Source organism: Yersinia sp. FDAARGOS_228 (assembly GCF_002073315.2).
Classification (GTDB): Bacteria; Pseudomonadota; Gammaproteobacteria; order Enterobacterales; family Enterobacteriaceae; genus Yersinia; species Yersinia intermedia.
The window spans coordinates 2,422,204-2,479,874 of the sequence record NZ_CP020409.2 but is presented as its reverse complement, the minus strand read 5'-3'; the positions used below and the strand labels follow the sequence as shown (position 1 = coordinate 2,479,874).

The following is a 57,671-nucleotide window of genomic DNA, read 5'->3' as shown; positions in this document are numbered from 1 at the left end:
ACCTAAAAAATTCTAATTTGTACGATATTCAGTCACAAGATAATGCTGTTACCAGACTAATCACTAACCATGCAATCCCTGTGAGTATATTCATCTGTTTACAGTTCCCTCACCAACCTGTACCATCAAGCTAGTACAAAAGAACTATTAACCTATAATTGATACCCAAAATCATTGGCGTTACCGCAGCGTCAAGGATAAAGGATACTTGGAGTTACAGATGTCGATGGATGTATCCCAACCGTTATCGCGCCCTTCCGTCCTTGGCGGTGCGATGATAGTCGCCGGAACCGCTGTGGGTGCGGGGATGTTCTCAATCCCAATCGTAACAGCCGGGGTATGGTTTAGCGGCTCAGTTATGCTGCTGATTTATACTTGGGCTTGTATGCTGATTTCTGGCCTGATGATTCTGGAAGCTAACCTGAATTATCCTAGTGGGGCCAGCTTTCACACCATGGTGCAAGACCTGCTTGGCAAGGTCTGGAGTTCCATCAATGGGTTGTCGATAACCTTTGTGCTCTATATTCTGACTTACGCTTATATCTCTGCCGGTGGCTCAATCATTTCCCACACCCTGCAAAATGTCGCGGGAATTGGTCAGACCGGAGCCGGATTTATCTTTGCGCTATTGGTCGCATTTATCGTTTGGTTATCCACCCGCGCAGTAGATCGCTTAAGTACGATATTGATCGGCGGTATGGTTATTACATTTATCATGTCGGTTGGTGACATGTTCAGCCATGTGCAAAGTACCGTGTTGTTCAATCAAACCGATAGCAGTGCCCACTATTTGCCCTATGCGCTGGCGGCACTGCCCTACTTGTTAACCTCGTTTGGTTACCACGGCAATGTACCGGGGTTGGTGAAGTACTATCACAAAGACAGCAAAGCGGTGGTACGTAGCCTGTTGTACGGCACACTGATCGCGTTAATCATTTATGTCCTATGGCAGTATGCCATTCAAGGCAATATCAGCCGTGACGCGTTCAAACTGGTTATTGCCGACGGTGGCAATATTGGTAGTCTGCTAAAACAGATGGACACCATTTCAGCCAGTCAGGCCACCAGCCAGTTACTTAATGCCTTCTCTTATATGGCACTGGCCAGTTCATTCCTTGGGGTGTCGCTGGGTCTGTTTGATTATATCGCTGACTTCTTTAAGTTTAGTGATACCCGTAACGGGCGAACCAAGTCAGCGCTTATCACTTTTGTGCCACCTACCCTCGGCGCGCTGTTGTTCCCAAATGGCTTCTTATATGCCATTGGCTTTGCCGGTTTAGCGGCCACCATTTGGGCGGTGATTGTGCCAGCACTGATGGCGCGGGCCAGCCGTAAACGCTTCCCACAGGCGGCTTATCGCGCTCCCGGTGGGCGTTTGATGATTGGCTTTATTATCCTGTTTGGTTTGATCAATGCCGTTACCCATATTGCCGCACTATTGGGCTGGTTACCGGTCTATCGCTAGGCCCGGTTTTACACCGGGAATATCACTCTTTTTAGCACCATAGCCACAGAGTTTAGCGTTGCCGTCAGGTCGCCAGCAAACACCCCCTGAGACTTCAACAATGAAGGTGATATTTGCTTGCCTGAAACTCGCGGCGCGAGTAACTTGTCGCAACTTATCTTCAATCCTGATTGGCGGTTAATAAATGGCAAGAGCTAATGAAATAAAACGTGGTATGGCGGTCAACCTCAACGGCAAATTGTTGCTGGTGAAAGATATTGATGTGCAAAGCCCAAGCGCCCGTGGCGCAAGTACGCTGTATAAAATGCGTTTTTCTGACGTGCGTACCGGCTTAAAAGTAGAAGAGCGTTTTAAAGGTGATGAGATCCTCGATACCATCACCCTGACCCGCCGGTCAGTGAACTTCTCTTACATCGATGGCGACGAATATGTCTTTATGGATGATGAAGATTTCACCCCTTATAACTTCAAGAAAGAGCAGATCGAAGAAGAGCTGTTATTTATTCCTGAAGGGGGGATGCCAGGCATGCAGGTTCTGACGATGGATGGCCAATTATTGGCGCTGGAATTGCCACAGACTGTTGATATGGAAATTGTTGACACTGCACCCAGCATCAAAGGCGCATCTGCTAGCGCCCGTAACAAGCCTGCGGTGATGAGCACAGGCTTATCTATTCAGGTGCCGGAATATATCAGCCCTGGTGAGAAAATCCGTATTCATATTGCGGAGCGTCGTTATATGGGCCGCGCTGAATAACACCCAATACTCTTCATCTTTCAAGTTGCAGGTGTGTTGGTTGCTCTCAATAACCCGAATCACTTATTTATGTAAGCTCATCGGGATTAATGAGCCTCATCCTTGAGGCTCACCCTGCGGGCTAGCATAAATGCTGTACAAATCGGGTACCGACCGATTTGTATCTCGCTTGCCGCCTTCCTGCATCTTGAAATCTATTGGGTATGGTTGGGTATAAAACAGTTAAGGGCCATTTCTGGCCCTTAATGTATTGAAAGATGGCGGGCTATTTTAGCTCAGGGAAGAACGCCCGCTTCAGCGCCAACTCCACACCACGCACCTCAGCTAACCCTTTCAAACGGCCAATCGCCGAATAACCCGGATTAGTTTTCTTATGTAAATCATCCAACATCTGATGACCGTGGTCTGGTCGCATTGGGATCGGGCGCATATCACCAGCAGCCTGGCGGCGTTGCTCTTCGGTCAAGATGGCTTTGACGACTGAATACATGTCTACATCGCCTTGCAGATGGCCGCCTTCATGGAAGGTCTTTGGGTTCCCTTCGCGGCAGGTCGAACGTAAATGCGTAAAATGAATACGGTCGCCAAAGGTTTCGATCATCTTCACCAGATCATTGTCTGCCCGCACCCCATAAGAGCCGGTGCACATAGTAAAACCGTTATGAATACTATCAACCGTCTCTTTTAGCCACTGCATATCTTCAATGGTGGAAACAATACGCGGCAGGCCAAGAATTGGGCGCGGCGGATCATCTGGGTGAACCGCCATTCGCAGACCGACCTGTTCGGCAACCGGTATAATCGCCTGTAGGAAGTAAGCCATATTGTCACGCAGTTGCGCTTTATCGATACCGTCATACTCGGCCAAACGTGCGCGGAATTGATCCAGTGTATACCCTTCCTCCGCCCCCGGCAGACCAGCAATAATATTGCCCGTCAGCTTGGCGATATCCGCCTCAGACATCGCATCAAAGTAATCTGCTGCCTGCGCCTGTTCTTCCGCCGTGTAATCATTCACCGCGCCCGGACGTTTAAGGATATGCAGTTCGAAGGTTGCAAATGCTATCTGATCGAAACGCAATGCTTTGGAACCATCTGGCAGCTGATACTCCAGATCCGTGCGTGTCCAGTCCAGCACCGGCATAAAGTTATAGCACACGGTATCAATACCGCAGCCCGCCAGATTACGCAGCGTTTGCTTATAATTTTCAATATGTTGCTGATAGTTGCCGCTGTGAGTTTTTATTTCTTCATGAATCGGGACACTTTCGACCACCGACCATACCAAACCTTTTGCGGCAAGCTCTGCCTGGCGTTGTTTGATCTCACTCACCGGCCATACTTCGCCATTCGGAATATGATGTAATGCAGTCACTACTCCAGTTGCCCCTGCCTGACGGATATCATCCAGCGACACCGGATCATGCGGGCCATACCAACGCCATGTTTGTTCCATTTATTTTTACCTTCTCTGCGTAAACTGTTCAGGTGCTAAAAATGTTGTTATACCGATTTCCAATAGGTATCACTCAGCTTTATCCTTACTTTTTAACCGCCGGGTGTCAAAAAGCAAAACCTCATTGGTTGATCCACCTCACGAATATAACCAATATTGGACTTACCAATTTTATTTTCTGTCATATGGCTTTACACTGCAAGCCGATATTCATGGCAACGAGCAAAAGAAAAAGGTCAGTATGGTGTGGCTTCTTTCCTACAAACAGCCGACTAAAACTGGTCTAACAACTTTTTATTTGCCACCTTTTATGTCAGCCCCTTTGTAATAATCGTGGGGTGAATGATTTTGGAGCCACGTATGAACACCATTGCCAACAGCCCCCTTCCCTCAACCGTACAGCAGCCTACTTATGATAGAACAGCACTGAAAAGCCGCATTATTCACATTGGCTTTGGTGCATTTCATCGCGCCCATCAGGCACTGCTCACTGACCGAGTATTAAATAAGCAAGGAGGCGATTGGGGCATCTGCGAAGTCAGCTTGTTTGGTGGCGACGTTTTGATTCAAAATTTACGCCAACAGAATCATCTCTTTTCCGTACTGGAAAAAGGGGCACAAGGTAATCAGGCCATTGTTGTCGGCTCAGTATGTGAGTCAGTCCATGCCCGCTTAGATGGCATAATCCAAGTGTTGGAGAAACTGGCCGAACCACAAGTAGCCATTGTTTCCCTGACGATTACTGAGAAAGGCTACTGCATCGAACCAGGTAGCGGCCAATTGGATCTGCAAAATGAGTTTATCCGCGCAGATCTGGCGATACCCGATGCGCCGACCTCTGCTCCCGGTATTCTGGTAGAGGCCCTGCGCTTACGCCGCTTACGTGGCCTGCCGCCTTTTACGGTGCTTTCTTGCGATAATATTCCAGAAAATGGTCACGTAGTGAAAAATGCCGTCCTCGGTCTGGCTATGGCCCGAAACCCGGAACTGGCCAGTTGGATCAGTCAACATGTCACCTTCCCTAACACCATGGTCGACCGTATTGTTCCGGCTGCCACCACCGAAACCTTGCAGGAAATTGCCGATACCCTGAGCGTAGCAGACCCTTGTGGCATTGCCTGTGAACCGTTTATTCAGTGGGTGGTTGAAGACAAATTTGTCGCGGGACGCCCGGACTGGGAACTGGCTGGAGTGCAATTAGTCGATGATGTCTTGCCGTTCGAAGAAATGAAGTTGCGCATGTTAAACGGCAGCCACTCGTATCTCTCCTATTTGGGTTATCTGGCTGGTTATCAACATATTAATGATTGCATGGACGACAGTAACTATCGCCTAACCGCTCGCCGCCTGATGATGGATGAACAAGCGCCAACCTTGCGCGTCACCGGGGTGGATCTTAACGCCTATGCTGATCAATTGATTGAGCGTTACAGTAACCCGGCGTTAAAGCACCGCACCTGGCAGATTGCGATGGACGGCAGCCAAAAACTACCTCAACGGATGCTCGATTCTGTGCGTTGGCATTTACAACATGGCGGAGCCTACCGCTGTCTGGCATTGGGTATCGCCGGTTGGATGCGCTATGTAGGGGGTATCGACGATAACGGCCAGGCCATCGATATCCGTGATCCCATGGCTGACAGTTTTAAAAAGTGTGTCGCCAGTAGTGAAGATGGCGTGGCCCGGGTACAGAGTTTGCTATCGCTGAAATCACTGTTTGGCGAGTCCTTACCACAGCAGCAGGTATTTGTTGATGCGGTTACCGAGGCTTATCTCAGCTTGCAACAATTTGGCGCAAAAGAGAGTGTAAAACGTTTGGCGCAGCAGGATTAATTTAGCCCGCTTACCGGATGAGCCTCAAGAATGAGGCTCATTAATTCCAATCGAGTTCGTGAGCGCAGCCAACACCCCTGTAGCTTCAAAGCCGAAGGGTTTACCCAAAGTCATTGGCGTTACAGGTAGGCGGCAAGAGAGTAAATCCCGATGAGCTTACTCAAGTAAGTGATTCGAGTTCGTGAGCACAGCCAACACCCCTGTAGCTTCAAAGCCAAAGGGTTTACCCAAAGTCATTGGAGTTACAGGTAGGCGGCAAGAGAGTAAATCCCGATGAGCTTACTCAAGTAAGTGATTCGGGTGAGTGAGCGCAGCCAACCCCCCTGTAGCTTCAAGGCCGAAGGGTTTACCCAAAGTCATTGGAGTTACAGGTAGGCGGCAAGAGAGTAAATCCCGATGAGCTTACTCAAGTAAGTGATTCGGGTGAGTGAGCGCAGCCAACACCCCTGTAGCTTCAAGGCCGAAGGGTTTACCCAAAGTCATTGGAGTTACAGGTAGGCGGCAAGAGAGTAAATCCCGATGAGCTTACTCAAGTAAGTGATTCGGGTGAGTGAGCGCAGCCAACACCCCTGTAGCTTCAAGGCCGAAGGGTTTACCCAAAGTCATTGGAGTTACAGGTAGGCGGCAAGAGAGTAAATCCCGATGAGCTTACTCAAGTAAGTGATTCGGGTGAGTGAGCGCAGCCAACACCCCTGTAGCTTCAAGGCCGAAGGGTTTACCCAAAGTCATTGGAGTTACAGGTAGGCGGCAAGAGAGTAAATCCCGATGAGCTTACTCAAGTAAGTGATTCGGGTGAGTGAGCGCAGCCAACACCCCTGTAGCTTCAAGGCCGAAGGGTAAATTACTCTTCAAGCTGGTACGGTGCAGACTCAAACAAATAACCATCGAAATCTGGATGATCCGCATCTGAAAGCTCAAGCAACTTCAGTTTTACATTTTCCAAATGCTGCCACATGGCTTGCTTGGCTGCTTTGCTGTCACGGCGTAACACCGCTTGTAAGATTTTCTGGTGATCTTCCAGCCACTGCCACCGGTAGCTAAAATCAAGGGTGTGACTGTGAGCGACTTGCCACATAGCGCTGGTCTTGCGCGCTTGCCAGGCCTCAGTAACCATATTGGCCAGCACGCTATTTTGTGTTGATTGCGCCAGCAGATAATGAAACAGCTCATCGGCACTTTCATCCACAGCTCCGGCGGCCAGTGCGGTCTTTTCCTGCTCGATAGCGTGGCGCATTTTGATGATATCGGCTTTAGTCGCCTGCATGGCAGCAAAAGCAGCGACTTCGCTTTCCAGTAATTGGCGGGCTTGTAACAGTTCAAATGGGCCGTAACCACAATCCGCAGTAACAGCAGACTCACCGTTTGCTGGCATCGCAGGCACATTAACCACATAGACACCTGAACCTTTGCGTACCTCAACCAATTTTTCCAACTCCAGCATAATCAGTGCTTCACGAACCACACTGCGACTGACACTGAAATTTTCGGCGATGTCACGTTCAGGCGGTAAACGATCGCCCAAGCTATATTGCCCGCTGACAATTGCCTCGCGCAATTGACTGCCTACTTCCTGATATAACCGCATAGCCTTATTTCCTGCATCAGGCATTGGCTAAACAATACCAAATTGGCCTGACCAAAGGGTGTCTGAATAAGGAGGAGTATATCATGTGGTCGAACAATATCATTGCCGCCAGGCAAGATGATTTTATTCAAATAGCATCATGCATCTAGCACGACTTATCACTGTGATAAGCCGTGCTTGTATGTATACATCATAATGTTTGAATAGATTAGAGATAAGTGACAGTGAGGATTCCCAGATTACGCTGCGGGTTCAGCCACTCCATACGGGAGGACGCTAAATTACCGGGTAAACGGGCAGTAAGAGGCATTCTGGCAGAGACAGTTTGCCTTTGAGTCAGCGTTTGACCATTACGATAACAACGCGTTGTAATGGTACTATCGATGAAAGCGGTATCACATGGACTATCTACAATGGCTCCATAAAATGTGATTGTTCCTGAGGCAGATCGGCCAGATTGCGCACTACTTGCAGCAAAAGAAACTATCCATGAAGACATTATTGCTACCATAATAAGCACTCGGAGATTCATCATAACCACCTCGACTTTCATATCTGTCATTTTAAATGATAGAGGATTCCAGCCAATTCGATGGGAACGACAGAGCATTTTTTATTGCCCGACTTCGCCTATAACCCACTAAAATCCCTCGTAGAAGTGAATTATATTGCTTAACCTGGCAAGGCTATTAGGCGAGGTTCCTAAGACGCCTAGGAAATTGTCTGTCTTTCAGCCTTTTTCGTTTAATAATAAGCTTGGCTGGTGTTATACCCTCTTCTAATAACATCGACACACTTGAGCCTTTTCTTGAGGGGTTATTGAAAATAAATTTATGATCGGAGATCTCTGATGACAAAAACGAACTTGATTACCGGCTTTTTGGGGTGTGGCAAAACCACCACAATCCGCCATTTATTGTCACAAAAACCGGAGAATGAGAAATGGGCGGTATTGGTCAATGAATTTGGTGAAATCGGTATTGATGGTGCGCTACTAGCCGACAGCGGTGCGGTATTAAAAGAAATACCGGGTGGATGCATGTGTTGTGTTAATGGGTTACCAATGCAAGTGGGTTTGAATATGCTGCTACAGCAGGCAAAACCGGATCGGTTATTAATCGAGCCGACTGGATTGGGGCATCCAAAACAGATCTTGTCTTTACTAACCTCTGATGTTTACCAACCCTGGATTGACCTGCGTGCCACCCTCTGTCTGGTGGATGCCCGCCAGTTAAGTGAACCGCGTTATGCAGAAAATGAGAACTTCCGCGACCAACTGGCGGCCGCAGATATCATTGTGGCAAATAAGCAGGATACCTATACCCCACAGGACAACAACGTATTGCAACAATGGCATGAACTTCAAGCGTTATCACGCCCGCTCTATTATGCCGAACAGGGGAAGATAGATGCGGCACTATTGGATATCGCCCACAGTAATAATAATGAATTACCCGACGGTACACATCACCACGGCTCAGTACGGCAAAAAGGTCTCGCAGCACTCAGTTTGAAAGGTATCGAACCTTGGCGGCGGGCCCTGAATCAGGGGCAAGGTTATCATAGCTGTGGTTGGGTATTTAATGCAGAAACGGTGTTTGATACCGTCCCATTGTTGGAATGGATACGGTTAAATCCGGTGGAGCGAGTTAAAGGGGTTATGCGTATTGCTGAAGGCACCTTGGTGGTTAATCGACAAGGCGTGGACTTGCAAATAGAAACACGCCAAATAGCACCGCTGGACAGCCGGATTGAACTGATTAGTGCCACTGAAGCGGATTGGAATACGCTTCAGCATGAATTACTGAATATCAGACTACATAAGGGGCTATAATGTGCCTCGATTTTTATTTGTTACACAATTTATACATTGACAATTTATAGGTTCCGCATGACCCGTCGTAATTTACCGACAATATTACTGCTCAATTTTATTGGGATTGCCCTGTTTCTATCTTGGTATATCCCGGCGAACCATGGCATTTGGTTTAAAATAGATTCAGCAATATTTTACTATTTTAACCAACATCTGCTGTCCAGCCCTCTATTTCTGCATTTGGTGGCAATCACTAACAACCGGATTTTCGATGTTATTTCCCTTATATGTATGGGGCTACTTTATTTGTACTTCTATATGAAGGAAACGCCAGCAGGCCGCCGCCGCCTGATAGTCACCGGGGTTGTAATGCTATTAACTGCGGTGGTCCTCAATCAATTAGGCCATCTACTGCCCGTCTCGCATCCTAGTCCAACCCTGACGTTTGACAATATCAATCGCGTCAGTGAATTAACCGGTATTCCAACCAAAGATGCATCCAGTGATAGTTTCCCCGGTGACCATGGCATGATGCTGATGATTTTTGCCTGCTTTATGCTGCGCTATTTTTCCCAAGGTGCTTTTGCCATCGCCCTGCTGATCGTCGTTATCTTCTCAATGCCACGGGTGATGATTGGCGCACATTGGTTTACTGACATTGCTGTCGGCTCACTGTCGATAGTGCTGGTTGGGATGGGCTGGGTATTGCTGACACCATTAAGTGACAAGATAATTAATGTCATTAACCATAATCTCCCAGGGGCGAACAGCCAATAACGCTATCAGCCTTATATTAAGGCAAAAAAGTCTATTTTTTGCCTTTCTCTCACCTTAACGTTTTCGGTTCTTTATTGTTACCAAACGGCTACAAATCCAGCTATCCACTTTTAATCTGAAATCTTACATTATGTTACATAACCTTTAGCTATAATAATGGTTGTAAAAGGTCTCGCCTTTTATTAATCATTACGGTAATCTCGAAAACGTTTGTGTTCGGATTTGGGTCATTCGCCTCTTGCATGATTAATATTGTGCGTTCTAGCACAGTTATTCAGTTAAGTGATTGTCTAATCGGATCTCAATCAATAATCTCGATTCGTTTGGTTTTTTTGGTAGCGACATCCGTCGTAAGGACAGCAAGGGAAAACAACAACAATGGTCAAGTCTCAACCTATTATGAGATATATTCTGCGGGTAATTCCTGCGGTTGCAGTAGCGGTAATGTTATCCGCGTGTAGTTCATCACAGACTTCGAACTTACATAATGCGCAAACTGAGATGCGTGCAGTTAATGACAAAGATGGGCTTTTACTGCAAGCCTCTCAGGATGAATTCGAAGCGATGGTACGCAACGTTGACGTCAAGTCGAAGATTTTAGAACAGTATGCAGGGTGGAAAGGTGTTCGTTATCGTTTAGGCGGTAGCAGCAAACGCGGTATTGATTGCTCCGCATTTGTACAAACCACTTTCCGTGAACAATTTGGTATGGATTTGCCACGCTCAACCTCTGAGCAGCAAGATCTTGGCAAAAAAATCCAACGAACTAAATTGCGCCCCGGTGATTTGGTGCTGTTCCGTGCAGGTTCGACTGGCCGCCATGTCGGTATCTACTTAGGTAATGATAAATTTGTTCATGCATCGACCAGTGTCGGCGTGACGATATCGAGCCTAAACGAAGATTATTGGAATAAGCGTTATCGCGATGGGCGTCGTGTGTTAAGCAGCGGTTCGCGCAGTTAGCTGATTTTATTCCTGTTGTCCGAGATACCAAACGAAACTGTAAAACGCTGCCATTGGTAGCGTTTTTTATTGTCTAAGCATACCTCCTCATCGATTCGTATCCGGCCAAATTTCCAGCCAATTTGTAGGAAACATCCTTTTTTGTCTGAGAGGCGCGAAATCCAAGAATTTTCTGTGTAAGATTATTCCCGCTTAACCATGAGCTTCCTGGTGTTCAGGTATCTCTACCAGCGATTCATTTTATAAAATCATGTAGAACGAGTTAATAAGCTGGAGATTTGTTTTACCGAAGCATATTGCTAAATATCTCGGTATAAATGAACTTTGCTTGTTTCATTTATTTGATGCATTTAAACCGCATCTTTGATTTATATGAATGGAGATTCAATTGGCTAGGCTAATTACTGTTAACAATGCACATTGGCAAACTGATGGCGTTGCGCTGTTAACTTAACTTATACTCATCACACTTTATCGATCATGCTGAGGAGCGGCGTAACATGGGTTCAAACAGTGCGTTCTCCCGCAATATTTTATCCAAACGCCATCTTGTAAAAAAAAGTGTCATCCTCTCACTCTGTTTCTTTATTTGCTTTGTCGTTATTACGTTGTCATTACTTTATCGCAGTAGCGAGCATAAATTAACAACACAAAGTGATCATATTATCTCCTATGCATCTCAGTTTCTAAATGAACTGACTACCACCATGTCTCAACTTATCCCGCTAAGTGCCAAGAGTTGTGAGCAAGCCAGTCCGGCACTCCACTATCGGGCTGCATTTACTAATGGTGTCAGAGCATTTTTATTGGTTAGGGACGGTATCGCTTATTGTTCTTCAGCAACAGGCGATATGCACGTCGCGGGCAGTGCGCTATATCCTAAAATAAACTTATCCCAGCCACTGGATTTTAAAATTCAGCAAGGAACACCGATGATGCCAAGTAAACCGGCGGTCGGGGTGTGGTTGCGCGAGGCTGGGCGTGGTAATACCGGTGTATTGGCAACATTGGAATTAACCTTACACCCCTATTTATTACTTAACTCTTCTAGTAATCAAGTAAATGGTTTAGCCATTATTATTGATGGGTTCGCGGTAACGACTTTTGACACTAAGGTTTTACCCATCAGCCAGTTACCGTCTCGAGCCGCGCGTGAAGTTCAGCTACCGGGCTACCCGATTAAAATATTGATTTATCATACCAGCCTGACGGCTGATGATATTCGCATAACCCTGTTAGGGGGGCTATTACTTTCCGGTCTGGTCGGCATCCTTGCTTATTATATTTTAATCGCCAGCCAAAGTGCTGAAGCTGAAATTTTGCGCGGTATTAGGCGCGGCGAATTCTTCGTTGAATATCAGCCGGTATTTCGCTCACACGACCGTTCAATATCTGGCTTGGAAGCGCTTATTCGCTGGCAACATCCGATTGAAGGGCGTATATCCCCGGATCTTTTTATTCCCTATGCGGAAACTCAGCATCTGATCCAACCATTAACCCGCCACCTATTTGAGTTAATTGTCAGAGACAGTAAATTAATGGCAGACCACCTTCAAGTTGGGACTAAACTGGCCTTTAATATTTCCCCGGTCCATCTTGCTGATGATAGTTTCCGCAAAGATGTTTCTCAGATGTTAAAACAATTAAATACGGATATCGTGGCACCGGTATTCGAAATTACCGAGCGAGGCATGGTTGAAGAAGAACTGGCGATTAAACAGTTTGCCTGGCTGCGTTCTCAGGGGATACAAATCGCTGTCGATGACTTTGGTACCGGCCACAGCGCCCTGATCTATTTAGAACGTTTTACTTTAGACTATATTAAAATTGATCGTGGATTTGTCAGTACCATTGGTATTAATACCGTGGCAGCACCGGTATTAGACTCAGTATTAATGTTGGCAAATAAGCTCAATATTGAAACTGTCGCTGAAGGTGTTGAAACAGAGCAACAGCTCCAATATTTGGCGCAACACGGCGTTAAGTACTTACAAGGTTACTTACTCAGCAAACCACTATCTATTGAGGCTCTCGTTGCATTTTGTAATAAAAAAGATAGTAAGCCCAAAACCCTATCCAAAGTCATTGACGCCACGGTCTAACTGAGCTTGTATGGCCTCAATGAGCTGATTCAAGTGCGTTATTTGGCAGAGTCGCCGCCACTACCACTGCTACGGCTTAAAGTAACAAGGATATTTGGCTTAATGTTTGCTTTAATCCCCTGCAAACTGGTAATTTCGTTTAAGATTATTATTATCGGAATGAAACGCAGGAGCTTACCGCCAATATGTTGTCACGCCTATTTGCTGCCTTGGTACTTTCAGCCCTGAGTTTTGGCCTACAGGCTGAAACCATCAAAGAAGGCGTCTCTTTTGCTATACTGGGTGAACCTAAGTATTCAGCCGATTTCAGCCATTTTGATTACGTCAATCCAGCCGCCCCCAAAGGCGGAGATATCACGCTATCCGCCATTGGTACCTTCGATAACTTTAACCGTTATGCGTTACGCGGCAATCCAGCGATGCGCACTGAGCGGCTGTATGACTCACTATTTGGTACCTCAGACGATGAGATTGGCAGTTACTATCCATTAATTGCCGAATCCGCCCGCTTTGCGCCTGACTTCCGTTGGATTGAAGTTGATATAAATCCGCGCGCCCGTTTTCATGATGGCACCCCGATTACCGCACAAGATGTCGCATTTACCTTCAATAAGTTTATGACCGAAGGGGTGCCACAATTTCGTATTATTTATAAAGGCGTGCAGGTGAAAGCCATTTCGCGGCTGACGGTGCGCTTTGAATTCCCGGAACCGAATAAAGATAAAATGTTAGGTTTGTTTGGTTTACCGGTGATGCCTGCTCATTTCTGGCAAAACCATAAACTGAGTGACCCACTCAGCAAACCCCCCGTTGGCAGCGGCCCTTATCGCATCGGCAAATATAAGATGGGCCAGTTTGTTACCTATGAACGGGTGAGAGACTACTGGGCAGCCAATCTGCCAGTTAATCGCGGCCAATATAACTTTGATACTATCCGCTACGACTACTACCTGGATGATAAAGTTGCATTGGAAGCCTTTAAAGCCGGCGCATTTGATTTCCGTGAAGAAACCTCACCGAAGAGTTGGGCGACACAATATGTGGGTGGCAACTTTGCGAAAAGCTATATCGCCAAGCAGGATATTGTCGATAACTCGGCACAAAATACGAGATGGTTGGCATTTAACGTTCAACGCCCGATTTTTAGCGATCGACGAGTTCGTCAAGCCCTTACGTTAGCTTTTGACTTTGACTGGATGAATAAAGCCTTCTATTTCAATAGCTATCAGCGTACCAATAGCTTCTTCCAAAATACTGAATATGCGGCAAAAGGTTATCCAGATAGCGCTGAACTGGCTTGGCTGGCTCCGTTGAAGGGCAAAGTACCAGCAGAGGTATTCACGCAGATTTATCTGCCACCTCAAACCGATGGCAGCGGCGATTCGCGGGATAATCTGTTAAAAGCGCGTGAACTACTCAGCGAAGCAGGCTGGGAAGTGAAAAACCAGCAATTGGTTAACAGTAAAACCGGTAAGCCTTTTGTGTTTGAATTGCTGTTACTCAGTGGCAGTAACTTCCAATATGTTCAACCGTTTAAGCATAATTTGCAGCGCTTGGGCATTACCATGAATATTCGCGAAGTTGACAGTTCTCAGTTTGTTAACCGCCTGCGCAGTCGGGATTACGATATGATCCCGACAGTTTACAGTGCCTTCCCCTACCCTAGCCCAAATCTGCAAATCTGGTGGAGCTCGGCTTATATCGACTCTAGTTATAATTCTTCAGGTATTAAAGATCCGGCTATTGACCAATTGATTGCTGAGATTATCAAACATCAGGACCAGCCTGAGGCGTTACAGTCCCTTGGCCGGGCACTTGATCGGGTGTTGACTTGGAACTACCTGATGATTCCGATGTGGTACTCCAATCATGCCCGCTTTGCCTATTGGGATAAATTCTCGATGCCGGCAGACCGCCCCACCTATTCGCTCGGGTTCGATAGCTGGTGGTTTGATGTCAACAAGGCAGCTCGCCTGCCAACAGAACGTCACTAGGGGGCTGCTGTGGGTGGATATCTGTTACGGCGACTATTGCTGGTTATTCCCACGCTGTGGGCAATTATTACTATCAACTTTTTTATCGTCCAAATTGCGCCCGGCGGGCCAGTTGATCAGGCGATTGCCAATATCGAATTGGGTCACTCCAGTGGATTTACGGCTGGGGGCGGTGATGGCGGGCTGGGTGGTGCCAAAGTCGGTCTCAATGCAGCACAAGTGGGTGATAGCAACTATCGTGGTTCACGTGGGTTAGACCCAGAAGTCATTGCCGAAATCAAACAACGCTTTGGTTTTGACAAGCCGCTGCACCAGCGCTATTTCGATATGCTATGGAGCTATGTTCGCTTTGATTTTGGCGACAGTTTGTTCCGGGGCGAATCAGTCATGTCGTTAGTGAAACATAGCCTGCCGGTTTCTATTTCACTCGGGCTATGGAGCACGCTGATTATTTATCTGGTTTCGATCCCTTTAGGCATTAAAAAGGCGGTGCGCAATGGCACAGCCTTTGATACCTGGAGCAGTACGCTGATTATTATCGGGTACGCCATTCCTTCGTTTCTGTTTGCGATTTTACTGGTGGTACTGTTTTCCGGTGGCAGTTATTTCGATCTATTCCCACTGCGAGGGCTGGTTTCCAGTAACTTTGACACCCTGCCGTGGTACGGCAAAGTAACGGATTACTTGTGGCATATCACCTTACCGGTACTGGCTACCGTGATAGGCGGTTTCGCCACATTGACGATGCTAACTAAAAACTCGTTTCTTGATGAAATCCGTAAACAATATGTCGTTACTGCGCGCGCCAAGGGGTTACCCGAAGAAAAAATTCTGTATCGCCATGTATTCCGCAATGCCATGTTGCTGGTCATCGCAGGCTTCCCCGCCACCTTTATCAGTATGTTTTTCACCGGCTCACTGTTGATCGAAGTGATGTTCTCACTCAATGGGCTAGGACTACTGGGCTATGACGCCACTTTGCAGCGCGATTATCCGGTGATGTTTGGCACCCTTTATATTTTCACCCTGATTGGTTTACTGCTGAATATCCTCAGTGATATCACCTACACCTTGGTTGATCCACGGATTGATTTTGAGGGCCGCCAATAATGATACGGCTAAGTGCTATTAATCAGGCCCGCTGGGCGCGTTTTCGCAATAATCGCCGTGGCTACTGGTCACTGTGGATCTTCCTGACACTGTTTATTATCAGCCTGTTTGCCGAACTGATTGCCAATGACAAACCACTGCTGGTGAACTATCAGGGTAGAATTTATATGCCCTTTATGACTAATTATAGCGAATCGACCTTTGGCGGTATTTTAACCACTGCGGCAGATTATCAAGACCCCTATGTAATTGGTCGAATTAATCACAATGGCTGGGCTATCTGGGCACCGATTCGCTTTAGTAATAACACCATCAACTTTGCAACCGATGTCCCTTTCCCTTCACCACCTAGCCGCACCAACTTGCTGGGTACCGACAGTACCGGCGGCGATGTATTGGCCAAAGTCATTTATGGTTTTCGTATCTCGCTGCTATTCGGCCTGACATTAACCCTGTTCTCCAGCGTCATTGGTATTTGTGCTGGCGCTGTACAAGGTTATTACGGCGGCAAAATTGACTTGTGGGGTCAGCGGTTTATCGAGGTGTGGTCGGGGATGCCGACCCTGTTTTTAGTGATTCTGCTGTCCAGTATCGTCCAACCCAACTTTTGGTGGCTGTTAGCCATCACCGTGCTGTTTGGTTGGATGGGATTAGTGGGTGTCGTGCGGGCTGAATTTCTGCGCACCCGAAATTATGACTACATCCGTGCAGCGCGGGCCATGGGGGTGGGTGACCGGGTTATTATGTCGCGCCATATGCTGCCTAATGCCATGGTGGCAACACTGACCTTCCTGCCCTTTATCCTGTGCGGTTCGATAACTACGCTAACGTCACTGGATTTCCTCGGTTTTGGCCTGCCGATGGGGTCACCGTCATTAGGCGGTTTGCTATTAGAAGGCAAAAATAACCTTCAGGCTCCCTGGCTTGGCATCACGGCATTCCTGGTATTGGCAGTGCTGTTGTCGCTGTTAATCTTTATCGGCGAAGCAGTACGTGACGCCTTTGACCCAAGCAAGGTGTACTGATATGGCGACCTTACCACTTCTGGATATTCAAAATCTCAGTGTTGCATTTCGTCAGGCGAATATTGATCGCGAGGTGGTCAGCGAGCTGTCATTGCAAATCAATGCCGGTGAGACACTGGCACTGGTTGGCGAATCGGGTTCAGGCAAAAGTGTCACGGCCCTGTCGATATTGCGTTTACTGCCCTCACCTCCGGTGGTCTATCCCGGCGGGGATATTTTGTTTGCCGGGAAATCACTGCTGCATGCTGATGAACCAACGCTGCGGCAAGTGCGCGGCAATCAGATTTCAATGATTTTTCAAGAGCCAATGGTGTCACTTAACCCCCTGCACACCATTGAAAAACAGTTGGCCGAAGTGTTGTCACTGCATCGCGGTATGCGCCGGGAGGCGGCCAGAGTTGAGATTATTCAATGTCTCGATCGCGTGGGCATTCGTAATGCCAAAGGGCGTTTGGGCGATTTCCCCCATCAACTTTCTGGTGGAGAACGCCAGCGGGTGATGATCGCGATGGCGGTATTGACCCAACCTAAATTACTGATTGCCGATGAACCGACTACTGCGCTGGATGTTTCGGTTCAAGCCCAGATTTTGAGTTTGCTGAAAGAGTTAAAGCAAGAGATGGGCATGAGTTTGCTATTTATCACTCATAATCTGAATATCGTGCGCAGGTTGGCAGATAACGTGGCAGTGATGCGTGAAGGCCGCAAGGTGGAGCAGAATAGCCGTCAGGCGCTGTTTAGCACCCCACAACACCCCTACACACGCCAATTATTAGACGCCGAGCCACAAGGTGATCCACTGCCCCTCACGCCAGGTCTACAACCTTTGCTTGAAGTAAAAGGGCTACAGGTAGCCTTTCCTATCAAGCGTGGTTTATTACGGCGCACAGTCGATTACCACTATGCGTTGAAAGATCTCAGTTTTACCCTTAATCCCGGTGAGAGCCTTGGCTTAGTGGGTGAATCAGGTTCAGGGAAAAGTACATCAGGGTTGGCATTACTGCGTTTGTTACCCTCAAAGGGTGAGATTTGGTTTAGCGGGCAGCCATTACACAAGTTTACCCCTAAACAGATGCTGCCCTATCGCAGCCGAATTCAGGTGGTATTTCAAGACCCCTACTCTGCGCTAAATCCACGCCTGAATGTCCAGCAGATCATCGCTGAAGGGCTGGAAGTCCATCAAAGACTCAGTGCTGTGCACCGTGAACAACGGGTGATCAAGGCGATGGAAGAAGTGGGATTAGATCCGGTCACCCGTTATCGCTATCCAACCGAGTTTTCTGGTGGCCAGCGCCAACGTATTGCGATTGCCCGTGCGCTGATCCTGCAACCTCAGTTGCTTATTCTCGACGAGCCAACCTCTTCATTGGATAAATCGGTACAGGCACAAATATTGGCGTTGCTGAAATCCCTTCAGCAGCGTTATCAGCTCAGCTATTTATTTATCAGCCATGATTTGCAGGTAGTGCGCTCACTCTGCCATCAGGTAATTGTGTTAAGGCAAGGCGAGGTGGTGGAGCAAGGTGACTGTCAGGCCATATTTGCCGCGCCCCAACAGCAGTATACTCAGCTATTGTTACAATTTGCGGACTCGTCAGATTGAGGTCAGGTTGCGGCCATAACAAAGCACCGTGACACACAATACCGACCAACGCGCAATAGCGAATCAGAAGGGATACAAGGCGGTCAGGGTTTCGGCAATGGCAACACCGACATCTTTCAAACGACACATGGTGGCACTCTCATCTTGAGTGTGAACAAATAGACAAGGTTCACCTTCCCACTCAACTATCGCAGAATCCACTTGTATCTCTTGTAGAGAGAGGTGGAGCCGCTGCATGATAAGCTGCGCATCGCTACCATCGTGGCTGAGTAACTTCAGCCCCATAAGGTTATTATTGTTGTCGTCTATCGTTGTCAGTGGTATCGGTTCAACTTTGACCCCGATAAAGCCAGATAACCAACGGTAACTTTGCGGCAGACGATGTACTACCGAAAGTTGAATATTATTCACGTGTTTTTCCTAGTAAAAATAAAAAATCAAAAAATTACAAAAGCACCACAATGACTCACACTCATTAAAGTTATAGCCGTTAAGTTGGCATTGTGCCTGATTCAACCCCCATCAAAACACAACATTGATAACAATTTAGAAACTTAAAACCAACAAAGCCATTTTTGTGTTGTTTTTTTAATCACGCGTCAGCCCTTCATATCAGACTGAAACTATCGGTTTGAGATTTAGATCCCATTTTTCGTTATATTTATACCTTTATGGCGACCATCTCAACCATTTTTCTTGCAAACCCATTACTTAATGCCTGTCAAAATTTTACATTTAACGAACAATTAGCTGTTATTTCCATGACTCAGAATGACATTAATTAATTGATAAATATATAGATTAACGGATCCGCGTAACGGTTTAGATGACAGAAATATCTGATAAAAATGCGTTAATCACAATTGACGATTTTTTATATGAACGCTCAAAAAGTTAACAATATGGTGCCAATCATAACTATGCAATAAATAATGATATGCATGCTTACTATATTGATTGAGCGCAAGAACTGCGCGTTTTTAAGTGGCAATTCGGGCGATTTTGACGGGAATAAATGAGGGAAATAATCGAATAAGGGAGCAATAAATAAACTGACGATAAATAATGGGGTAAAGGGAACACCCTCAGGCGGCCCTTCACCTTCTGCTGCAACCATTAACGGATAAGCACCCATAGCTTAGCCTTGATAATGGGTGTGGTTACCGTTATTTCACCGCGTTTTTATGTGGGCGACTGGCATAAAGATACAACAGCATGGCAACAATAATACAAAATGCCATTGAGCTGACCATCGGCCAGGCACTGCGGGAGGGCGCCATCGACAACAGCGTTCCCACTACCGCACCAATACCAAAGCGTAAGGTCCCTGCCAGAGAAGAGGCGGTACCGGCCATATGTGGGAAGTCATCCAAAATGACCGCCATAGCATTCGAAGTGATCATGGCAATGCAACCGACATACGCCGCGACACCCAATACTAGCGCCCAGAACCCCATACCCGTGGCGCAAACCACCAGCAGCCAGATACCCATCACAAATTGCACTAGCATGCCAAATCGGAACATTTTAAGCGCCCCGAAGCGGCGTACATTGCGGCTATTAATCAATGTCATCAAGAACAAGAAAACGATATTCAACGCAAAGTAATAGCCAAAGTTTTGCGGGGAAACACCATTTAAATCAATATAGACAAAGGGACCAGCACTGAGGAATGAGAACATACCGGCAAAAGAAAAACCGCTGGCGAGCATATAGCTCAGTACCCGTTTATGGCGGAATAACGTAGCAAAATTACCGATGGTGGTGCGCAAATGGAACCTTTGCCGCTTCTCTCGTGGCAAGGTTTCTTTGATAAACAGTGCAACCAGAATCGCACCAACCAATGCAGCACCCGCCATCGTCCAAAAAATAGCGTGCCAGCTAAACCACACCAACAATGCACCACCGATAATCGGTGCCAGCAAGGGTGCAATGGTCATGACTAACACCACAAAAGACATCATGCGTGAGAAGTCATCTTTGGTGAACATATCGCGCATCAGTGCATTAATCACCACACTCGCGGCGGCAGCGGACAAACCATGCAGGAAACGCAAGTTAATCAGTTGTTCAATTGATTGCGCCATGGCACAGGCCATACCTGCAAGCGCAAATATTAGCGTACCCCAAAAGATAACCGGCTTGCGCCCAATGCTATCCGCCATTGGCCCATAGAACATTTGCCCGATGGCGAACCCCAGTACATAGGCGCTAAGGGTCATCTGCACCGCACCGCTCTCGACACCAAACTCTTGTGCAATAATCGGCATACTCGGCAAATACATATCAATGGCCAGAGGCATTAGCATCGATAGCAAACCAAGGATAAAGATCAAGCCAACGTGGGATGTCCGGTTCTTCTCTTCATGTTGAGTACTGGCATGCACGTTCAACAACTCCTTCAATAACCTACTGCGGGTTATACCCGTCATACTTCAAGCCGCATGTGCGTTGGCTACGCTCTTTCACCCGAATCATTGACTCCCGTCAACTCATCGGGACTCTATCGCTTGCCGCCTTCCTGCAACTCGAAATATTTAGTGTAATATCAACGGCAAGACAGCCCGCGCTGTAATAGAAAATCAATTACAGATGAGGTGCGCCGACACTGGCAATCTCTTCTGCGGTCAACGGGCGGTACTCGCCTGGCGCTAAATCGTCATCAAGTTTGATGTCGCCAATTCGCTCACGGTGCAGTTCTACAACCCGATTCCCCACCGCCGCGAACATCCGTTTCACCTGATGATAACGCCCTTCACTGAGGGTTAAACGCACCAATTGAGGCTCGATGACCTCAAGTTGAGCCGGTTTGGTCAGCGATTTTTCATTATGCAACTGCACGCCCTCCGTAAACTGTTGTGCAGTATCATCAGCCAGCGGATGTTCCAGTGTTACCAGATAGGTTTTTTCGCAATGATGGCGTGGTGAGGTGATCCGATGCGACCACTGGCCATCGTCAGTCATTAGCACCAATCCGGTGGTATCGATATCCAACCGCCCGGCAGCATGGAGTTTGTATGCCACGGGTTCATCAAGGAAATACAGCACGGTCGGGTGGTCTGGGTCTTCTGTTGAACACACATAACCCTGCGGTTTGTTCAGCATAAAATAACGTGGGCCAACGGTTTGTTGTAATGGGTTACCATCAAATCTCACGTCTTGTTCCGGTGTTAGCTTAATCGCACCACTTTTGACCACCTCGCCATCAATAGTGACCCGTTTTGCTCGCAGCTCGCGCGCTACCAACGCCCGGCTGACACCTAATTGCTGAGATAAAAACTTGTCCAATCGCATTGAATCTACTTTGCCTGTTGTATTGTCGTGCCGTTGATGGGCACGATACCCGCAATCACACCTGCCAACGACAGCAGGATGCGCATAATACGGTGTGAAATGAATGAAGCAGTTGGGAGAAAATCATTTGCTGCCTACCAGACCCATTAGTATAGCGGCGGTTGCCATATCATCCTAGAAACAGTTACGTAAAAAGCCGTTATTGAGAAACGGCTTATCTCCTTAGACGGCGGAATCTATCACGATACCCCATCAGGGATAACTTGGGGCCTCGCGCCAACCGCCTCAGACAGGCATAATATTAGAAAGCGTTTAATTATAATAAGAGAGAGAAATGTCACGCATACGCGCAGGAAAGTGTTGCAGGAGCATGGGTTGAAAACCATCGGGCAGGCGCGCTAATGGCATTTACACTACGCCCCTATCAGCAAGAGGCGGTGGATGCCACCCTTGCCCATTTTCGCCGCCACAGTGAACCCGCCCTGATTGTTCTACCGACGGGGGCGGGCAAAAGCCTGGTGATCGCCGAATTGGCAAAACTGGCCCGTGGGCGCGTTTTGGTACTGGCACATGTCAAAGAGCTGGTGGCACAGAATCATGCCAAATATTGCGCCTACGGCTTAGAGGCAGATATTTTCGCCGCTGGCTTGCAACAGCGCCAAAGCGCAGGGAAAGTGGTGTTTGGCAGTGTGCAGTCGGTAGCACGAAACCTGCCCCTGTTTGATAGTGCCTTTTCGCTGCTAATTATTGATGAATGCCATCGTATCAGTGATGACGATGACAGCCAGTATCAGCAAATTATCCAGCATTTGCGCGCAACCAACCCCCGGCTGCGCTTACTGGGGCTGACCGCCACACCTTACCGGTTGGGAAAAGGCTGGATTTATCAATTCCATTATCACGGTATTATCCGTGGTGATGAAAAGTCCCTGTTCCGCGATTGTATTTATGAATTACCCTTGCGCTACATGATCAAGCACGGTTTTCTGGTCCCCCCAGAGCGATTGGATATGCCCGTGGTGCAGTATGATTTCAGTCGCCTGACCAGCAACAGTGACGGCATGTTCCGAGAGGCAGATTTAGACCGTGAACTTAAACAGCAGCAACGAATTACTCCGCATATTGTTAATCAGATAATTGAATATGCCGCTCAACGTCGCGGGGTAATGATTTTTGCCGCGACAGTTGAACACGCCAAAGAGGTGTATGGTTTACTGCCTAAAGGCGAGGCTGCACTGGTGAGTGCCAATACGCCACCAAATGAGCGCGATGCGTTAATCACCGCCTTTAAGCAGCAACAACTGCGTTATCTGGTTAATGTGGCGGTGTTAACAACCGGCTTTGATGCCCCCCATGTTGATCTGATCGCCATTCTTCGCCCGACTGAATCAGTCAGCCTGTATCAACAGATAGTTGGCCGTGGCTTGCGCTTATCACCGGGTAAAGAAGATTGCCTGATTCTGGACTACGCTGGCAATCCCCATGACCTTTTTACCCCTGAAGTGGGTACCAGCAAGCCACATAGTGGCAGTCAGCCGGTTCAGGTATTTTGCCCGGATTGCGGCTTCGCCAATATCTTCTGGGGAAAATGCACCGAGTCAGGTGACATCATTGAACACTATGGTCGCCGCTGTCAGGGTTGGTTTGAAGACGAACAAGGTACGCGGGCGCAATGTGATTATCGTTTTCGCTTTAAGTCCTGCCCGCATTGTGGGGCGGAAAATGACATTGCTGCCCGCCGCTGTCACCAGTGCCAGGAAGTTCTGGTCGATCCCGATGATATGCTAAAAGCCGCCTTAAAATTAAAAGACGCTCTGGTGCTGCGTTGTGGCGGGATGAGTCTGGATATGGGTCATGACGCCAAAGGCGAGTGGCTGAAAATCACCTACTACGACGAAGACGGCACTGATACCAGCGAACGTTTTCGCTTAACCACCGCCGCGCAGCGTATGGCATTTGAACAAATTTTCCTGCGCCCACACCAACGGGCACCCGGTGTGGCACTGAAATGGCAAACCGCGGCCGATATCATCGCGCAACAAGCCCTGTTACGTTATCCCGATTTTGTCGTTGCCCGCCGCCGTGGGCAATGGTGGCAAATTAGAGAGAAGATATTTGATTATCAGGGGCGTTTCCGGCGGGCTGACTCCCTTGCCTAAGCCGCATTTAGCCTGAGATTTTCGCAGTTTTATTTGCTGTCTGGCTGATATTTCGCTAGAATGCCGCCCGCTTTGCTCTGGGTTTACCCAATCAAAGCCGAGTATCGAACCTGTTGCTGGGTCGCCTGTAGCAGGGTAAATTTTCTTTAAGAGAAAACAAAATGACCACTATCAATGTAGAAGTACGTAACGACCAGGGTAAGGGTGCGAGCCGCCGCCTGCGTGCAGCAAATAAATTTCCGGCAATCATTTACGGTGGTTCTGAAGCAGCTATCTCTATTGCTCTTGACCATGACACCACCAAGAACCTTGAATTGAAACCGGGCTTTTATGATTCCGTACTGACTCTGGTTGTTGACGGTAAAGAAACCAAAGTTAAAGTACAGGCTGTTCAGCGTCACGCTTTCAAGCCAAAACTGACTCATATCGACTTCGTTCGCGTTTAATCGCGTCGCTTTCGATATTCGGGACGCCGAAATAAAAAACGCCGCTTATGCGGCGTTTTTTATTGGCTAGCGTCACAGGGTAACCGCTACTTTTTGCCTGAATTCCGCTGTAACTGATCTCGCAGATTAGGTGGTGTGCCTTTGATGGTCAGCGTGTCTGTCGCCGCGTCCCAGAAAATACGCTCACCCAGCAGCAATGCATCAAAATTGATACTCAGCCCACCACCACTGCCAGCAAATTTGGTCAACTGGCGCAAAGTACCGCGATCTGCCGGGAAACTCTCTTCCAGTGCATAGCCCTGTTCAGCCGAGAATTGCTGGAAATCTTTTTCACCCAGCTTTGGCAGCTCTTGAGAAAGCGCCTGCAGCGCAATCTCTTCACCTGCTTGCAACTGCTCATTACAATAGCTATAAACCTGCTGACGGTATGCCTGACGCTCATTTTTGCCAAGTTCAGCATCCGCACAGTAATCATCAACCGCCTGTAATAAGCCCCGGTTTTGTGCTTTGGTATCCAGTCCCTCAGCCGCAGACAAGAAATCCATAAAGAAATCGGACACTTTGCGCCCTACCCGCCCTTTCAAGAACGTGAGGTAACGAGTGGATTCTGGGTTATTTTCCCATTCGGTTAAATCGATACGGGCAACAATATCAGCACGGTTAATATCGAGATAATGGGTGGTACTGAGATCAAGCTGCTCATTCACTCGCATACTATGACAACTGCTCAGCACCGAGATAAGCAAATACTCCACGGCCAGATAACGGTATTGGCAAAACAGCACCACACCGCCTTCGGCAAACGGATATTTGGCTAACTCATCACGTAACCGCCCGGTGGCAGCACGGCTAAAGCTGAGGAAGTCTTCATCACCCTTACGGCTTCGTTTCAGCGCTTCGGCCAGCTCGCTCTGCTCATTAAATAGCCCGTAAGCTTTACTTTTGGCGCTGTAGACACGATGCAGCTCGGCCATCATTTCTTCAACTACAGCATTGGCAGGTAACAGAGAATCGCGCAACACCACATCAAGCGTTTGTTCATCACGCTTGATAAGCTGATGTAAGGCTATCTGGTCAATATCCAGACTCATGATAAATACTCCTTTTGGCTAGGGGCGTATTCAATCACTGATGCCAAAGAGCTGCAACTCAAAAGCATTCGTGCCCCTCAATTAATGGCTAATGATTCTTAATGCTATAAAATAGCGGAAAAGCGCGTCTCTATACGGTAAGATGTGGGACTTTGTCAGGTATTGAGCACACTTTTTATGGCACAATCATCCCGTTATAGCGACGAACAAGTCGAAAAACTGCTGTCTGAATTAGTCAGCGTAATGGAAAAAAACCGCACTCCAACCGATCTTTCTTTGATGGTGTTGGGGAATATGGTAACAAATTTGATCAATACCAGCGTGGCCCCAGCGCAACGTAAAGTATTGGCACGTTCTTTCGCTGAAGCTCTTCAGGCTTCAATAAGTGAAGATAAATCTCATTAATTTATCGGCCAAGACTGTAATCTCAATATGGTGACAAATCGTCAGCGCTATCGTGAAAAAGTCTCCCAGATGATTAGCTGGGGGCACTGGTTCGCCCTGTTTAATATTATTTTCAGCCTGGTGCTGGGTAGCCGCTATCTGTTTGTCTCCGATTGGCCCTCATCGCTGGTTGGCCGTGTCTATGCCCTCGTCAGTTGGCTCGGGCACTTTAGTTTTATCGTTTTTGCTGCTTATTTGTTGGTGATATTCCCACTCACCTTTGTGGTGATGTCGCAGCGACTACTCCGTTTTCTTTCTGCCGCCTTTGCCACTGCGGGCCTGACCCTGCTGTTGGTTGATACTGAAGTTTTCACCCGTTTCCATTTACACCTTAATGCGGTGGTATGGGAATTAGTGGTTAACCCAGACCAAACCGAGTTGGCGCGTGATTGGCAATTAATGTTTATTGCCGTGCCAGTCATTTTCCTGGTCGAGATGCTTTTCGGCACTTGGGCCTGGCAAAAGCTACGTAGCCTTAACCGGCAACGCTTTGTTAAACCATTGGTGGCAGTGTTTATTTCTGCGTTCTTTGCCTCTCATCTGATTTATATTTGGGCTGATGCCAATTTCTATCGCCCAATCAGTATGCAACGCGCAAACCTGCCGCTATCTTACCCGATGACTGCACGTAAGTTCCTTGAGAAACACGGTTTGCTCGATCAGCAGGAATATCAACGCCGTCTGGTGGAGCAAGGCAACCCAGATGCACTGGCGGTTGAATATCCACTCAACCCGATTACTTTCAGCGATAAAGGCAGTGGTTATAATCTGTTACTCATTGTGGTTGATGGCATCCGTGCCAGCAGCTTGCAAAAAGATATGCCTGCCTTGGCAGAATTTGGTCGTTCAAATATTCAGTTTGACAACCACTACAGCTCAGGCAACCGTCAGGATACGGGCTTATTTGGCCTGTTTTATGGCATTTCGCCTACTTATTTAGACGGCATTCTCTCCGCACGCGAACCTTCGGCCTTTATTACGGCATTAAGCGCGCAGGGTTATCAGTTTGGTCTGTTCTCATCCGATGGTTTTGAGTCGCCACTCTATCGTCAGGCGCTATTAGCTGATTTCACATTACCGGCCCCCGCAGTACAACCGGATAGCGAAACTACGGCGCAGTGGCAACAATGGCTGTCCACACTCAACAATAGTGCTCCGTGGTTCTCATACATTAACCTCAATGGAGCCGTTGAAGCACAAGACCAGGTTGCCGGGCAGAAGGTTGCGTTACCGACTGATTTTATCCGCCATTATCAGGCAGGTGCAAAAGATGTGGATCAGCAGATTGCAGCCATCCTGGAGACGCTTAAACAGCGCGACCAACTCGATAAAACCGTAGTTATTATTACTGCGGCCCATGGTGTTGAGTTTAATGACAGAGGTAATGATACCTGGGGTGCAGGCACCAGCTTTAACCGCCAGCAACTACAAGTGCCATTAGTGGTTCACTGGCCGGGTACGCCAGCGCAGGCCGTGAATAAACTGACCAATCATGAAGATATCATGACAACACTGATGCAACGGTTATTACACGTCAAAACTGCATCTGAGGATTATTCGCAAGGGGAAGATTTGTTCGCCGCACAGCGCAATAATAACTGGGTGGCGACCGGTGACAATGGCATGTTAGTCATTACTACGCCAACGCAGACTATTGTATTAGATAATAACGGTGAATACCGCACCTATGATGAGCAAGGCAATGAAATCAAACATGAAAAGCCTCAACTCCCATTACTGCTGCAGGTGTTGACGGATATAAAACGGTTTATTGCGAACTAGCTCAAAAAACAGATGTTAGCACGCTCAAAAAACAAGCGAACGTTTTGCCAAGTCTTGCATTAATAACGGTAAAATGTAGTATAAGTGCCATAGCATCGGCATGTAGCGCAGCTTGGTAGCGCACCGTCATGGGGTGTCGGGGGTCGGAGGTTCAAATCCTCTCATGCCGACCAAAATACCTTAAGAAAACCAATCCGTTAGGGTTGGTTTTTTTGTTTGTGGGGAGCAGATCATGCATTATCGATGGCCCCCATGAAGTATCATCGATAATGCTCAGTTAGCCGCTAAGTCCGCTTTTTGAACTATTAGAAAAAAGTTACAATAATATCCCACCAGAATATGTTAGTGAGTAAACCTCACAACCATCAATCTTAATCAATTCATCACCATGAAATCGTTTTATATCACCATAATAGTTATTTACGTATGTCATACCACCTTCAACTAAAAGCGGGGAACCACGAAAAGGGGCATCGGTAGGGATCGTTCTAAGTGCTTTTCTAAGAAAACTATAAATACGTTTTACATCCTCATTAGAGGTGTCTGCTTTTACTCCACCGGAATAGCTCATTGACCATAAAGGAGCGTGATTTTCATAAATAGCCTCCAGCCCAACGAAATAGTTCATACCAAAATAGATATCACGATAACTTATCTCGTTTTCTGAAAACTCGAGTTGTTTAGAACCCATTAAGGCCGGTGTTACCGAAGCTAAATCCGCTTGTCCAGCATAAGTCGCTAACTTTGCTTTAACTAAAAAATCTGCAAGCCTACCGCTATCCCTTTTCATCTAAGTGCTCCACGATAACCAAGTGAAATAACCAGACAACAAAAGACTACACGCACTACCTGCCAGAAGACAGGATAGTGCGACTCATACATAGTTTTAATCGATAATGACTCGGCCATTAAGTGGCTGTACAGGGCGATTATTCGTATGATGAACTACAGAGCGGAATTGATTAATTTGTTCAGCAGAAGCGCTCACAGGCTGCTCAAGCACCATCCAACTGACACCTTCAGAACAAGGTGGTGTGGTCAGTGAACCACTAAACCGATAAAAATTAAATTGTTTAGGTAACAATGCTTTAATATCAATAGGCTTATTTAATATTGCCATTTGATCAATGGCCGTTGGCATTTGCTGCCATGCCTGTGACAGTTGCGGATTGGCTTGCCCCTCTTGGAACATGAGTGCGAGCACCGCCAGTGCCCCATCTTTATCTTTATAAACAAAATGGGCTTCTAACGGGAACTGTTTGCCATCAATCTCGTTTTCACTTGGCGCATGGAAATGGAATTGTTGCAATGTGAAAGTATCACCGTCCAATTTCAAGGTATTGCCCGCACTGACATTAACTTGAATCGTATGGCCGTTATTCACGATTTGCTGTTTACCTGGTTGGAACGTCAACTCCAGTTGGTCGTGATGGGTTTTCAATGCACCATGAATATTAATTGGCGACTGATTTTTACCTGTTTCGCACAGAGAGAAATCCGGTGAGAGCTTTCCCCAATGTGCAGGATCTTCCTGACCTTCATATCCCCAATGTGCATGTTCCGACGCACAGACTGAAAAACTAGCGGCCAACAGCGCTGCAACTAATAACTGCCCTTTCATTTCTAATCCTTTTTACACAAAAAAACTGAATTAACCCTGGCGAATATCCCCATGCAAAGCATGATGTTATCGCTTAGGGTAAGAGAGTAACCCAGCTTTTTTTAAGGATATGTCAGCTATATCCTACAGACACGATAAATAAAAAGTAACAAATTGATTTTAAACATATTTTTCATTAATACGAAATGTAACAAACTGCGTTTATTACGCCTGAGGTGAGGGATAAAATTGGGCAAGGGGAAATTAATGGAAAGGCCAAAATTATAATCAGCCTTTCCAACATTACGGGATTATCGCGGGTTTAGAGCACTTCACCATTGCTGGCAATCACTTGCTTATACCAGTCAAAACTTAATTTGCGTGAACGCGCCATAGTGCCAGTGCCATCATCATTTTTATCCACGTAGATAAAGCCATAACGTTTGCTATATTCACCCGTAGTGAATGATACACAATCAATACAGCCCCATGGGGTATAGCCCATTAAATCAACACCATCTTCAAATACCGCTTTTTTCATTTGCTCAATGTGGGCTTTGAGATAAGCAATGCGGTAATCATCGTGGACCATACCGTCGGCAGCCACTTTGTCGATCGCGCCAAAACCATTTTCAACAATAAACAACGGCTTTTGGTAACGCTCGTACAATACACTCAGCGAATAACGTAAGCCGACAGGGTCAATCTGCCATCCCCAGTCTGACGCTTCAACGTGTGGATTTGGCACGCTGCCTTCAAAGCCGGAAAGTGAATGACCGCTGCCAGGGTTAGTGGCAGAAACGGCATTACTCATGTAATAACTCAGCCCCATATAATCAGCACAGCCATCACGCAGAGTATCAAGATCACCCTCTTCCATTTTGATGGTGAATCCGCGACGTTCCCACTCATTTAGAATATAGGAAGGGTAGTAACCGCGCATATGAACGTCACCAAACAGATAACGCTCACGCATAGCTTCTACTGAATACATCATGTCATCAGGATGGCAGGAGAACGGATACAACGGCACCATCGCCACCATACAACCAATTTTGAACTCAGGATTAATGGCATGACCAAGCTTGACGACCTTGGCACTGGCAACAAACTGATGATGCAGCACTTGGTACAGCGTTTCCTCTGGATTTTCTTGCTCGGTAAACACCACGCCCGAACAGCAATAACCAAATAGCGGATACTTCCAGTTGCGCTGATTATTGATCTCGTTAAAGGTCATCCAGTATTTAACTTTGCTTTTATAACGCGCCATCACCACTTCACTGAACTTCACGAAGAAATCGACCACCTGACGGTTTTTCCAACCACCGTATTCTTTCACCAGATGCCAGGGCATTTCGAAGTGAGATAAAGTAATAACCGGCTCGATACCGTATTTCAGTAACTCATCAAACATATCATCGTAAAATTGTAACCCGGCTTCATTGGGTTGCTGCTCATCGCCGTTCGGGAAGATACGCGTCCAAGCAATAGAAGTACGGAAGCATTTGAAGCCCATCTCAGCAAACAGCGCAATGTCTTGTTTGTAATGGCCATAAAAATCAACGGCTTCATGGTTAGGATAACGGTAGCCGTCCTGTACACCATCAGTCATCACCCGGTCAACACCATGCGCGCCACCCGACAATACATCGGCGATGCTCACACCTTTGCCGCCTTTATCCCAGCCGCCTTCAACCTGATGGGCTGCAACTGCACCACCCCATAAGAAATCTTTCGGTAATTGTTTGTAGCTCATTATTTTCTCCCTTAATACTGTGGGCAACTGTGCGCCCTTAAAATGAAAATCAATAACGGACTAACCGCCTCAACGGTTAAGCGGTTAGCCCCGATTCATTTGCGCCTGAGCAAGCGGCGCGCCAGATGCTTTAGCACTGTTTTGCTGTTGCACACTTTCAGGTTCATCAGTAAACCCAACCAACCAAGTGAAAAGTGTACCCAACACGAACGCTACTGTGATCGACAGCAAGAAACCAAGGAACTGCGCCATATGACCCTCTTTGAAAAAGACCGGTAATACCGCAATACCCGGTAAGCAGTAACTCCATGACACCGCATTAGACGCCCCTGCGATAGCACCACCGATTCCGCCCGCAGCACAACTGCATAAGAACGGTTTTTTTAGACGTAATGCCACACCATAAATTGCCGGTTCGGTAATACCGAACAACGCGGTGATACCTGCCGACAGTGAAATACCCTTCATCTCACTATTGCGGGTTTTTAAGTAAACGCCAAACATGGTGCCCGCCATGGCAAAGACGGCGGAAGCTTGCAGACCAGTAAAGGTGTCATAACCCAGCGTCGCGTAGTTACCAACGGTAACTGGCGTGATCCCCCAATGCACACCCAGTGTAACCAGCGGTTGCCAGAAAGCGCCGACCATAAACCCAGCCACTGCCGGGCTAAGGTTATAAAGCGTGTTATAAACACCACCAATCGCACCGCCGATCAGATTACCCACCGGGCCGAACACCAATAACGTGAGTGGCACCATGATGGCAATACAGAACATTGGGGTGAATAGATTACGCACCACCATTGGCAGGATCCGCTCAAAGAAGCGCTGCACGTAAGACATGGCCCATACCATCAAAATGATCGGAATAACCGAGGCGGTATAACTCAGGTATTGCACTGGAATACCGAAGAAATCCAAGGTTGGCGATGATAAGGGAATACCCGCAATAGTGTTTAAAATATGGGCAACTTGCGGATTATTCAGTGCTTCTTGCATTAGCTGCTGAACGGCTGGATCGGCCGAATTCAGCGTAGTAATTTTATTGGCCGTCAGCATATTCATATAATCAGGGCTGATCAGTGCACAAGCGGTAATGACCGCGGTGAAAGGATTAACATTGAATTTCTTGGCCGCGGTAAAGGCCACCAGCACGGGCAGGAAGGTAAAACCAGTCCAGGAAACAAAATTCAGAATTCGGTAGGTGCCACTCGCCGCATCCATCCAGCCAATCGCGGCAAGAAATGAAATAATCCCTTGTAAAATACCGCAGGCGGCTAACGGATAAAGGAATGGGGCGAAAATGCTGGAGATAATATCCATCAAACGGCTGACAATACCGACCTTGGGTGCGACAACCGGGGTACTTTCATCGATATTAATCAAGCTGATGACATGTTTATAAGCATCACCGACATGATTACCGATCACCACTTGCATTTGCCCACCCGCTTCAATAACGGTGATGACACCTTTAACACGATTTAAGCGTTCTTTATCGACAATTTTATTGTCTTTCAATATAAACCGTAAGCGGGTCGCACAATGTGTGACATTAATCACATTACCATCACCACCAATATATTGGATAATTTCCTGAGCGGTCAGTACGTAATCTATTGCCATTATTAATCTCCTGTCGCGGGTACTGAACCTAAGATAACCAGAACGTCATTGGCTTATTATTAATATTCATAGCCGATTGAGATTAGATTCTAGCAAAAAGAAAAGCGAAGTCACGATATAACAAAAACCGTGAATTGGAATATGTCACACTCAAAAAACACGGTGTTTTATGGTGCTTTCTTATTAATTAGTTGCGGGAGTTTTTTGCCAATGGTTTCTATTATATATAACACAGGAATTTGAGTGGTAATATTATAATTCCCTTCCAATACAATAGGGGGCATATGATAGGAGATATTAAGGTCAGCCATTTTGGCAAGTGTTGAATTATCACTATTTGTTAGACTAATTATTTTGCAGTTATGTAAGCTGAACTGATTGGCAATTCGAATAATCTCTTCCGTCTCGCCCGATACGGAGAACATTATGGCAATGGCATCCTGATACATATCGCTGTTAATAGGATAGTAAGGATCGTCAATATAAGTACTGAACTTACCGATATTCGAGAAGAAACGCGCGCTGTATTTCCCTAATGCCCCAGATGTTCCTATACCCACAAAGATAATTCGGGGCGTGGCGGCTATTTGCGCTGCAACCGTATCCAATAAATCATCAAACTCGCTATTATTAATACTTTTAAAATAGCTAATTATCTCACTAATACCAAAACTAACCGGTGGTTTTTCGTCATGCTCTATATATAATTTAAACCGCACCCGGAATTCAGAATAGCCATCACAATTCATTTTTTTGCAGAATCGTAAAACCGTGGTGGTAGAAACACCCGCTGCATCAGCCAGTTCTCTGATGGTCATATACATCACTTTGTCAGTATTTTTTATGATGTAATTATAAACGATCAATTCCAGTTCGTTCAGCGCTGATATTTCTTTATATGTAAACATACTGATACCTAGATTCCCGTAAGCCACCTGTAACCAAGGCACTTATGCAACGCAATGGCCCAAGATAGCGAATTTAACATGAAATCAAGCGACGAACGAGGCAGTTATTGCTGGTTGGTTGATTCTTTTATTGAACCGATGCTTGCTGTTGTAATTGCAAGATAGCTTCCTTGCTCAACATCTGCTTGGCTTGTGCCATAACCTGGGCCGTCATTAGTCAATGTAAGTACAGTGTCTGATATGACCAGACCTACAGCACCTAGCAATTAAATAAACCGGGCAATTAAGCCCGGATTTGTACTTTACTCTGCAATTGTAATAGGCTCAGGTAACCCATCAAGCCACATATGTACTTTGTCATAAAAGACTGCCCACATGGGATCATCGGCTTCAATCTCCCCTTGATTTGGAAAATACTCTGGATCTTGTGGGCCACCAAAGTAAGCAATAATTTCTTCTTTTGTTGAATTTTTAAATTGAACAAGCATATTCACTCCTTAAAAATCATAACCACGGCCAGCGATAATGTATGTTCCTGGGTTTGTATTGGACATTGAAAAATAGAGCTGCTGGATTTCTATTAATGACAGCGTTCCTGTGGTAATGGACGTTGCTGTTTGCCCTGTAACGGTTGAAATCGCACTGAACTGTCCGATACCTGACAGAGATGAGCCAATACTCAGCGCAACACCGTTGCCAGCGACTGTTTCATTTACTGTTATAGCAATATCTATCTGTGTGGCATTGGGTGGAGCCACAGGTGAAACACCTAACGGCGTTTGCGCTGTTGTACCACTAGAAACGGAATATATAGTAGCTGTTTGGATTGCTACATGCCTATGGGATTGAAATCCTATCTTCAACAATGATGATACCGTCCCCCACACACTAACCAACGCTGATGCTGTATAACCTGATGGCATATTAGCCCCGCCATACACTTCAGGAGCAAGCACTGACGTGGAATTAACTGCCAGCAATGCAGATACTTGAGTTGTTGGGTTATAAATCGCATACAGCGCTACAAATCCCGCAGCTGGCGCGGTGCCAGTATCCATACCGCCAGCGCCCGTAGTCGCAAGGTTAATTGCTTTATTGAAGCTAGTAAGTTTGTACTGACGTCCACCTAACGCCGTTTGTACGATCAATTCATCTGCCATGAAAGTGGCCGTTGACGATGCGGCTGTAACACTCATTTTTGCATTGCGTGATGTGCCAACAACGCCCGTTAATTGGGGCAGATGGGCTGCATCGCCCAAACCAAGGTTTAAGAGAGTACTTGCAACGGCTAACGCTCCCGCATTTTTAATTTCCACAAGGTTATTGGCTGTTTTTAAAAATCCACCATCAGTAATTAATTTAGAGACAGCAGTCGCCACCTGATCAAACTTCTCACTGTCGGCATCAATCTCCGCAGCAGAAAGGACACTCATTAATTCCCGCTGTAAGGTGTTAAACCATTCAGCCGGTAATATCGTTGGGGGAACGCCGCCGGCGACATTGCCGTCGGTAAATTCGCCATTATTGTCAGCGCGTGAATTAGGAATATCTCCAATTTTTTGCATAGTAATACCTCACCAATTAAGGCGTTTTAAATTAATAGAAATTGATTAGTTAGCTAACGTAGCCAAACTTCAGAATGCTATGAGACGGATTTAACACCGCAAACCGGCATTCAAGTTGTTTATTGCCCCATGAACGCAACGGATCACTGCAATAGGTTAAGCCACATTGGGCATAATGAAGCGTAGTTTCGGGTGCGGTAATTAACCAAGTGAATGGCCACTCTTCACCGTTCAATGCATCACGGCATACCGACATACCTGCGCATGCTTGCCGGTATTGGGTGATAGCAATGGAGTAACCCAATGCCTTGGCTACGCGGATAAAATAGGCCGCAGACTGACCGCCGATGCCAAACAATTTCGACACCACTGCCCGCTGGCGCTGGATCATGCTGTCTACTTCACCAATGGCACATAGATCCGGCAGCCCCACAGTGGCTTCCCACTCAGGTAACATGGCCGTCGCCGTGGCCGGGAATGCCGCAGACAACAAATCTTGCGCATCTTCATCGCTACGCTGATACGCATTCGCCAGCGCCCGCAAGACATCAGTCTGCACACCGTCCGGTTGCCGTGGCCAGACTAACCCCATCGGCATTAATGCTTGCAAAGCGGTGGTATATTCACTGACAGAGTAGCGACTCATAGGTAGCTCACTGTACCCCTAATGGGGAGTTTGCCAGTTTGTAACTCAATATTGGCCGCCGGAGATTGCATAATAAAGCCTCCCGTTCCCGGGATCTCACCAATTGCCAGTAATAGTGATGACCACAAAATTTTGCCACCGGGTTCACCTTCGCTGAAAAATACCTCATCGATGGCGGCATTGATGGCGGTCGTGGTAGCACTGTCGGCATGCGATATCCCACTAATAATAAAATCAATGGATTGTGCAACTGGCGCACAAACATAGACCAGCGCGATGATCGGTTGTTGCGCATATATCTGGTTTGCCACCCGCCCTTGATCGCCCGTTGCGGTGACCGCCCCCCACTGTTCTAAGGATGAAATACCGTCGCTACCTTGCGGAAAACCGCCGTGGTCGTTGTCATCGCACATGATATAAACCCCGACAGTCCCTGCCCCCATCAGCCGCCGTTTTACCCAACAACGGGTCACTCCCGGAACACTTAATGCCCAAGATTGATAGTCGGTATCATTACCACCTTGCGGGATATTCTGGTAAGCCAATAGCATACGGGAACGAAATGCATCCTCAGATTCAATATCCGCACCGCCGGAAATTTTACTCAGTGCCGTGGCGGTGGCCTGAACACCATCAATAGCAATATCTAGCGTCAACAGGGTGCCTGCCGCACTGTTCCCCCGGCTACCGCCGCCAGTTGCATCATCCAATGGACTGGGTAACATGGCAGTAATAGCCCCCAAAACGTGGCCATCTGGGGTAATCTTCACTTCGTTATCAAGCCGATACTGATAGCCGTCGGCCCGATTAAGCAAGCGCCCGGCAGGGATAGTTCGTCCGGCTATCCCACTGAAGCGAACGTCAGTCGCAGTAGCCGGATTTGCTGCTTTACGGAACACATCTTTCAATGCTGCCCAAGCCGCAAGGTACTCGTCGGTAGCATGGTATGGCGTGGCTTGCTGGGCGATATAATCCAGATAGCCGTAGTGCAGATGTGCCATCCCTGCATCTGCGTCACTGATAACGCCAATATTGGAGAAGCGCAGTAAGTTGCCGCCGGTTTTCAGTTCCGATTGAATATAAGACTGATTGCGTTGTCGCAATTCACTTAATGTGGGTCGATTAAATGGCATGAATTACTCCTCCCATACCCATGAAAATTTCACTGAAGATTGGGTTTTACCCGGTTGTTGGTAAGCAATAATCAACAGCAATGTATTGGGGTAAATTATTTGTGCCCGGGTGTTTATGGCCGTCACAACACTATCCTCGGTCAGCCACGCCAATGCTTCTGCCGCGTAGTCCTCAGCTTTGATCGCAACCTGAGTGGTAAGTTTTTCCCGCCGCAATAACCACAACCGCGAACCAATAGCTGATAGCGCCCCGCTGTCCCCCCACCAGCCTCGGCGATCATCGCCATCAATAGCATCATCAATTCGCGCCAAGCGGTCAGTAAACAAGCTCAATAAAATGGCGGTATGCAAATCATCGCCATCCAACACTCCCCCGTGACCTGTCTGCCAATCCCCCAATGAGGCATCAACATCCCAAACCGTTTTAATATCTGTTGTCATCACACCACCTTAGCGGGCGTTTCACTGGTAAGGGTCGCGCTGCCCGACTGTACATTTTTGAGTTGATGGTTGTGGCTGTTATAGGCGTCACGTAAGGTTTTCAGCGTGATGGCATTATTGTCTGCGTTATCAATAATATCGCCGCTAACCTCAAGCAACGGCGTATTCAGCCGTACTTTTACCGATGCGTTTACCGTCACCGCGGTAGCATTATTGATTGTCACCGGCTGGTTGTTCGCCTCAATGAATACCCCACTTTCCGTCAGTTTGATAAATTGTCCCCACTGGGAATAAATCACTGTTTCCCCGGCGGTGAGTCCTGAATGGCGATAAGCCGGATGGTTGGAGGCGATGATCAGGCCGTTGGATCGGTCCCCTCCCAAAAAACCGATAACCACATCACTGCCAGCTGGCAATCCCGATGAAAAACCAAACTCAGCCAGCCTTGGGGTATCGGAGTGAACTTCCAGTTGGGTCTGATACTGCACGGTTTGTATCCCGTCACTATCGTCAAAGGCACTCACTCGCCCAAGTCCCAACAGCATTTTTATCTGCCGGTACAGGGTCGAAATTTGCCCGGTTAGGTCATTCATAGTTAGCCCCCTATTTCACTTAATGTTGTAAGGCTGGAAGGTGAAGGCAGCAGGTGGCATCAAGGTCATTTTGCTCGTTGTCCCTTTCTCATCTTTGGCATAAACCACTTCCGATAGTAACCACAGCTCATCATTAAGCCCAAATGCTGGAATGGTTATTGGAATCAATGTATTAACTTCCCATAACCGGCCATCACGATCGCGCCAACTGTCCACTTGCACTGTCAAGACGTTGGCGCGACCAGAGCGGCGGTTCATTTCCCATTCGATGCAATCTTTCAGCAAATGTGGCGAGTTCACGGTACTTTCGACGATAATGACCCGGTTACGATGGCGGGCCGGAAATTGTTCAGCCAATAGTGTGTCTCGCGTAGTAACTCGCACCGAGGTGTTATCCCCACCCGAGGCCGAATGCCTGGCTGCAGCATTGGAAGAGAGCACCACGCCGGTGTAATCAACAAAGCGTTGATTGATATCGGTATGAAGGTTGGCATTGAGAATATTGATGCCCTGCGCCACACCGCTTGCAGCTTTATGCGTTCCAGCGCGGGTCAGATATAAGTTGCCATCCGGCTGGTCGTAATAGAGCAATGCAGCGGAACGCGTGACATGATCAATAACCGCTTGCGCCGTTTCCCCCCAATTCAGGGTGAATTTCGGCACAATGGTCATATCCGTAATATCAGAGGTCACTTTGATGCCGTAAGGTTCGGACAGCTTTTGCGCAATCTGCAACACCGTGGACTGGCTAATTACGCTGTTTGTCCACTCAGCGGAGCAATCCACCAGATCCTGGCACTTACCACGCCCCGAGGCACTGACTTGGTGCGTTGTGGTCGCAATGGCGCAATCCCAACTGTCAATATAGCCGTTTAACACGGCATCATTACCCAACTTAACCACGCAAGGAGCACCAGGGTTAATCCACTGCTGCCCCCCACTGGCGGGATAACGATCCATCAGCGATAACTCAAAGCTACTGGGTAATTTTTCAATACTCCGCGTGACCTGAACTTTGCTCCAACCGGTGATCGCTCTGCCACCTACCTCCAGTGTTAAGTCATCTCTTGGCATCTTATTATTCATAGATTCAATGCCCTAAACCGAATTGGCATAAATGCCGGATGAATCGGATTCGCCATTTTCACCAATGCGTCGCCGCGTAGTGCATCCTGATATAACCGATTCGCCAGCATCAGTGCGGGTAACGAGCGGTTAAAACTAACCTCGCCGATGCGGGATAAATTCGCTCCTGACTGTTGCAATAGCGCCACAATAGATTCGCGCATTTGCATTAGCGCACGGTAGGTTTCATCATTACCGCGATCGGCGGCGGCCAGTGCTGAGCTATCGATCACCTTACTGACCCTGCCAAGTACAGCGACAGCATCGTCATAACTTTCCGGCTGATATTGTGCCGCCGCAATGACCATCCCTCCGGCGCACAAGGTCACCATTAAATGATGACTGGCGTCAGCAATTGCGAGGTCACTGCTATTGGCTCGGAAGGCGTCGTCGTGAGCTGCCGCCAGGCTTTCCATCACGCGGATAACATCCAGCGTACTAAAACCGCCATTTAGCAGCGTGTTAACCAGAGTGAGTAACTTGTCGGCATGCCCCTCAACACTGTTAGTCGCAAGCAACTCATTCACGGCAGTACTAATTGCCGCTCGCCCTTCAACGATAACCGCCAACCGTTGCGCCACTAACATGGGTAAGTTAGTAGTATCACTTTGCCGGTTCACGGCTTCTGTCGCGCCCGAACTGCTGCCACCGACAGTACCGTGGTTAAAGCGGCCATAGCGGTTTCGGCCAAAGGTTGAGCGCAGCGCGTTACCCAGATTACTGGCCTCATCGGCGGTATTCGATACCATTCGGCTCCAAAATTCCGCTGTATTTTTCAGGGTTTTTATCACCTGAGTGGCGGAGCGCATCTCTCCTTTTACCGTTGAGATAAAACCAGCGACGGCTTTGGCGCTCAGCCCCAGCCAAGAGGAGTGGACCGATGCGCTCATTTCAGCCATACCGGTGATGGCAAAGGCACGTAAGCCGGATTCGATAACCGTTAAGCTGAACGCGAATACCCGCTCGCTACCAACACCTTCATCAATTTCCAGCCCTGTGTCAGCGATGCTGACAGTCATCTCACCCAACGTTGGGTGAACCAATGTCCCTGGTCCTGCCATTTCACAAGCTGCGATCAATGAATCGCGCTGAGTCATTACATCAGGAGCGGCGTAGATCTGGCTGTTTTGTACCAAAAATCCAGTCAAAACAATGTTCCGCGTACTGCGCCCCATATCCTCGATATAGCTGGTATCGCGATAAGGGTAAGTGTGCACTGCCTGGCGACGACCAAAACGGCCCTTGCTATTCAGGACCACGAAGGGCACGCCCCGAAAGGAGGCCTGATGGAGGTGTTCCGACCATTGCCAACTGTCGTCGCTTCCTCCCAAGAGCGCTGATAGTGCGTTATTGATAAGTGACATTTCATTCTCCTGTCCGATAGTAGACGTTAGGAAATAAAAAACCCGCCGGAGCGGGTTATATCGATATGCTAATTGGTTAATTTTTACGGATACTCATAGGGAATTACATCTGCATGGCGTGAGCTATTCTGCTGCCTCCCTGAGCTGGGATCACTAAGCTTTCACCGCTTCGACTGTCGATTAACGTCAATTCAATCTGCACCCGATTATTCTGCATTGCGGTAGCGATAACATCAGCAATAGCATTAGCGTTAACGCCCCCCGCTGAGTCAGTGTAAATAGGTGATTCAGTTGTAGGGATGCTGCCTATATTATTATCTGGTGCAAGAGAAGACGAGGGGCTAAGGGAATAGGGATCTTCAGCACCGAATTCAGTTATGCGGTTGTTGCTCCAGGTGTTCTGCATTTGTGTTTGAGTTTCAACTTCAGCCCCAGATCCCAGATTAAAAAGATCGGTTAATGGAGTAGACTCAATTTTAATTGGCCTAAGCCCAGAAATAACCCCTGCATTTTCAGTCTGAAAATTTATTTTCTCTGTATCATTGGGCTTAATATGATCCTGATATTTCTTACGAAACCCATCAGTCATAAAACCACTATTAAGCATGGTTATTTCATACCAATTAAGCTGTTTTTTAAAATCTGCATTATTATATGCCCATCGCATTTTCGCCGAGTCATTACCACTGATTATCCCTAAAGTACGCATTATGGAAAAATTATCTGGACCATAAGTTAGCGTGTCAGTTAAACCACCAATGCCATCAGCCACAGAGCCATCAGAGACAAGAATTTCGTATCCGATGTTAGATAGCTTATCTTTCAAACCATCCCAAGCAGCACTTAACTCATCGGTGTTCTGGTCTAACTCTGTCAATTGTTTATTAAGCTCAGGATCAATGGTTAAGCCTAATAGAGTCGATTTAGCCAGCAAATCTTTTAGCTGCACCCCCTCTCGCAGCAACTCAATAGTATTACCGTCTATTTTCAGAGCATTCGTCAGTTTACTTTGTGCCTTGGGTGCCATTTGTGGAAAATCCTCGGCAATTTTAGCTATTGTTGCAGTAGCATCCACAGTGCCATTTTCATTACTGATAATGTCAAACCCATACTCATGTAGCTGTGCCAACCCCTGATCATTATCGCCCCATAACATATTATTCAAATTGCTGTAAAGTTGCTCAGTTGATTTTATCGCAGCCATTTGTTCAACACCTCGAATACGCATAGCGCCACTTATTTGACTAAATTGATCAATAGGTGCGTTAACGTTCCTCGCTGCGGTATTTATTTTATGGGCCTCATCAGCACCGTTATTAAGCCATTTCACTCCCGCAGTTCCAACAGCAATAATTGCGTTTCCACCACCAACTAATTTATAGTTACTGAATATTTGAGGCGGTATTTTAGATAATGGAGAAATTGTATTCATATTGTATCTATTAGCCATTTTTGCCAGCCTTAATTTTATTAATCCGCCCGGCCTGCTGGCACCACCACATTAAGCTACTGTAGGTCAGGGACCAGGCATCGCCCGGCCCCCAGCTATAATAGTAAGTGACGTCAGCGATTATTTCGCGCCATCGCCCCCTGTTGGGGAGTAGGCTAAAAAACCCATCATATAAACCTCACAGGCTTTATAGTCGGTAAAAGCCATTTTCTTGATAGCCTCACGCGGCACCCCTGAGACTAAGGCAATCAGCAATCCCATACCGCTGAGCGAACCTGATTTGGTTTGTTCATCGTAGAATTGCTGTACTTGCAACAGTGTCGGTTCACTAAGTTCGACCACCTCGTAGGTGGTCTTAGTTGCGTCGTGTTGAATGGCTTTCACCAGTGAAATAGTTTTACTGCGCTCCAATACAGTCATATCAATTCTCCGTCACCGAACCGCCTTCCCAGCTCACATCAACCGTGCCTTCAGTGCTGTCAACCACCAACGTGCTCACCGACCACATACCGCTACCAATAATGGTTTTGCCGTTCGCCAATTCGCAGACAATATTGACATTGGTCTGGTCGTTAAAATCACTGATAGAGACCCCGCCGCTGTCACGGATAGTGCAGGAAATGGACGGTGCCACCACGGTTTCTTTATAGCCATGTACCCCATCCATGCCCATGACGGTTTCACGTTTTACCTTTGAAGGGCTGTATTTGAACTGACCGGCCACCATAATAGTAATGCCATCAACGGTGACATAAGCCGTACCTGCCAGGCGGTTTGAAGTATCGCTCATAATTTATTTCCTTTTTTCTTGGTGTGTTAAATGGCTAAGGGTTAAACAGCCGCTTGCAAACGGAATTGATTCAGAACCGCAAAGATGCGCAACTGATTAATCAGCACGCCGGTCCACAACACATCAACACGATTTGGATTACTGGCATTTTTCTCAACTATCAGGCCACGGGCGAAACCTTTGGCATCCTGAACATAGCCATTAAATTCCAGTGTCTGATACTGAGCAATCAGCTCGGCACGGATGATATTCGGCGTGATGATGGCTGAGCCTGGGGCAAAGCGGGTACCATCGGCAGCCAACTTCATGCGAGCAAACTTCGAGGTCACCTGAGTTCGTAGGTAGCGAGTGACAAACATCAATAAGAACAAAGTCTCAATTTGCAAATAACTATCATCCGCAGCACCGTATTTGTTGGTCTGATAAGTCGTAATGATATTTTCGATTTGAACTGTCCCGTCGTCCGCCACCGTCACGGTTGAAATACCGCTATGCAGCAAATTATTCCGCTCAGTCAGGGTAAAACGGCTAGACAGAGGTGCTGCCAATACACCACTTACTGCCAACGTTTGCAGTGGGCGACCGGGATCATTACGCAAGCTTTGCGCAATGGCACCAACATACGCGGCTGACCAGATGTAAGCCGGTGTCGGCGAGTTATGGATCCCTAGCAGTGAGGCATGTTGGTCATTACGCAGTTCACCGGCCGCGGTCAGTTGACCATAGGTGCCGGAGTGAGCGGCAAAGCTGTGACCATACAGTTGCTGACTATAGCTCCAGCGCCCGGTGCTATCAGAAAGGAATGCCTTGATAGCATCCAATGACGCGGTATCGGTGTAAGGGTTGATAATGAAATCAAAGGTTCGATCCTGTAAGTTTGCCAGACCACTTGCCAGTTCAGGTGCGCCTGCGCCACCCGCCATCGGGGTGATCGACAACACCAGACTCTCCGGCGTTGTCTCTCCACCGGCACTCCCCAGATAGTTCAAACGCAGATCGATATTGTTGCCATGTGCTCCTTTGTTTTTGGCCGTTAGCACCACAACAGCACCTTCCGATACGCCATCACCAGTGTGGGCAACCGTTACCGGCAATTCAGGTTTGTTCTCGATTGCCGCCGCCAGCGCCAGAGCGATGGTATTAGCATCATCAGTCGGCACAACCGTGGTTTGTACACGAATACCGCCGATATACAGTGAGATAACACCGGTTGCTGATGCTGGGGTCGTCACGGTAATTTTACCAATAGCGGCAACCATAGCCTCAGAGTCGCGCAATGGTAGAAGGTAAACTTCGCCAGCACGGTCATTGGCCAGATACGCTGCCATTTGCCCATGTAGCATTGAACCCGCACCACACAGACCCGCAACGGTGGCGGCAGATGAAACCAGCACCGGTACGTTGACGGGCAAAGTGCTTCCCGCCAGAGTTTGCCCAATAATCAAAGTACGTTGAGAGGTGCTCGCCGTGTTAGCTTGAGAATTATCAAACTCGGCAAAGAACAGTGGCGTACGCAAATTACTCGGAATATTAGTGAAAGGAATTGTCATAATTTTTTACTCTCCATTGTTAACACTTAAAATGCAGGTTTCGCTGTTTTTACCGTAACCTGCACCACATCACCGTCTTGAATACGACGGTGCCAAAATGGGTTATCAGGAACCTCTGCGCCAGATTCAGGCAAAAAGGTGCCCTTGACCGGGTCACGCACTGCGCGGCCTGTCATCGGTTTTACGAACATAGGGTTACTCCGAAAGGGGGATGGCGATCAGCGGGTCTGTGGTGCCATCAGGCATATCAATCGCAATGTCGATACCTGCCAGTGGCGTGGTTTCTACTGGGAAGAAGTCTTCCGGTCCTTGGTAATACTCGAGATCGAGTTCTACTTTCACTTCAGCAAAATGTTGCTCGCTGCTGGTATCGATGCCCATCGTGGTTCGCACTTTGGCAAATTGCTGAATCTGGCGAGTCAGTTCGTAACTATTAATCACTGCCCGTTGAATCTGTTCACACAAACGCTCTAGTGCCGATGCCGCTTCCGTGACTCGATTTGCCGCCTCACTCAATTGGATATGCCCGCTAATGCGTAAGGTGGTCATGGTATTAAACTGCGGTACGTTGCGGCCAATAGGCTCTTTTACTTCATGCGGTGTCTGTAACAAAATGGCCGGATAAGTGGTTACCGGCCATGCATCAGTTGAATAGATACGACCTTCCGCATCTGTTTTGCCCAATAATGCGGCGGCGGCCAGTTGCCTGATTTGTGCTGCATTCATAGGCTCACCTGATAAAAAATGAGATATCCAACATCATTACCTGTCATGGTTATTCTCCTGATAAATGGTTGCCCCGTTCGGGGATAAACCTGTCATCTCACTGTGTTAACGGATTATCGATTTGGTTATTACGCCAACGAATAACCTCATCAAGCCGCCCTTTACAGATACGTAACTCTCGCTTGAGTGCTAGCGCATATAAACTACTGTCACCCCATGTGGAACCAACAAATTCTGGGACTTCACACGCGGTCATCGCCGACTCAGGTGGCAGTAACTGGGGGGATTTCACCACCTGAAGGGCTGGTTTATTCGCGCAAGATACTAATGCCAGACTCAGGCATACGGCTGACAGCGCAGTTGTCAGTTGCGGTTGCCGCCACAAAACGCTTGAGACGATCCTCAGTTTCATGTCGCAGTACCCTTTCATTTTCTAACTGCCGTGCAGCGGCGGCCCGATTAGCCGCATCGTTTAACTGATAGGCAGCGATGATGTTATCCAATGTTTGATTAACAGCCCGTTCAACCTGTAACTCCGCGTGCTCCTGCACCTGTTTGGCACTCAGGCGATAAGTATTGGCCGTCAGTCCCATGAGTAATATCGCTAGCAACACCGTGGTGATGGCTTGCCTATTCATTTGCCCTCCCTGGCTTTCATTGCCGTCAGGTTCGGTGTCAGACAAAGTTCACGTTCAATCTCACGCCGATTAACCAAACCCTGCCAGCGTTTGCCGCCGGCCATAATCCAGCGCCGCAACTCATCGCATGCTCCGGCAATATTTCCGCTATTGAGTTTCTTTAATAAGGTTGAGTGAATAAATGCGGTTTTACCGACGTTATAGGTAAATGAATAGAGTGCTGCGCGGGTGTAATCGCCCACAGGTACCTGTATTGCATCATCGACCCACTTTTTCACCACGAGTAAATCCTGCTGTAATAACGCATCACACTGTTGATCGCTATACCGTCTGCCCTGAATAATGTCGTTACCGGTGTGACCATCACACAAAGTCATTACGCCCACTACGTCGTTGTAGGCTGTGTACTGACGCCCTTCAAAACCATCGTGTCCACCCAGCAATGCTCCGGCAATGGCAACCGCCCCACCGGCTGCGGCCCCCAAAACTTTCTTACGTAATGAAGGCGTCATGTCAGCTCTCCATTTTGTGCAGCGCGTCATTACATACCGCAATTGCGGCTGGAATATCAGCTACTGTTTTGTTACGCAGAAAATCCCGTAGAATTTCTGTTCGTCTCTGCTCTTCTTTAATTATTGCGTCCTTTTCCCGTAAATTGACGTAATAAGTTTTGATGGTAAATATTACGCTGATAATAGTACCAAGAATAAAGGTGTAATCCTGTAAACTCAGCGCGGAAAATAGAGCAAGCGATCCTGACCACCAATACGGCAGTTGATTTTGTTCATTCATTTAATACCTCCCAAGTCGATACACTGCCGCGTATGACTAACAGAAAGAGGAAAGCCCCGACCATGCGGGGCTTTCCTCTTTCTTAATCAGTATGTAACGAACCAGTGATATCAGACTAATATACTTTTTGCGGACCGCGTTAGTGTTTTCTTATAAAAAATAGATTTATTTTTAGTTAAATTCATATCAACTAAAAAACAAAAAATCTCACCAAAGCGAGATTTTAAATTATGATAATTGCGTAACAAACCAACCAGTAATATCAAACTAATACATTTTTTGCGGACCGCGTTAGTGTTTTTTCATAAATATGTAAATTTTCTATTAAAGGGTCCATGGTTAATTTCACATTCAACATTGCCAGGCAGCCATCAACAAAGCCTTCCGCCATTTGCATATTAATTCGCACCAGTTTTTCATCTCTTTTCTGCTGACGAGCAATTGCCCGCTTAGATTGATTAAGCACATAATGACGGATTATTAATTCATATTCATCTGGCCGGTATTGTTTTAATCGAGCAACACAACCATCGACAACCAGACCATCGTCATCACAACAAGATGCCTTACTCTTAGACGTATCAGGCAATAACCCTTTAAAGCCCGCAGCGATAGATGAATAATCCAGCCCGGAGCTATATCTTGCCCATACACCCCAGCGCGCCAAGACTAGCTGAATATCTCTCATGTTTTGGTTCTGCTGACTGTGGCTTCCGGTTTGTGTACCGTTTATTGAACTCATAAATAATTACTCCACAAAAGGCGGGGCAGCGTAGTGACACCTCAGCCTATCGATTGCTCAACAACGGAAACCACCGTAAGTCTGGCCGCCGTCTTCTTGTGATAAACCGGAACACCCATGCTACATCTCTGGATCGCAGCGATACACGCCAGTACGGTCTCATGCGTTTCCCTTATATATTTTGGTTGATTATTACCGCAAGTGATTTTATAGTCAACACCGCAGATGATTGGATATTATTGCTAACGGTAATAAAATTGACTAATGAAAAAGAAGCCATTGACGCCAGAACAGTTGGACGACGCTAAGCGGCTGAAAGAGCTGTTTAATGCCAAGAAAAAAGCGCTGGGTATATCCCAAGAGTCTGTTGCGCACGAACTAGGGGTTGGGCAAAGTGCCGTAAACCAATTCCTCAACGGCATAAACCCGCTCAATGTGACCAACGCCGCCGCTTTTGCCAAAATACTCAATGAACCCATCAGCAGCTTTAGTCCTTCTCTGGCGAAGGAATTAGCAAAAATGGCTGAAAGTTTATCGATCTCGGCGCGTAGTGGGCTAAATGATAAACCGGCAGGATCAGTTGCTAACAGCTATCCGTTAATCAGTTGGATAAGCGCAGGTAACTGGTATGAAGCGATAGAGCCTTATACACTGCGTGATATTGAAATATGGCCTGAATCGACCAAAAATGCCCATGACAACGCTTTTTGGCTCAGCGTTAAAGGAGACTCGATGACATCTCCTTCAGGGATCAGTTTTCCTGAAGGGATGATTATTCTGGTTGACCCGGAAAAAGAGCCGCTACCCGGTAATTTTGTTATTGCCAAACTGACTGACGATAACGAAGCAACATTTAAGAAACTCATTGTTGATGCTGGCGTTAAGTATTTGAAACCATTGAATCCCTCCTACCGATTAATCGAACTCAATGGTAACTGTAAGATACTGGGTGTGGTGGTTGATGCTCGTTGGCTGGAAATAAATTAGTCCCACCTTGATAAATACCGATACCCGACTGCGGTTGGAAAATATAAATCACTTGTATAAACAACCAGATAAACATTCACACAAAAAATAACCGCCAGTGATTTCCATCTTTAATCACCTGCGGTTATTTTATTTGCACTAAAAAACCAGTAAATGTTATTTTTCCGCTTCAAAGCGTGTAAAACGGCGTTGTCTGGCGCCCACCAATACTGTATATTAATACAGTATCCATTCATTCAGGAAAAAGTCATGCGTGTTGAATTGATTTATGACAAACGGAATGTCGCCGGCCTGCCCAACGCCGCTGAAATGATTAAGGCAGAGTTAACCAAGCGCGTGCATCGGGTGTTTCCTGATGCTGAAGTTAAGGTTAAACCAATGCAAGCCAATGGCATCAACACAGATGCTAATAAACAAGAAAAATCAGTACTGAACCGGTTAGTTGAAGAAATGTTTGATGAGGCCGATGAATGGCTGGTTAATGAGTTTTGAAAACGATTTAGCCGGGTAATCAGGCCCGGCTCATATTAATGCGTCATCTTGGTTCATTATTAAGTCATCGTTTAATCCTTTTAATTTTCTTTTAATCTTTAATTTAAAAATTTAATCTCCCATCAATGTTAACTTTTACCATCGTTTTTTAACAAAATTAAAGGTTAATGATGGAAAAGAATAGATGGGTAAAGAGAGGTCTTTCTGTATTACCGCTGATTATCACCTGCCATACGGCAGTAGCCAGCTATAACTCGGATGTAACAGAGGATCTGGCTATTAGCACCTCATTGGGATTATTGAATGCAGAATCGCAAGAGTTTGTTTATCAGCCCGAATATAATGGCCACAAGCTAAGTCAGATAGACTGGAAAGCAGAAAATATACCTATTGTAAAAGTAGATATATCGTGGGATCTGTTATCACGGTTAACATTAACCGCACGAGGATGGTCCACATTATCCTCCGGCACTGGGGTCATGGATGATTATGATTGGACTATGCCAGGGCAATCTAAGTGGACTGATTGGTCTCATCATGAAAAAACCCATTTGAATTATGCTAATGAAATCGATCTTAATACGAAATTTTGGTTTTTAAAGCAAAAAAATTACCGTATTGGTCTGATGGGCGGTTATCAGCGCAATAACAATAGTTGGACCTCTTATGGTGGAAACTATAATTACAATAATGGCAATAACCTATTTACAGCGTCTGATAGTGTTACCGGCATTGGTTATAAACAAAAATTTGAAATGTCCTATCTTGGCTTAGTCAGTCGCTATCATTACCAAAAATTTGAGTTTAATACTTTGCTGAAATACAGCCGTTGGGTAAATGCCTATGGTAATGATGAACACTATTTACGCCAACTTTCATTTAAAGACAGCAGCAAAGGTTCTCGCTATTACGCGGTAGTGGTTGATGTGGGTTACTACGTGACCGATAACACCAAATTATTTGTTGAAGCGTCTTGGAACAGGCACGCCGAAGGAAAGGGAGATACACAAATAATCGATTCTGGTGCAGGTGTTTTAGCAAATGCAGCTAATAGCGCCGGCATTGCTCACCAAAATCAGACCATCGCCATAGGTTTACAGTATAAATTTTAACCTGATAATGGTCTTGTTATTACAATACTTCAGCATCAATGCGGCCTGTGAACTGCTGTTTTACTCGCATTGATGCTAATTTTACACTTTTAATACCACTATTTTTTTCAACTTTATTTGAATTATTGCCTCCAAATTAAGTGGCAATGAATAATCAAGTTTATGTTTTTATTGGATATAGATGCCAATAAAATCCCCTCACATTGTCACTATTACATAAAGAAGTATTAACAATGGCGTATTAATTACAGTTTGTTACTGTGACTCAGCTCAAGTTTATCTCTGCCAAGCCGTTACTTGGATCATGCCATCCCTCTTATTTAGGACGCTCTATGCTTGATTCCATTCGTTCACGTATCTTGGCTGCCTGTATCATCATCGTGGCAGGCTCCCTGGCCATTAACACCTATTTTAACTACTCGGTTGCCAACAAATATAACAATAGTGCGATAGATAACACCCTGACCGCCGTCACCGCCAGCCATGGTGTTGGAATCGCCGATTGGGTTGCCTCTAAAACACAAATGATTGTGTCACTAAAAGACAGCGCACTGGCGGCTGACCCGATAGCGGCACTGCGACAAGTTGCGGCCGCCGGTAACTTCATTAACGTTTATATCGGTTACGCCAACAAAACCGCTATTTTCTCCAATCCAGATGGCATTCCCGCTGGCTACGACCCCACTGGCCGGCCGTGGTATCTACAAGCGGTTAAAGCGGGTAAACCCATGGTCACCCCACCCTATATTGATGCTGGAACCAATCAGCTAGTGGTAACTTTCGCATTGCCGATTATTCAGGACGGCAGCGTTAAAGGGGTATTGGCTGCTGATGTCACCATGGACAGCGTTATTGCAAACGTGAAATCCATCCATCCGACTGAAGACAGTTTTGGTATGTTAATTGATGCTGATGGCACTATTATCGCTCATCAAGATGCCAAGCTAACCCTTAAACCACTGAGCGATATTGCACCGACACTGGACCTCAAAACACTATTAACCTCAACTGAACCTATCGCGGCCAATATTGGCGACAACAGCAAATTGCTGCTGGCCCAGCCAGTACCAGGGACTCAATGGTTTACTGTTGTCGCACTGGACAAAGCTCAAGCCACTACTGGTATGCGGTCATTACTGACTACATCGCTGGTAACGCTGATAATCATTATTTTAATTGCTGTTGTTATCATTAGCCTCATTACCAAACGTGCTTTGGCACCGCTGACCCATGTACATAAAGCCATGGATGCTATCAGTTCTGGTTCGGAAGACTTAACTCAGCGGCTGCCAGTAGAAGGCAATGATGAGGTGGCAAAAATTGCCCTTTCGTTCAACAATTTTGCCGACAAACTGAGTGTCGTCATGGCGCAAATCCGTGATACCAGCGAATCAGTGCGAATTGCTGCCAATGAGATAGCGGCAGGCAATCAGGATTTGTCTGGCCGAACAGAGTCCGCGGCCGCAAGTTTGCAGCAAACCTCAGCCGCATTGGAACAAATCTCGGCGACAGTAGCACATTCCGCCAGCGCGGCACGGCAGGCTAATACTGCGGTACTGTCGGCAGCTAGTGATGCCTCACGTGGTGGCGACGTAATTGCTAAAGTCATCACCACAATGGAATCGATTGAAGCTGCATCAGGCAAAATCGGCGATATCACCAGTGTGATCGACGGTATTGCCTTCCAAACCAATATCCTGGCACTTAACGCCGCAGTAGAAGCAGCACGAGCCGGTGAACAAGGCCGTGGTTTTGCGGTAGTCGCAGGGGAAGTTCGTACATTGGCACAACGCAGTGCACAAGCAGCGAAAGAGATCAAAACGCTGATCGAATCGACAGTTAGCAGTGTGGCGTCTGGCTCTGGTCAGGTACGCCAAGCCAGTAATACCATGACCGAAATTGTCAGCAGCGTATCGGATGTCACCACCATAATGTCGGAAATCACTAACGCAGCAGACGAACAAATGCGCGGCATTCACGAAATAAATAGTGCGGTTGCACAATTGGACACCATGGTGCAACAAAATGCCGCATTAGTGCAGGAATCCACCGCAGCCTCTGCAGCGTTGCAAGCTCAAGCCACTGATTTAACCAGCGCGGTGAATCAATTTAGGATCTAGTTCGATAGTTGTTACACATCTAACAAATAGCATTTAGTTTCAGCGGGTTGAAAGTAACTCGCTGAAACTCTCCTACCTCAGCAATATTCGCGCACCAATTTTAATCGGTGTAAAATTATCGTGTTCCACTCCCGCCTCAGTTAATGCCAGCTTGAGTTGCTGTGGTGGTTCATCCAGTGATTCATCGGCCAGTTCAAACACCCCCCAATGAATAGGAACCGTCTTAGGCTGTTGTAATTGTTTAAATAACTGCACCGACTGCTGTGGATCCATATGTTGCGCCTGCATAAACCAGCGTGGAGCATAAGCACCAATGGGCAAGGCGGCATAATTGAATGGCCCTAACCTAGCGCCAATGGTCAGCAATTGTTGGCAATAACCCGTATCACCGGTGAAGTAGAAGTTAATATCATTACGTTTGACCACCCAACCAGACCACAAGCTTTGATTGCGATTCCAAGGTGTACGCATACTCCAATGTCGTGCGGGGACGCAATGAAACTCAAATTCAGCCGCGAGGTGTTTATCCCACCAATCCAGTTCATGAACATGGCGAGCACCATGTTGCCGTAACCAACTTTTCAACCCTAACGGCGCCAGAAAAATCGCCTCAGGGAAGCGGCGCAATAATTGGCTGATCGTTGTCACATCCAAGTGGTCGTAATGGTTGTGAGAAATCACCACCACATCTATATGGGGTAATTCCTTTACGCTGGCAGGTACAGGTGTTTTCCGTGCTGGCCCGTAAAAATTAAGCGGAGAAGCGCGGCCAGAGAGTACCGGATCAAACAAAACAGTTTTCCCACTGACCCGCAATAACAATGACGCATGGCCTAGCCACCACAGTGCATCTTGCTGCCCGCTAAAATCAGCCGCTTGCCACCAGTCAGTGACAAACTGCGCATATCCTTGCTGTGGCGGTTTTGGGAGCGACTGCCGTTTTCGTTCTTCGCGCCAACGCTTCAAATCTTGTGGATGATGAGCCGCCGGCTCCAGGTTCTGGAATCCAAACTCAGTGTGGTGTGGCTTACTGGCATCATAATAGGGGTTTTTCTTTGCCATCTTACATCCTTCACCGCCAGCCGCCATTGCGGCCAACATTCATTCATGGGCTATGCCCACAATAATTCACCCGTTCACAGAAATGATATTTCCACACTGTAAGTCATAGCGCTAATTCTAGTGATGATATTTAATTCTGCTGGTTAAAATCTTGCCACACCTATCACGGTCATTATTGCCACAAAAGGGCATTATTAGTTATTCACACTATCTTGGATAGGCTGTTTTTTTGCTGATTATCCACACTACCCACTAATTTGATTCTTATCAATTTTTACTGAAATACACGTCGTTCCTGTCCATAAAACCCTTTTTCGTGATCGAACACTCATTTTTATAAACGCCATACCTTTATAAAGAAACGCTTATCCATTATTAATGAAACATTGTTTTAATTTGAGGTGGCAGTAAAAATGAGTAAACAGATTTCAACAAGGCATACGCTGGCGTACGGGAGTGCCAACTTACTGGGAAGTGGGGCACTGGCAATCAGCGGAGCCTGGCTGATGTACTTCTATACCACCTTTTGCGGACTGTCTGTCGTAGAAGCCGCGACTATTTTTTCAATCGCCAGTATTCTTGACGCGATTAGTAATCCGGTGATGGGCTATATCACCGATAACTTCTACAACACTCGGTTGGGCCGTATCTTTGGTCGTCGGCGCTTCTTTATCTTGCTGGGTATTCCGCTGGTACTTGTCTATCCAATGTTATGGATGAGCGGTTTTGGCTTCTGGTATTACCTACTGACTTACGCCCTGTTTGAACTGATTTATACCTCCATCATGGTGCCATATGAAACATTGGCGACCGAGATGACCACTGATTTTGCCAAACGCTCTAAATTAACCGGTTCTAAAGCCATTTTTGGCAAAGTAGCCAACTTTTTGGCCGCCTTCATTCCTGGCCAGTTTATTGCCATTTACGGTAAAGACTCCGCCACGCCCTTCCTGTATACCGGTATCGCCTACGGTCTGATTATGTGCGGTGCGATGATTTGGCTATACAGCTCATCATGGGAACGCCCAGCCAGCGAAGTGGTCCGTGAAACCACCAGCAGTCTCGGTCAGGCGCTGAAAAAGCTGTGTGTTGATATGGCGTCTACTTTCCATCTGCGTATTTTCCGCAAGCATCTGGGGATGTACCTATTTGGCTTTGGCGCGGAATGGTTATTTGCTTCTGCATTTACCTACTTTATTATTTTTGGTTTGGGTCAAGATGCTGCATTGGTTTCTCAGCTCAATAGTTTCAGTTCAATCATGCAGTTAATTTCCACTGCAATCTTTATCGGTATCTGCGTCAAAATGGGTTTTGCTCGCCCGTTTCGCATTGCTCTGCAAGTGGTTATCGTCAGTGTGATTGCTTATGCGGCGCTCTATTTCACTGGTTGGTCGCAAACAACAACGGTCATTGTGCTGTTCTGTATTACCGCTGTTTTCGGTTTAAGCACCGGGGGGATTTATTATATTCCGTGGACGGTTTATACCTTCCTGGCGGATGTGGACGAAGTATTGACCGGCCGTCGCCGTGAAGGGATCTACGCCGGTGCCATGACCTTTGCAGGTAAAATGGTACGTTCGATTATTGTTTTCGCTATGGGCTGGACATTAAGTCGCTTTGGTTTTGTCTCCGGGCAATCGAGTCAGCCAGAAGTTGCCGTACAAGCCATTGTAGGGGTATTTGCCATCGGCGTTATCGCTCTGGCACTGGTGGCTATCTACTACACCACGCAAATGAAACTGGATCGTAAGAATCACAAAATCCTGCTGGAAGAAATTGACCGTATTAAAGGTGGTGGTGCCATGGCGGATATCCCGGCCCACGCCAGGGCGGTTGCTGAAGAACTGACCGGCTGGAAGTATGAACAGTGTTGGGGCAACAATCACCTTGGTATGAAAGAATCATCCAATGTGGCCCCTAAGCCTGTGACTGAAAGCTAATTGATTCCTGGCAATAACCACAAAACGCATCGGCCAACATCGATGCGTTTTTTACCACGCTACATCCCCTTATAGTTCTATTTTACGCTAACCCTAGCGCTGTTATTGTTCAATTTCCCCGCGTTTTTGCCGTAACCTCCGGTAAAGGATTTCCGGTAATGTAAATTATTCGTCTGTCTGAAAATTTCAGCATGTTTTATACAAATATCCGATTACTATAAGTGTACGACCACTTACTTTGTTTTTTGAACATGGATAAAAGATTGTTGAAACATTTCACTGCCCCGCTACTGGCCGCTGCTCTATTCACTATTCCATTGCACAGCTATGCCAAGACAGAGCTTTTGACCTCACAAGTTGTTGATCAATATGCCGAACATATTTTCTATAACAGTGGTGCCATGGGGATGGCTCTGGTGGTTATTGATAACAATCAAGTGGTCAACCGCAGTTTTGGTGAAACCAAACCCGGTAACAATCTGCGTCCACGGCCAGACTCACTGATTCGTATTGCATCGATTACCAAGCTAATGACCAGCGAAGTGATGGTAAAACTGGCCGATGACGGCACAGTAAAATTGACCGACCCCCTGCGAAAATACGCCCCTAAGGGTGCGCGTGTTCCTGCTTATAATGCAAAACAACCCATTACCTTGCTAAATCTGGCCAGTCATACCAGTGGCTTGCCGCGCGAACAACCCGGTGGCCCGCCAAAAAGACCCGTGTTTACTTGGCCGACTAAAGATAACCGCTGGCAGTGGATGAATCAGGCCAAGGTTACCGTACCGCCAGGAGTAAAAGCGGCCTATTCCAATTTGGCCTACGACTTGTTGGCCGACGCACTATCACGGGCGTCAGGCAAGCCTTATACCAGTTTACTGCGTGATAAAATCACTACGCCACTGGGGATGAAAAATACCACCCTGACACCCACGGCGGAACAATGTAATCGCCTAATGGTAGGGGTAGGCAGCAGCCGTTGTGAAAACACCCTTGCGGCTGCCGGAAGTGGTGGGATTTACTCAACGCCAGAAGATATGCAGCGCTGGATGCAGCAATTCTTAGCTTCGGATAACAGCGCGCGCAAAAGCTCAGCCAAACGCGAACAAGCGCTCTATTTCCAACGCCGTGATTTGGTGTCATTAAAAGGTATGGATGTTGCCGGTCAGGCAGATGCGTTGGGATTAGGCTGGGTCTACATGGCACCCAATGCGGAACTGCCGGGGATTATGCAAAAAACCGGTGGCGGCGGTGGATTTATTACCTATATGGCGATGATTCCAGAAAAGAACATTGGGGTTTTTATCGTGGTCACCCGTACCCAACTGACTAAGTTTAGCAATATGAGTGATGGCGTGAATCGATTAGTCGCTCAATTGGCGAAGAATAGCTAACATCGGCTCAATTGCGGTAGGGGTAACCCCGCCGCAATTGAGCAAGCAGTATAAAAGCAAAAACCCGTTATCTTATTCAGATAACGGGTTTTTAATTGGTGCCGGCACCAAGAGTCGAACTCGGGACCTACTGATTACAAGTCAGTTGCTCTACCAACTGAGCTATGCCGGCGAAATTTTTTGGAACGTTAGTACGTTTCCTTGGCGCGCAATATAGTATAACTCAGAACAAACAATCAAGCGTTATCAACAAATTATTTGTATTTCGCTTCATAAAACAACAGATTGATGAATAAGTAAGCGCGTGAGTCCTGATAATCAGGCTTCCATCACCAATCAATACCTTTCTGCGCCTTAATGCCATGATCAAATGCATGCTTCACTGGCCGTAACTCACTGACTGTATCTGCCAGTGCAATAATTTCCCGGTGGCAGGCTCGCCCGGTGATGACCACACTTTGATGTGCCGGCCGATTTTTTAGCGCCGCCAACACCTCGTCCAAGCTCAAATAACCGTAAGTGAGCATATAAGTGAGCTCATCCAAAACCACAAGATGGTAACCAGGGTCAGATAACATCCGCACGCCCTGCTCCCACACCAGCCTGGCTGCTTGAGTATCAGCCGCTTTATCTTGAGTATCCCAGGTAAAGCCGGTTGCCATGATATGAAACTCAACCCCATTACGTTCTAGCAAGTTACGTTCACCACACTCCCAGTCCCCCTTGATAAACTGAAGCGCACCTACTCGCATATCATGGCCAACGGCTCTGGTTGCGGTTCCAAATGCGGCGGTACTTTTCCCTTTACCATTACCGGTAAATACCATAATGATCCCGCCGCTTTTTGTCGCGGCAGCAACCCGCTCCTCTACTTGTTGTTTAAGATGCTGCTGCCGCTGCTGATACCGTTCTTCATGCATCGTGGTTTCCTCAACACAACGTTATTTCTGACAGCCAGCACAGGCCTTCATTTGAATTTGATCAAAGAATGAGTTGCCTTTGTCATCAACTAATATGAAAGCCGGAAAATTCCTGACTTCCATCTTCCACACCGCTTCCATTCCCAGTTCGGGATACTCGAGGCATTCCAAGCTTTCGATATACTCCTGCGCCAGAATGGCCGCAGAACCGCCGATACTGCCCAAATAGAAACCACCGTGTTTATGGCATGATTCGGTAACCTGCTGGCTACGATTGCCTTTTGCCAACATGATTAAGCTGCCCCCCTGGGATTGGAACAGATCGACATAAGGATCCATGCGCCCTCCAGTCGTTGGTCCCATCGAGCCGGACACCAATTCATCCGGTTTTTTTGCAGGTCCCGCATAATAGACGGGGTGATCTTTCATGTATTGAGGTAATGGTTGATTCTGTTCCAAACGCTGTTGCAGTTTGGCATGCACAATATCGCGGG

At 47.0% G+C, this 57,671-nt stretch carries 56 protein-coding genes and 2 tRNA genes (1 of these 58 running past the window's edge); 22 read left to right on the top strand and 36 right to left on the bottom strand.

Going from position 1 to position 57,671, the window contains the following annotated elements:
• The first annotated feature begins 220 nt into the window (after positions 1–220).
• On the top strand, positions 221–1,465 hold the full coding sequence (gene mtr, locus A6J67_RS11410) for a tryptophan permease (protein ID WP_050074072.1): 1,245 nt from the start codon (positions 221–223) through the stop codon (positions 1,463–1,465).
• Positions 1,466–1,649: 184 nt separating this feature from the next.
• Positions 1,650–2,222: an elongation factor P-like protein YeiP gene (yeiP, locus tag A6J67_RS11405; RefSeq protein WP_005193072.1), complete on the top strand. Its 573-nt coding sequence runs from the start codon at positions 1,650–1,652 to the stop codon at positions 2,220–2,222.
• A 265-nt stretch (positions 2,223–2,487) separates the two neighbouring features.
• On the opposite strand, the gene uxuA is transcribed toward yeiP, so the two are convergent.
• Positions 2,488–3,678, bottom strand: coding sequence for a mannonate dehydratase (gene uxuA / locus A6J67_RS11400; RefSeq protein WP_042568264.1), 1,191 nt, complete (start codon positions 3,676–3,678; stop codon positions 2,488–2,490).
• Between the two features lie 360 nt (positions 3,679–4,038).
• Between uxuA and A6J67_RS11390 the strand changes: the two genes are divergently transcribed.
• The gene (locus A6J67_RS11390) at positions 4,039–5,511 is read left to right on the top strand and encodes a mannitol dehydrogenase family protein (RefSeq protein WP_050297061.1); all 1,473 of its coding nucleotides are present in this window, start codon (positions 4,039–4,041) and stop codon (positions 5,509–5,511) included.
• Positions 5,512–6,352: 841 nt separating this feature from the next.
• Here A6J67_RS11390 and A6J67_RS11385 read toward each other — a convergent pair.
• Together A6J67_RS11385 and A6J67_RS11380 are read right to left on the bottom strand one after the other, a co-directional pair.
• A complete protein-coding gene (locus A6J67_RS11385; protein ID WP_050074075.1) occupies positions 6,353–7,096 on the bottom strand; it encodes a GntR family transcriptional regulator in 744 nt (247 codons plus the stop codon).
• 208 nt (positions 7,097–7,304) lie between these two features.
• Positions 7,305–7,631: a membrane protein gene (locus A6J67_RS11380; protein WP_032907383.1), complete on the bottom strand. Its 327-nt coding sequence runs from the start codon at positions 7,629–7,631 to the stop codon at positions 7,305–7,307.
• Positions 7,632–7,946: 315 nt separating this feature from the next.
• Here A6J67_RS11380 and A6J67_RS11375 point away from each other — a divergent pair, with 315 nt between their 5' ends.
• The 8 genes from A6J67_RS11375 to yejF all read left to right on the top strand — a co-directional run bounded on the left by A6J67_RS11375 (position 7,947) and on the right by yejF (position 18,486).
• Positions 7,947–8,930, top strand: a complete 984-nt coding sequence (locus A6J67_RS11375) for a CobW family GTP-binding protein (RefSeq protein ID WP_050297060.1) — start codon at positions 7,947–7,949, stop codon at positions 8,928–8,930.
• 57 nt (positions 8,931–8,987) lie between these two features.
• Positions 8,988–9,689, top strand: a complete 702-nt coding sequence (locus A6J67_RS11370; protein WP_050297059.1) for a phosphatase PAP2 family protein — start codon at positions 8,988–8,990, stop codon at positions 9,687–9,689.
• Positions 9,690–10,067: 378 nt separating this feature from the next.
• A complete protein-coding gene (gene mepS / locus A6J67_RS11365; protein WP_032907353.1) occupies positions 10,068–10,652 on the top strand; it encodes a bifunctional murein DD-endopeptidase/murein LD-carboxypeptidase in 585 nt (194 codons plus the stop codon).
• A gap of 500 nt (positions 10,653–11,152) precedes the next feature.
• Positions 11,153–12,754, top strand: coding sequence for a cyclic di-GMP phosphodiesterase (locus A6J67_RS11360; RefSeq protein WP_005190051.1), 1,602 nt, complete (start codon positions 11,153–11,155; stop codon positions 12,752–12,754).
• Between the two features lie 185 nt (positions 12,755–12,939).
• The gene (locus tag A6J67_RS11355) at positions 12,940–14,748 is read left to right on the top strand and encodes an extracellular solute-binding protein (protein WP_042568267.1); all 1,809 of its coding nucleotides are present in this window, start codon (positions 12,940–12,942) and stop codon (positions 14,746–14,748) included.
• A gap of 9 nt (positions 14,749–14,757) precedes the next feature.
• Positions 14,758–15,858 (top strand): microcin C ABC transporter permease YejB, encoded by a 1,101-nt coding sequence (locus A6J67_RS11350; protein WP_005190057.1) that lies wholly within the window; start codon positions 14,758–14,760, stop codon positions 15,856–15,858.
• On the top strand, positions 15,858–16,883 hold the full coding sequence (locus tag A6J67_RS11345; protein ID WP_032907355.1) for an ABC transporter permease: 1,026 nt from the start codon (positions 15,858–15,860) through the stop codon (positions 16,881–16,883). The genes A6J67_RS11350 and A6J67_RS11345 overlap by 1 nt, the downstream gene beginning before the upstream one ends.
• Position 16,884: 1 nt before the next feature.
• On the top strand, positions 16,885–18,486 hold the full coding sequence (gene yejF / locus A6J67_RS11340) for a microcin C ABC transporter ATP-binding protein YejF (RefSeq protein ID WP_005190060.1): 1,602 nt from the start codon (positions 16,885–16,887) through the stop codon (positions 18,484–18,486).
• A 63-nt stretch (positions 18,487–18,549) separates the two neighbouring features.
• On the opposite strand, the gene A6J67_RS11335 is transcribed toward yejF, so the two are convergent.
• From A6J67_RS11335 to rsuA, 4 genes are all read right to left on the bottom strand, one after another.
• Positions 18,550–18,897, bottom strand: a complete 348-nt coding sequence (locus A6J67_RS11335) for a YejG family protein (protein ID WP_005190062.1) — start codon at positions 18,895–18,897, stop codon at positions 18,550–18,552.
• Between the two features lie 475 nt (positions 18,898–19,372).
• A complete protein-coding gene (locus A6J67_RS11330; protein ID WP_005190065.1) occupies positions 19,373–19,621 on the bottom strand; it encodes a hypothetical protein in 249 nt (82 codons plus the stop codon).
• Positions 19,622–19,652: 31 nt separating this feature from the next.
• Positions 19,653–20,873, bottom strand: coding sequence for a Bcr/CflA family multidrug efflux MFS transporter (locus A6J67_RS11325; protein ID WP_042568268.1), 1,221 nt, complete (start codon positions 20,871–20,873; stop codon positions 19,653–19,655).
• A gap of 199 nt (positions 20,874–21,072) precedes the next feature.
• Complete coding sequence (gene rsuA / locus A6J67_RS11320) at positions 21,073–21,780, bottom strand: 16S rRNA pseudouridine(516) synthase RsuA (RefSeq protein WP_005190071.1); 708 nt, start codon at positions 21,778–21,780, stop codon at positions 21,073–21,075.
• Positions 21,781–22,181: 401 nt separating this feature from the next.
• On the opposite strand from rsuA, the gene A6J67_RS11315 reads away from it, so the two are divergent.
• Positions 22,182–23,939, top strand: a complete 1,758-nt coding sequence (locus tag A6J67_RS11315; RefSeq protein WP_050074081.1) for a DEAD/DEAH box helicase — start codon at positions 22,182–22,184, stop codon at positions 23,937–23,939.
• A 161-nt stretch (positions 23,940–24,100) separates the two neighbouring features.
• Complete coding sequence (gene rplY / locus A6J67_RS11310) at positions 24,101–24,385, top strand: 50S ribosomal protein L25 (RefSeq protein ID WP_004700538.1); 285 nt, start codon at positions 24,101–24,103, stop codon at positions 24,383–24,385.
• A gap of 86 nt (positions 24,386–24,471) precedes the next feature.
• Here the strand turns inward: rplY and yejK are convergent, their stop codons facing one another.
• Positions 24,472–25,476: a nucleoid-associated protein YejK gene (gene yejK, locus A6J67_RS11305; protein ID WP_005190077.1), complete on the bottom strand. Its 1,005-nt coding sequence runs from the start codon at positions 25,474–25,476 to the stop codon at positions 24,472–24,474.
• Between the two features lie 177 nt (positions 25,477–25,653).
• Here yejK and A6J67_RS11300 point away from each other — a divergent pair, with 177 nt between their 5' ends.
• The 3 genes from A6J67_RS11300 to A6J67_RS11290 all read left to right on the top strand — a co-directional run bounded on the left by A6J67_RS11300 (position 25,654) and on the right by A6J67_RS11290 (position 27,875).
• Positions 25,654–25,881, top strand: a complete 228-nt coding sequence (locus tag A6J67_RS11300; protein WP_005190080.1) for a YejL family protein — start codon at positions 25,654–25,656, stop codon at positions 25,879–25,881.
• A 27-nt stretch (positions 25,882–25,908) separates the two neighbouring features.
• The gene (yejM, locus tag A6J67_RS11295; protein WP_005190083.1) at positions 25,909–27,702 is read left to right on the top strand and encodes an LPS biosynthesis-modulating metalloenzyme YejM; all 1,794 of its coding nucleotides are present in this window, start codon (positions 25,909–25,911) and stop codon (positions 27,700–27,702) included.
• 96 nt (positions 27,703–27,798) lie between these two features.
• Positions 27,799–27,875 (top strand) — tRNA-Pro (locus A6J67_RS11290).
• A 143-nt stretch (positions 27,876–28,018) separates the two neighbouring features.
• On the opposite strand, the gene A6J67_RS11285 is transcribed toward A6J67_RS11290, so the two are convergent.
• The 24 genes from A6J67_RS11285 to A6J67_RS11175 all read right to left on the bottom strand — a co-directional run bounded on the left by A6J67_RS11285 (position 28,019) and on the right by A6J67_RS11175 (position 47,096).
• Positions 28,019–28,492, bottom strand: coding sequence for a DUF5680 domain-containing protein (locus A6J67_RS11285; RefSeq protein WP_042568271.1), 474 nt, complete (start codon positions 28,490–28,492; stop codon positions 28,019–28,021).
• A gap of 96 nt (positions 28,493–28,588) precedes the next feature.
• Complete coding sequence (locus tag A6J67_RS11280; protein ID WP_042568272.1) at positions 28,589–29,323, bottom strand: carbonic anhydrase; 735 nt, start codon at positions 29,321–29,323, stop codon at positions 28,589–28,591.
• 301 nt (positions 29,324–29,624) lie between these two features.
• A complete protein-coding gene (locus A6J67_RS11275) occupies positions 29,625–31,061 on the bottom strand; it encodes a 6-phospho-beta-glucosidase (RefSeq protein WP_050074750.1) in 1,437 nt (478 codons plus the stop codon).
• An 84-nt stretch (positions 31,062–31,145) separates the two neighbouring features.
• Entirely contained in the window at positions 31,146–32,687 is a 1,542-nt protein-coding gene (locus tag A6J67_RS11270; RefSeq protein WP_005190103.1) for a PTS transporter subunit EIIC, read from the bottom strand.
• A 167-nt stretch (positions 32,688–32,854) separates the two neighbouring features.
• Complete coding sequence (locus A6J67_RS11265; RefSeq protein ID WP_080608170.1) at positions 32,855–33,595, bottom strand: MurR/RpiR family transcriptional regulator; 741 nt, start codon at positions 33,593–33,595, stop codon at positions 32,855–32,857.
• Positions 33,596–33,897: 302 nt separating this feature from the next.
• Entirely contained in the window at positions 33,898–34,083 is a 186-nt protein-coding gene (locus A6J67_RS11260; protein WP_050297013.1) for a hypothetical protein, read from the bottom strand.
• 9 nt (positions 34,084–34,092) lie between these two features.
• Entirely contained in the window at positions 34,093–35,160 is a 1,068-nt protein-coding gene (locus A6J67_RS23960) for a hypothetical protein (RefSeq protein WP_080608169.1), read from the bottom strand.
• A 49-nt stretch (positions 35,161–35,209) separates the two neighbouring features.
• Positions 35,210–35,806 carry a YmfQ family protein gene (locus A6J67_RS11250; protein ID WP_050074748.1) on the bottom strand — a complete coding sequence of 199 codons (597 nt, stop codon included), beginning with the start codon at positions 35,804–35,806 and terminating at the stop codon, positions 35,210–35,212.
• Positions 35,803–36,939, bottom strand: coding sequence for a baseplate J/gp47 family protein (locus A6J67_RS11245; protein WP_050297012.1), 1,137 nt, complete (start codon positions 36,937–36,939; stop codon positions 35,803–35,805). The genes A6J67_RS11250 and A6J67_RS11245 overlap by 4 nt, the downstream gene beginning before the upstream one ends.
• A gap of 3 nt (positions 36,940–36,942) precedes the next feature.
• On the bottom strand, positions 36,943–37,380 hold the full coding sequence (locus tag A6J67_RS11240; protein ID WP_042568278.1) for a phage GP46 family protein: 438 nt from the start codon (positions 37,378–37,380) through the stop codon (positions 36,943–36,945).
• Positions 37,380–37,973: a phage baseplate assembly protein gene (locus tag A6J67_RS11235; protein ID WP_042568279.1), complete on the bottom strand. Its 594-nt coding sequence runs from the start codon at positions 37,971–37,973 to the stop codon at positions 37,380–37,382. Before A6J67_RS11235 ends, A6J67_RS11240 begins: the two co-directional genes overlap by 1 nt.
• A gap of 15 nt (positions 37,974–37,988) precedes the next feature.
• Positions 37,989–39,059: a phage baseplate assembly protein gene (locus A6J67_RS11230; protein ID WP_050297011.1), complete on the bottom strand. Its 1,071-nt coding sequence runs from the start codon at positions 39,057–39,059 to the stop codon at positions 37,989–37,991.
• Positions 39,056–40,462 carry a DNA circularization protein gene (locus tag A6J67_RS11225; RefSeq protein WP_050297010.1) on the bottom strand — a complete coding sequence of 469 codons (1,407 nt, stop codon included), beginning with the start codon at positions 40,460–40,462 and terminating at the stop codon, positions 39,056–39,058. The genes A6J67_RS11230 and A6J67_RS11225 overlap by 4 nt, the downstream gene beginning before the upstream one ends.
• 103 nt (positions 40,463–40,565) lie before the next feature.
• A complete protein-coding gene (locus tag A6J67_RS11220; protein WP_050074744.1) occupies positions 40,566–41,912 on the bottom strand; it encodes a hypothetical protein in 1,347 nt (448 codons plus the stop codon).
• A gap of 120 nt (positions 41,913–42,032) precedes the next feature.
• Positions 42,033–42,332 carry a phage tail assembly protein gene (locus tag A6J67_RS11215; protein WP_042568283.1) on the bottom strand — a complete coding sequence of 100 codons (300 nt, stop codon included), beginning with the start codon at positions 42,330–42,332 and terminating at the stop codon, positions 42,033–42,035.
• 1 nt (position 42,333) lies between these two features.
• Complete coding sequence (locus A6J67_RS11210) at positions 42,334–42,702, bottom strand: phage tail tube protein (RefSeq protein ID WP_042568284.1); 369 nt, start codon at positions 42,700–42,702, stop codon at positions 42,334–42,336.
• A 41-nt stretch (positions 42,703–42,743) separates the two neighbouring features.
• Positions 42,744–44,252, bottom strand: coding sequence for a phage tail sheath subtilisin-like domain-containing protein (locus A6J67_RS11205; protein WP_042568285.1), 1,509 nt, complete (start codon positions 44,250–44,252; stop codon positions 42,744–42,746).
• Positions 44,253–44,278: 26 nt separating this feature from the next.
• The gene (locus tag A6J67_RS11200; RefSeq protein ID WP_071843434.1) at positions 44,279–44,443 is read right to left on the bottom strand and encodes a DUF2635 domain-containing protein; all 165 of its coding nucleotides are present in this window, start codon (positions 44,441–44,443) and stop codon (positions 44,279–44,281) included.
• A 4-nt stretch (positions 44,444–44,447) separates the two neighbouring features.
• Positions 44,448–44,978 (bottom strand): hypothetical protein, encoded by a 531-nt coding sequence (locus tag A6J67_RS11195; RefSeq protein ID WP_042568286.1) that lies wholly within the window; start codon positions 44,976–44,978, stop codon positions 44,448–44,450.
• Between the two features lie 97 nt (positions 44,979–45,075).
• Positions 45,076–45,273: a hypothetical protein gene (locus tag A6J67_RS23280; protein ID WP_144405110.1), complete on the bottom strand. Its 198-nt coding sequence runs from the start codon at positions 45,271–45,273 to the stop codon at positions 45,076–45,078.
• Between the two features lie 13 nt (positions 45,274–45,286).
• Positions 45,287–45,616 (bottom strand): DUF2570 domain-containing protein, encoded by a 330-nt coding sequence (locus A6J67_RS11190; protein ID WP_042568287.1) that lies wholly within the window; start codon positions 45,614–45,616, stop codon positions 45,287–45,289.
• Positions 45,613–46,128: a lysozyme gene (locus A6J67_RS11185; RefSeq protein WP_050074742.1), complete on the bottom strand. Its 516-nt coding sequence runs from the start codon at positions 46,126–46,128 to the stop codon at positions 45,613–45,615. Before A6J67_RS11185 ends, A6J67_RS11190 begins: the two co-directional genes overlap by 4 nt.
• 1 nt (position 46,129) lies before the next feature.
• A complete protein-coding gene (locus tag A6J67_RS11180) occupies positions 46,130–46,408 on the bottom strand; it encodes a hypothetical protein (protein WP_042568289.1) in 279 nt (92 codons plus the stop codon).
• A gap of 262 nt (positions 46,409–46,670) precedes the next feature.
• Positions 46,671–47,096 carry an antiterminator Q family protein gene (locus tag A6J67_RS11175; protein WP_260654616.1) on the bottom strand — a complete coding sequence of 142 codons (426 nt, stop codon included), beginning with the start codon at positions 47,094–47,096 and terminating at the stop codon, positions 46,671–46,673.
• A 318-nt stretch (positions 47,097–47,414) separates the two neighbouring features.
• Between A6J67_RS11175 and A6J67_RS11165 the strand changes: the two genes are divergently transcribed.
• From A6J67_RS11165 to A6J67_RS11150, 4 genes are all read left to right on the top strand, one after another.
• Entirely contained in the window at positions 47,415–48,137 is a 723-nt protein-coding gene (locus A6J67_RS11165) for a LexA family protein (protein ID WP_042568291.1), read from the top strand.
• Positions 48,138–48,386: 249 nt separating this feature from the next.
• The gene (locus tag A6J67_RS11160) at positions 48,387–48,629 is read left to right on the top strand and encodes a DinI family protein (protein ID WP_005190119.1); all 243 of its coding nucleotides are present in this window, start codon (positions 48,387–48,389) and stop codon (positions 48,627–48,629) included.
• Between the two features lie 167 nt (positions 48,630–48,796).
• Positions 48,797–49,741, top strand: a complete 945-nt coding sequence (locus A6J67_RS11155; protein WP_105165831.1) for an omptin family outer membrane protease — start codon at positions 48,797–48,799, stop codon at positions 49,739–49,741.
• Positions 49,742–50,073: 332 nt separating this feature from the next.
• Positions 50,074–51,861 carry a methyl-accepting chemotaxis protein gene (locus A6J67_RS11150; RefSeq protein WP_050289055.1) on the top strand — a complete coding sequence of 596 codons (1,788 nt, stop codon included), beginning with the start codon at positions 50,074–50,076 and terminating at the stop codon, positions 51,859–51,861.
• 72 nt (positions 51,862–51,933) lie between these two features.
• Here the strand turns inward: A6J67_RS11150 and A6J67_RS11145 are convergent, their stop codons facing one another.
• A complete protein-coding gene (locus tag A6J67_RS11145; protein ID WP_080608168.1) occupies positions 51,934–52,962 on the bottom strand; it encodes an MBL fold metallo-hydrolase in 1,029 nt (342 codons plus the stop codon).
• Positions 52,963–53,336: 374 nt separating this feature from the next.
• On the opposite strand from A6J67_RS11145, the gene A6J67_RS11140 reads away from it, so the two are divergent.
• A complete protein-coding gene (locus tag A6J67_RS11140; RefSeq protein WP_032907368.1) occupies positions 53,337–54,863 on the top strand; it encodes an MFS transporter in 1,527 nt (508 codons plus the stop codon).
• Positions 54,864–55,114: 251 nt separating this feature from the next.
• The gene (gene ampH / locus A6J67_RS11135) at positions 55,115–56,257 is read left to right on the top strand and encodes a D-alanyl-D-alanine-carboxypeptidase/endopeptidase AmpH (RefSeq protein WP_050297006.1); all 1,143 of its coding nucleotides are present in this window, start codon (positions 55,115–55,117) and stop codon (positions 56,255–56,257) included.
• Positions 56,258–56,353: 96 nt separating this feature from the next.
• Here the strand turns inward: ampH and A6J67_RS11130 are convergent.
• From A6J67_RS11130 to A6J67_RS11120, 3 genes are all read right to left on the bottom strand, one after another.
• Positions 56,354–56,429, bottom strand: a tRNA-Thr gene (locus A6J67_RS11130).
• A 157-nt stretch (positions 56,430–56,586) separates the two neighbouring features.
• On the bottom strand, positions 56,587–57,177 hold the full coding sequence (gene cobO / locus A6J67_RS11125; protein ID WP_005190137.1) for a cob(I)yrinic acid a,c-diamide adenosyltransferase: 591 nt from the start codon (positions 57,175–57,177) through the stop codon (positions 56,587–56,589).
• Positions 57,178–57,198: 21 nt separating this feature from the next.
• Positions 57,199–57,671, bottom strand: the final stretch of a protein-coding gene (locus A6J67_RS11120; protein WP_050074739.1) for a fumarate hydratase. 1,174 nt of this gene lie beyond the right edge of the window; the window shows 473 of its 1,647 coding nt (coding positions 1,175–1,647); the start codon falls outside the window, past its right edge — the gene reads right to left on this strand; it ends in the stop codon at positions 57,199–57,201.

Bases quoted from the DNA above. Each gene is read 5' to 3' on its own strand.
- A6J67_RS11390 (WP_050297061.1), top strand. From the start codon at position 4,039: ATGAACACCATTGCCAACAGCCCCCTTCCCTCAACCGTACAGCAGCCT.
- A6J67_RS11300 (WP_005190080.1), top strand. From the start codon at position 25,654: ATGGCACAATCATCCCGTTATAGCGACGAACAAGTCGAAAAACTGCTG.
- A6J67_RS11260 (WP_050297013.1), bottom strand. From the start codon at position 34,083: ATGCTTGTTCAATTTAAAAATTCAACAAAAGAAGAAATTATTGCTTAC.
- A6J67_RS11375 (WP_050297060.1), top strand. From the start codon at position 7,947: ATGACAAAAACGAACTTGATTACCGGCTTTTTGGGGTGTGGCAAAACC.
- A6J67_RS11200 (WP_071843434.1), bottom strand. From the start codon at position 44,443: ATGTTCGTAAAACCGATGACAGGCCGCGCAGTGCGTGACCCGGTCAAG.
- A6J67_RS11250 (WP_050074748.1), bottom strand. From the start codon at position 35,806: ATGAGTCGCTACTCTGTCAGTGAATATACCACCGCTTTGCAAGCATTA.
- yeiP (WP_005193072.1), top strand. From the start codon at position 1,650: ATGGCAAGAGCTAATGAAATAAAACGTGGTATGGCGGTCAACCTCAAC.
- A6J67_RS11190 (WP_042568287.1), bottom strand. From the start codon at position 45,616: ATGAATAGGCAAGCCATCACCACGGTGTTGCTAGCGATATTACTCATG.
- A6J67_RS11240 (WP_042568278.1), bottom strand. From the start codon at position 37,380: ATGACAACAGATATTAAAACGGTTTGGGATGTTGATGCCTCATTGGGG.
- A6J67_RS11355 (WP_042568267.1), top strand. From the start codon at position 12,940: ATGTTGTCACGCCTATTTGCTGCCTTGGTACTTTCAGCCCTGAGTTTT.
- A6J67_RS11225 (WP_050297010.1), bottom strand. From the start codon at position 40,462: ATGTCACTTATCAATAACGCACTATCAGCGCTCTTGGGAGGAAGCGAC.
- A6J67_RS11155 (WP_105165831.1), top strand. From the start codon at position 48,797: ATGATGGAAAAGAATAGATGGGTAAAGAGAGGTCTTTCTGTATTACCG.
- A6J67_RS11205 (WP_042568285.1), bottom strand. From the start codon at position 44,252: ATGACAATTCCTTTCACTAATATTCCGAGTAATTTGCGTACGCCACTG.
- A6J67_RS11235 (WP_042568279.1), bottom strand. From the start codon at position 37,973: ATGAATGACCTAACCGGGCAAATTTCGACCCTGTACCGGCAGATAAAA.
- A6J67_RS23960 (WP_080608169.1), bottom strand. From the start codon at position 35,160: ATGCAAAAAATTGGAGATATTCCTAATTCACGCGCTGACAATAATGGC.
- A6J67_RS11285 (WP_042568271.1), bottom strand. From the start codon at position 28,492: ATGAAAAGGGATAGCGGTAGGCTTGCAGATTTTTTAGTTAAAGCAAAG.
- A6J67_RS11210 (WP_042568284.1), bottom strand. From the start codon at position 42,702: ATGAGCGATACTTCAAACCGCCTGGCAGGTACGGCTTATGTCACCGTT.
- A6J67_RS11230 (WP_050297011.1), bottom strand. From the start codon at position 39,059: ATGAATAATAAGATGCCAAGAGATGACTTAACACTGGAGGTAGGTGGC.
- yejM (WP_005190083.1), top strand. From the start codon at position 25,909: ATGGTGACAAATCGTCAGCGCTATCGTGAAAAAGTCTCCCAGATGATT.
- A6J67_RS11245 (WP_050297012.1), bottom strand. From the start codon at position 36,939: ATGCCATTTAATCGACCCACATTAAGTGAATTGCGACAACGCAATCAG.
- A6J67_RS11160 (WP_005190119.1), top strand. From the start codon at position 48,387: ATGCGTGTTGAATTGATTTATGACAAACGGAATGTCGCCGGCCTGCCC.
- A6J67_RS11185 (WP_050074742.1), bottom strand. From the start codon at position 46,128: ATGACGCCTTCATTACGTAAGAAAGTTTTGGGGGCCGCAGCCGGTGGG.
- A6J67_RS11280 (WP_042568272.1), bottom strand. From the start codon at position 29,323: ATGAAAGGGCAGTTATTAGTTGCAGCGCTGTTGGCCGCTAGTTTTTCA.
- A6J67_RS11215 (WP_042568283.1), bottom strand. From the start codon at position 42,332: ATGACTGTATTGGAGCGCAGTAAAACTATTTCACTGGTGAAAGCCATT.
- A6J67_RS11330 (WP_005190065.1), bottom strand. From the start codon at position 19,621: ATGGGTGCTTATCCGTTAATGGTTGCAGCAGAAGGTGAAGGGCCGCCT.
- uxuA (WP_042568264.1), bottom strand. From the start codon at position 3,678: ATGGAACAAACATGGCGTTGGTATGGCCCGCATGATCCGGTGTCGCTG.
- A6J67_RS11385 (WP_050074075.1), bottom strand. From the start codon at position 7,096: ATGCGGTTATATCAGGAAGTAGGCAGTCAATTGCGCGAGGCAATTGTC.
- A6J67_RS11275 (WP_050074750.1), bottom strand. From the start codon at position 31,061: ATGAGCTACAAACAATTACCGAAAGATTTCTTATGGGGTGGTGCAGTT.
- A6J67_RS11360 (WP_005190051.1), top strand. From the start codon at position 11,153: ATGGGTTCAAACAGTGCGTTCTCCCGCAATATTTTATCCAAACGCCAT.
- rsuA (WP_005190071.1), bottom strand. From the start codon at position 21,780: ATGCGATTGGACAAGTTTTTATCTCAGCAATTAGGTGTCAGCCGGGCG.
- A6J67_RS11315 (WP_050074081.1), top strand. From the start codon at position 22,182: ATGGCATTTACACTACGCCCCTATCAGCAAGAGGCGGTGGATGCCACC.
- rplY (WP_004700538.1), top strand. From the start codon at position 24,101: ATGACCACTATCAATGTAGAAGTACGTAACGACCAGGGTAAGGGTGCG.
- A6J67_RS11195 (WP_042568286.1), bottom strand. From the start codon at position 44,978: ATGAATGCAGCACAAATCAGGCAACTGGCCGCCGCCGCATTATTGGGC.
- mepS (WP_032907353.1), top strand. From the start codon at position 10,068: ATGGTCAAGTCTCAACCTATTATGAGATATATTCTGCGGGTAATTCCT.
- A6J67_RS11345 (WP_032907355.1), top strand. From the start codon at position 15,858: ATGATACGGCTAAGTGCTATTAATCAGGCCCGCTGGGCGCGTTTTCGC.
- A6J67_RS11150 (WP_050289055.1), top strand. From the start codon at position 50,074: ATGCTTGATTCCATTCGTTCACGTATCTTGGCTGCCTGTATCATCATC.
- A6J67_RS11165 (WP_042568291.1), top strand. From the start codon at position 47,415: ATGAAAAAGAAGCCATTGACGCCAGAACAGTTGGACGACGCTAAGCGG.
- A6J67_RS11370 (WP_050297059.1), top strand. From the start codon at position 8,988: ATGACCCGTCGTAATTTACCGACAATATTACTGCTCAATTTTATTGGG.
- A6J67_RS11265 (WP_080608170.1), bottom strand. From the start codon at position 33,595: ATGTTTACATATAAAGAAATATCAGCGCTGAACGAACTGGAATTGATC.
- A6J67_RS11175 (WP_260654616.1), bottom strand. From the start codon at position 47,096: ATGAGAGATATTCAGCTAGTCTTGGCGCGCTGGGGTGTATGGGCAAGA.
- A6J67_RS11140 (WP_032907368.1), top strand. From the start codon at position 53,337: ATGAGTAAACAGATTTCAACAAGGCATACGCTGGCGTACGGGAGTGCC.
- A6J67_RS11380 (WP_032907383.1), bottom strand. From the start codon at position 7,631: ATGATGAATCTCCGAGTGCTTATTATGGTAGCAATAATGTCTTCATGG.
- A6J67_RS11180 (WP_042568289.1), bottom strand. From the start codon at position 46,408: ATGAATGAACAAAATCAACTGCCGTATTGGTGGTCAGGATCGCTTGCT.
- A6J67_RS11145 (WP_080608168.1), bottom strand. From the start codon at position 52,962: ATGTTGGCCGCAATGGCGGCTGGCGGTGAAGGATGTAAGATGGCAAAG.
- ampH (WP_050297006.1), top strand. From the start codon at position 55,115: ATGGATAAAAGATTGTTGAAACATTTCACTGCCCCGCTACTGGCCGCT.
- yejF (WP_005190060.1), top strand. From the start codon at position 16,885: ATGGCGACCTTACCACTTCTGGATATTCAAAATCTCAGTGTTGCATTT.
- A6J67_RS11270 (WP_005190103.1), bottom strand. From the start codon at position 32,687: ATGGCAATAGATTACGTACTGACCGCTCAGGAAATTATCCAATATATT.
- mtr (WP_050074072.1), top strand. From the start codon at position 221: ATGTCGATGGATGTATCCCAACCGTTATCGCGCCCTTCCGTCCTTGGC.
- yejK (WP_005190077.1), bottom strand. From the start codon at position 25,476: ATGAGTCTGGATATTGACCAGATAGCCTTACATCAGCTTATCAAGCGT.
- cobO (WP_005190137.1), bottom strand. From the start codon at position 57,177: ATGCATGAAGAACGGTATCAGCAGCGGCAGCAGCATCTTAAACAACAA.
- A6J67_RS11220 (WP_050074744.1), bottom strand. From the start codon at position 41,912: ATGGCTAATAGATACAATATGAATACAATTTCTCCATTATCTAAAATA.